This is a genomic window from Shewanella chilikensis (genome assembly GCF_002836945.1).
Taxonomy (GTDB): domain Bacteria; phylum Pseudomonadota; class Gammaproteobacteria; order Enterobacterales; family Shewanellaceae; genus Shewanella; species Shewanella chilikensis.
Window position 1 is genome coordinate 1 of the sequence record NZ_NIJM01000012.1, and the last position, 56296, is coordinate 56296.

At 52.8% G+C, this 56296-nt stretch carries 58 protein-coding genes (1 of these 58 cut by a window edge); 37 read left to right on the top strand and 21 right to left on the bottom strand.

Annotation, left to right across the window (positions count from 1 at the left end; genetic code table 11):
- Positions 1 to 1070: 1070 nt before the first annotated feature.
- The 3 genes from CX651_RS06230 to putP all read right to left on the bottom strand — a co-directional run bounded on the left by CX651_RS06230 (position 1071) and on the right by putP (position 5109).
- Positions 1071 to 2318: a glutamate-5-semialdehyde dehydrogenase gene (locus CX651_RS06230; protein WP_101054782.1), complete on the bottom strand. Its 1248-nt coding sequence runs from the start codon at positions 2316 to 2318 to the stop codon at positions 1071 to 1073.
- Positions 2319 to 2364: 46 nt separating this feature from the next.
- Positions 2365 to 3507 carry a glutamate 5-kinase gene (gene proB, locus CX651_RS06235; RefSeq protein ID WP_101054784.1) on the bottom strand — a complete coding sequence of 381 codons (1143 nt, stop codon included), beginning with the start codon at positions 3505 to 3507 and terminating at the stop codon, positions 2365 to 2367.
- Positions 3508 to 3612: 105 nt separating this feature from the next.
- Positions 3613 to 5109 carry a sodium/proline symporter PutP gene (putP, locus tag CX651_RS06240; RefSeq protein ID WP_101054787.1) on the bottom strand — a complete coding sequence of 499 codons (1497 nt, stop codon included), beginning with the start codon at positions 5107 to 5109 and terminating at the stop codon, positions 3613 to 3615.
- A 779-nt stretch (positions 5110 to 5888) separates the two neighbouring features.
- Here putP and CX651_RS06250 point away from each other — a divergent pair.
- The 6 genes from CX651_RS06250 (at position 5889) to CX651_RS06275 (ending at position 11763) form a co-directional block, all read left to right on the top strand.
- The gene (locus CX651_RS06250) at positions 5889 to 6224 is read left to right on the top strand and encodes an ArsR/SmtB family transcription factor (RefSeq protein WP_028779633.1); all 336 of its coding nucleotides are present in this window, start codon (positions 5889 to 5891) and stop codon (positions 6222 to 6224) included.
- A 65-nt stretch (positions 6225 to 6289) separates the two neighbouring features.
- Entirely contained in the window at positions 6290 to 7324 is a 1035-nt protein-coding gene (gene arsB, locus CX651_RS06255; protein WP_101054790.1) for an ACR3 family arsenite efflux transporter, read from the top strand.
- Position 7325: 1 nt separating this feature from the next.
- Positions 7326 to 8339 carry an ArsJ-associated glyceraldehyde-3-phosphate dehydrogenase gene (locus CX651_RS06260; RefSeq protein WP_025886849.1) on the top strand — a complete coding sequence of 338 codons (1014 nt, stop codon included), beginning with the start codon at positions 7326 to 7328 and terminating at the stop codon, positions 8337 to 8339.
- A gap of 11 nt (positions 8340 to 8350) precedes the next feature.
- Entirely contained in the window at positions 8351 to 9589 is a 1239-nt protein-coding gene (gene arsJ / locus CX651_RS06265; RefSeq protein WP_101054793.1) for an organoarsenical effux MFS transporter ArsJ, read from the top strand.
- A gap of 120 nt (positions 9590 to 9709) precedes the next feature.
- A complete protein-coding gene (locus CX651_RS06270) occupies positions 9710 to 11164 on the top strand; it encodes an MBL fold metallo-hydrolase RNA specificity domain-containing protein (RefSeq protein WP_045283178.1) in 1455 nt (484 codons plus the stop codon).
- Positions 11165 to 11277: 113 nt separating this feature from the next.
- Positions 11278 to 11763 (top strand): N-carbamoyl-L-amino acid amidohydrolase, encoded by a 486-nt coding sequence (locus CX651_RS06275; protein ID WP_101054796.1) that lies wholly within the window; start codon positions 11278 to 11280, stop codon positions 11761 to 11763.
- A 78-nt stretch (positions 11764 to 11841) separates the two neighbouring features.
- Here CX651_RS06275 and CX651_RS06280 read toward each other — a convergent pair whose 3' ends face one another.
- Positions 11842 to 12081 (bottom strand): galactosyldiacylglycerol synthase, encoded by a 240-nt coding sequence (locus CX651_RS06280; RefSeq protein ID WP_101054799.1) that lies wholly within the window; start codon positions 12079 to 12081, stop codon positions 11842 to 11844.
- A 62-nt stretch (positions 12082 to 12143) separates the two neighbouring features.
- Positions 12144 to 12545, bottom strand: coding sequence for a hypothetical protein (locus CX651_RS06285; RefSeq protein ID WP_101054803.1), 402 nt, complete (start codon positions 12543 to 12545; stop codon positions 12144 to 12146).
- A 239-nt stretch (positions 12546 to 12784) separates the two neighbouring features.
- Between CX651_RS06285 and CX651_RS06290 the strand changes: the two genes are divergently transcribed.
- Positions 12785 to 13357, top strand: a complete 573-nt coding sequence (locus CX651_RS06290; RefSeq protein ID WP_101054806.1) for an SRPBCC family protein — start codon at positions 12785 to 12787, stop codon at positions 13355 to 13357.
- Here CX651_RS06290 and CX651_RS06295 read toward each other — a convergent pair.
- The gene (locus tag CX651_RS06295; protein WP_101054809.1) at positions 13345 to 14286 is read right to left on the bottom strand and encodes a sodium-dependent bicarbonate transport family permease; all 942 of its coding nucleotides are present in this window, start codon (positions 14284 to 14286) and stop codon (positions 13345 to 13347) included. The genes CX651_RS06290 and CX651_RS06295 overlap by 13 nt on opposite strands.
- 92 nt (positions 14287 to 14378) lie before the next feature.
- Here CX651_RS06295 and CX651_RS06300 point away from each other — a divergent pair, with 92 nt between their 5' ends.
- Together CX651_RS06300 and CX651_RS06305 are read left to right on the top strand one after the other, a co-directional pair.
- A complete protein-coding gene (locus tag CX651_RS06300; RefSeq protein WP_101054811.1) occupies positions 14379 to 15341 on the top strand; it encodes a LysR family transcriptional regulator in 963 nt (320 codons plus the stop codon).
- A gap of 114 nt (positions 15342 to 15455) precedes the next feature.
- Positions 15456 to 16823 carry an alanine/glycine:cation symporter family protein gene (locus CX651_RS06305; RefSeq protein ID WP_101054814.1) on the top strand — a complete coding sequence of 456 codons (1368 nt, stop codon included), beginning with the start codon at positions 15456 to 15458 and terminating at the stop codon, positions 16821 to 16823.
- 56 nt (positions 16824 to 16879) lie between these two features.
- Here the strand turns inward: CX651_RS06305 and CX651_RS06310 are convergent, their stop codons facing one another.
- Positions 16880 to 18232, bottom strand: coding sequence for a flavohemoglobin expression-modulating QEGLA motif protein (locus tag CX651_RS06310; RefSeq protein ID WP_101054817.1), 1353 nt, complete (start codon positions 18230 to 18232; stop codon positions 16880 to 16882).
- A gap of 222 nt (positions 18233 to 18454) precedes the next feature.
- Between CX651_RS06310 and CX651_RS06315 the strand changes: the two genes are divergently transcribed.
- Positions 18455 to 19420: a PDC sensor domain-containing protein gene (locus tag CX651_RS06315; RefSeq protein WP_101054820.1), complete on the top strand. Its 966-nt coding sequence runs from the start codon at positions 18455 to 18457 to the stop codon at positions 19418 to 19420.
- 37 nt (positions 19421 to 19457) lie between these two features.
- Here the strand turns inward: CX651_RS06315 and CX651_RS06320 are convergent, their stop codons facing one another.
- Positions 19458 to 19640: a PA3496 family putative envelope integrity protein gene (locus CX651_RS06320; RefSeq protein ID WP_025886854.1), complete on the bottom strand. Its 183-nt coding sequence runs from the start codon at positions 19638 to 19640 to the stop codon at positions 19458 to 19460.
- Positions 19641 to 19943: 303 nt separating this feature from the next.
- Here CX651_RS06320 and CX651_RS06325 point away from each other — a divergent pair, with 303 nt between their 5' ends.
- From CX651_RS06325 to rimK, 4 genes are all read left to right on the top strand, one after another.
- On the top strand, positions 19944 to 22076 hold the full coding sequence (locus tag CX651_RS06325; protein WP_373296808.1) for a CHASE domain-containing sensor histidine kinase: 2133 nt from the start codon (positions 19944 to 19946) through the stop codon (positions 22074 to 22076).
- On the top strand, positions 22073 to 22504 hold the full coding sequence (locus CX651_RS06330; protein ID WP_101054827.1) for a response regulator: 432 nt from the start codon (positions 22073 to 22075) through the stop codon (positions 22502 to 22504). The genes CX651_RS06325 and CX651_RS06330 overlap by 4 nt, the downstream gene beginning before the upstream one ends.
- Positions 22505 to 22516: 12 nt before the next feature.
- The gene (locus CX651_RS06335) at positions 22517 to 24244 is read left to right on the top strand and encodes a putative bifunctional diguanylate cyclase/phosphodiesterase (protein WP_101054963.1); all 1728 of its coding nucleotides are present in this window, start codon (positions 22517 to 22519) and stop codon (positions 24242 to 24244) included.
- Between the two features lie 85 nt (positions 24245 to 24329).
- A complete protein-coding gene (gene rimK / locus CX651_RS06340) occupies positions 24330 to 25235 on the top strand; it encodes a 30S ribosomal protein S6--L-glutamate ligase (protein ID WP_101054830.1) in 906 nt (301 codons plus the stop codon).
- A 23-nt stretch (positions 25236 to 25258) separates the two neighbouring features.
- On the opposite strand, the gene CX651_RS06345 is transcribed toward rimK, so the two are convergent.
- From CX651_RS06345 to CX651_RS06355, 3 genes are all read right to left on the bottom strand, one after another.
- Positions 25259 to 25951, bottom strand: coding sequence for a TorF family putative porin (locus CX651_RS06345; protein WP_101054833.1), 693 nt, complete (start codon positions 25949 to 25951; stop codon positions 25259 to 25261).
- A gap of 265 nt (positions 25952 to 26216) precedes the next feature.
- Positions 26217 to 26489 (bottom strand): HU family DNA-binding protein, encoded by a 273-nt coding sequence (locus tag CX651_RS06350; RefSeq protein WP_039034447.1) that lies wholly within the window; start codon positions 26487 to 26489, stop codon positions 26217 to 26219.
- A 173-nt stretch (positions 26490 to 26662) separates the two neighbouring features.
- Positions 26663 to 27058, bottom strand: coding sequence for a hypothetical protein (locus CX651_RS06355; protein WP_101054836.1), 396 nt, complete (start codon positions 27056 to 27058; stop codon positions 26663 to 26665).
- A gap of 119 nt (positions 27059 to 27177) precedes the next feature.
- Here CX651_RS06355 and CX651_RS06360 point away from each other — a divergent pair, with 119 nt between their 5' ends.
- On the top strand, positions 27178 to 27687 hold the full coding sequence (locus tag CX651_RS06360; protein WP_101054839.1) for a DUF4240 domain-containing protein: 510 nt from the start codon (positions 27178 to 27180) through the stop codon (positions 27685 to 27687).
- A 6-nt stretch (positions 27688 to 27693) separates the two neighbouring features.
- Here CX651_RS06360 and CX651_RS06365 read toward each other — a convergent pair whose 3' ends face one another.
- Positions 27694 to 27999 carry a hypothetical protein gene (locus CX651_RS06365; protein WP_101054842.1) on the bottom strand — a complete coding sequence of 102 codons (306 nt, stop codon included), beginning with the start codon at positions 27997 to 27999 and terminating at the stop codon, positions 27694 to 27696.
- 277 nt (positions 28000 to 28276) lie between these two features.
- Between CX651_RS06365 and CX651_RS06370 the strand changes: the two genes are divergently transcribed.
- Positions 28277 to 28801: a DUF3016 domain-containing protein gene (locus CX651_RS06370; RefSeq protein ID WP_101054845.1), complete on the top strand. Its 525-nt coding sequence runs from the start codon at positions 28277 to 28279 to the stop codon at positions 28799 to 28801.
- On the opposite strand, the gene CX651_RS06375 is transcribed toward CX651_RS06370, so the two are convergent.
- Positions 28798 to 30531, bottom strand: a complete 1734-nt coding sequence (locus tag CX651_RS06375; protein WP_373296804.1) for a GGDEF domain-containing protein — start codon at positions 30529 to 30531, stop codon at positions 28798 to 28800. The genes CX651_RS06370 and CX651_RS06375 overlap by 4 nt on opposite strands.
- A gap of 145 nt (positions 30532 to 30676) precedes the next feature.
- Positions 30677 to 30988 carry a prephenate dehydrogenase gene (locus tag CX651_RS06380; protein ID WP_101054850.1) on the bottom strand — a complete coding sequence of 104 codons (312 nt, stop codon included), beginning with the start codon at positions 30986 to 30988 and terminating at the stop codon, positions 30677 to 30679.
- A 47-nt stretch (positions 30989 to 31035) separates the two neighbouring features.
- Here CX651_RS06380 and CX651_RS06385 point away from each other — a divergent pair, with 47 nt between their 5' ends.
- Positions 31036 to 31923, top strand: coding sequence for a TraB/GumN family protein (locus CX651_RS06385; protein WP_101054853.1), 888 nt, complete (start codon positions 31036 to 31038; stop codon positions 31921 to 31923).
- Positions 31924 to 31968: 45 nt separating this feature from the next.
- Positions 31969 to 32604: a chemotaxis protein CheD gene (locus tag CX651_RS06390; RefSeq protein ID WP_101054856.1), complete on the top strand. Its 636-nt coding sequence runs from the start codon at positions 31969 to 31971 to the stop codon at positions 32602 to 32604.
- Here the strand turns inward: CX651_RS06390 and CX651_RS06395 are convergent.
- Positions 32565 to 33359, bottom strand: a complete 795-nt coding sequence (locus CX651_RS06395) for a methyltransferase domain-containing protein (protein WP_101054965.1) — start codon at positions 33357 to 33359, stop codon at positions 32565 to 32567. The two genes, CX651_RS06390 and CX651_RS06395, sit on opposite strands and share 40 nt — an antisense overlap.
- Positions 33360 to 33557: 198 nt before the next feature.
- On the opposite strand from CX651_RS06395, the gene CX651_RS06400 reads away from it, so the two are divergent.
- Entirely contained in the window at positions 33558 to 34391 is an 834-nt protein-coding gene (locus tag CX651_RS06400) for a MaoC/PaaZ C-terminal domain-containing protein (RefSeq protein ID WP_101054967.1), read from the top strand.
- A gap of 233 nt (positions 34392 to 34624) precedes the next feature.
- Positions 34625 to 36331, top strand: coding sequence for a formate--tetrahydrofolate ligase (locus CX651_RS06405; RefSeq protein WP_101054859.1), 1707 nt, complete (start codon positions 34625 to 34627; stop codon positions 36329 to 36331).
- A 60-nt stretch (positions 36332 to 36391) separates the two neighbouring features.
- Here CX651_RS06405 and CX651_RS06410 read toward each other — a convergent pair whose 3' ends face one another.
- A complete protein-coding gene (locus CX651_RS06410) occupies positions 36392 to 38011 on the bottom strand; it encodes a mechanosensitive ion channel family protein (protein WP_101054861.1) in 1620 nt (539 codons plus the stop codon).
- Between the two features lie 180 nt (positions 38012 to 38191).
- On the opposite strand from CX651_RS06410, the gene CX651_RS06415 reads away from it, so the two are divergent.
- Positions 38192 to 38527 (top strand): hypothetical protein, encoded by a 336-nt coding sequence (locus CX651_RS06415; protein WP_101054864.1) that lies wholly within the window; start codon positions 38192 to 38194, stop codon positions 38525 to 38527.
- Positions 38528 to 38531: 4 nt separating this feature from the next.
- Here CX651_RS06415 and CX651_RS20250 read toward each other — a convergent pair whose 3' ends face one another.
- Positions 38532 to 38657: a hypothetical protein gene (locus tag CX651_RS20250; RefSeq protein ID WP_037436329.1), complete on the bottom strand. Its 126-nt coding sequence runs from the start codon at positions 38655 to 38657 to the stop codon at positions 38532 to 38534.
- 235 nt (positions 38658 to 38892) lie between these two features.
- On the opposite strand from CX651_RS20250, the gene CX651_RS06420 reads away from it, so the two are divergent.
- From CX651_RS06420 to rraB, 6 genes are all read left to right on the top strand, one after another.
- The gene (locus CX651_RS06420; RefSeq protein ID WP_101054866.1) at positions 38893 to 39192 is read left to right on the top strand and encodes a DUF2946 domain-containing protein; all 300 of its coding nucleotides are present in this window, start codon (positions 38893 to 38895) and stop codon (positions 39190 to 39192) included.
- Between the two features lie 83 nt (positions 39193 to 39275).
- Positions 39276 to 40475, top strand: a complete 1200-nt coding sequence (locus CX651_RS06425; protein WP_101054869.1) for a hypothetical protein — start codon at positions 39276 to 39278, stop codon at positions 40473 to 40475.
- Positions 40459 to 41367, top strand: coding sequence for a metal ABC transporter solute-binding protein, Zn/Mn family (locus CX651_RS06430; RefSeq protein WP_101054872.1), 909 nt, complete (start codon positions 40459 to 40461; stop codon positions 41365 to 41367). The genes CX651_RS06425 and CX651_RS06430 overlap by 17 nt, the downstream gene beginning before the upstream one ends.
- A 2-nt stretch (positions 41368 to 41369) precedes the next feature.
- The gene (locus CX651_RS06435) at positions 41370 to 42131 is read left to right on the top strand and encodes a metal ABC transporter permease (protein WP_101054876.1); all 762 of its coding nucleotides are present in this window, start codon (positions 41370 to 41372) and stop codon (positions 42129 to 42131) included.
- 149 nt (positions 42132 to 42280) lie between these two features.
- Positions 42281 to 43024 (top strand): 1-acylglycerol-3-phosphate O-acyltransferase, encoded by a 744-nt coding sequence (locus CX651_RS06440; RefSeq protein WP_039034463.1) that lies wholly within the window; start codon positions 42281 to 42283, stop codon positions 43022 to 43024.
- A gap of 31 nt (positions 43025 to 43055) precedes the next feature.
- On the top strand, positions 43056 to 43439 hold the full coding sequence (rraB, locus tag CX651_RS06445; protein ID WP_101054880.1) for a ribonuclease E inhibitor RraB: 384 nt from the start codon (positions 43056 to 43058) through the stop codon (positions 43437 to 43439).
- A 76-nt stretch (positions 43440 to 43515) separates the two neighbouring features.
- On the opposite strand, the gene degS is transcribed toward rraB, so the two are convergent.
- From degS to CX651_RS06460, 3 genes are all read right to left on the bottom strand, one after another.
- The gene (degS, locus tag CX651_RS06450) at positions 43516 to 44598 is read right to left on the bottom strand and encodes an outer membrane-stress sensor serine endopeptidase DegS (protein WP_101054883.1); all 1083 of its coding nucleotides are present in this window, start codon (positions 44596 to 44598) and stop codon (positions 43516 to 43518) included.
- 149 nt (positions 44599 to 44747) lie between these two features.
- On the bottom strand, positions 44748 to 46103 hold the full coding sequence (gene degQ, locus CX651_RS06455) for a Do family serine endopeptidase DegQ (RefSeq protein ID WP_101054885.1): 1356 nt from the start codon (positions 46101 to 46103) through the stop codon (positions 44748 to 44750).
- A 142-nt stretch (positions 46104 to 46245) separates the two neighbouring features.
- Positions 46246 to 46599, bottom strand: coding sequence for a ZapG family protein (locus CX651_RS06460; protein ID WP_101054888.1), 354 nt, complete (start codon positions 46597 to 46599; stop codon positions 46246 to 46248).
- Positions 46600 to 46814: 215 nt separating this feature from the next.
- Here CX651_RS06460 and zapE point away from each other — a divergent pair, with 215 nt between their 5' ends.
- The 9 genes from zapE to CX651_RS06505 all read left to right on the top strand — a co-directional run bounded on the left by zapE (position 46815) and on the right by CX651_RS06505 (position 55213).
- Positions 46815 to 47909 carry a cell division protein ZapE gene (zapE, locus tag CX651_RS06465; RefSeq protein ID WP_101054891.1) on the top strand — a complete coding sequence of 365 codons (1095 nt, stop codon included), beginning with the start codon at positions 46815 to 46817 and terminating at the stop codon, positions 47907 to 47909.
- A gap of 298 nt (positions 47910 to 48207) precedes the next feature.
- Positions 48208 to 48636 (top strand): 50S ribosomal protein L13, encoded by a 429-nt coding sequence (rplM, locus tag CX651_RS06470; RefSeq protein ID WP_025009334.1) that lies wholly within the window; start codon positions 48208 to 48210, stop codon positions 48634 to 48636.
- 14 nt (positions 48637 to 48650) lie between these two features.
- Positions 48651 to 49043: a 30S ribosomal protein S9 gene (gene rpsI / locus CX651_RS06475; RefSeq protein ID WP_025009335.1), complete on the top strand. Its 393-nt coding sequence runs from the start codon at positions 48651 to 48653 to the stop codon at positions 49041 to 49043.
- 112 nt (positions 49044 to 49155) lie between these two features.
- Positions 49156 to 49344, top strand: coding sequence for a DUF2065 domain-containing protein (locus tag CX651_RS06480; RefSeq protein WP_101054894.1), 189 nt, complete (start codon positions 49156 to 49158; stop codon positions 49342 to 49344).
- A gap of 65 nt (positions 49345 to 49409) precedes the next feature.
- Positions 49410 to 50705 (top strand): adenylosuccinate synthase, encoded by a 1296-nt coding sequence (locus tag CX651_RS06485; protein ID WP_100143079.1) that lies wholly within the window; start codon positions 49410 to 49412, stop codon positions 50703 to 50705.
- 113 nt (positions 50706 to 50818) lie between these two features.
- Positions 50819 to 51439, top strand: a complete 621-nt coding sequence (locus CX651_RS06490) for a tetratricopeptide repeat protein (RefSeq protein ID WP_101054897.1) — start codon at positions 50819 to 50821, stop codon at positions 51437 to 51439.
- A 45-nt stretch (positions 51440 to 51484) separates the two neighbouring features.
- Complete coding sequence (gene rnr, locus CX651_RS06495; protein WP_101054899.1) at positions 51485 to 53899, top strand: ribonuclease R; 2415 nt, start codon at positions 51485 to 51487, stop codon at positions 53897 to 53899.
- Positions 53900 to 54637, top strand: coding sequence for a 23S rRNA (guanosine(2251)-2'-O)-methyltransferase RlmB (gene rlmB / locus CX651_RS06500; protein ID WP_025886866.1), 738 nt, complete (start codon positions 53900 to 53902; stop codon positions 54635 to 54637). It abuts the gene before it with no gap.
- Between the two features lie 69 nt (positions 54638 to 54706).
- Positions 54707 to 55213: a hypothetical protein gene (locus CX651_RS06505; RefSeq protein ID WP_157822675.1), complete on the top strand. Its 507-nt coding sequence runs from the start codon at positions 54707 to 54709 to the stop codon at positions 55211 to 55213.
- 26 nt (positions 55214 to 55239) lie between these two features.
- Here the strand turns inward: CX651_RS06505 and CX651_RS06510 are convergent, their stop codons facing one another.
- Positions 55240 to 55983 (bottom strand): DUF481 domain-containing protein, encoded by a 744-nt coding sequence (locus CX651_RS06510; protein WP_100143083.1) that lies wholly within the window; start codon positions 55981 to 55983, stop codon positions 55240 to 55242.
- 205 nt (positions 55984 to 56188) lie between these two features.
- On the opposite strand from CX651_RS06510, the gene rpsF reads away from it, so the two are divergent.
- Positions 56189 to 56296 carry the 5' portion of a 30S ribosomal protein S6 gene (rpsF, locus tag CX651_RS06515; protein ID WP_025009342.1) on the top strand. It continues 294 nt past the right edge of the window, so the window shows 108 of its 402 coding nt (coding positions 1-108); its start codon is at positions 56189 to 56191; the stop codon falls past the right edge of the window.

The window sequence follows — 56296 nt, forward strand, 5'->3', positions numbered from 1 at the left end:
ATCCCTGTCTCGGCTACGCCAATTTGCAACAACGCCAGCGGCGGCTCCGAAGGGGAGCTGGTGCAATTCTGTTAGCGCTGAGTAGCTGGAAACATTTGAGAGTTCTGCAGACATACACCTCATTTCCAGGCACAGGCGGAACTGTGACCTTCCGAGCCAGGGATGGCGAGGCAGAGCTTACAAGGACGTACTTGCAGCGAGTCACAGGATCGCCTGTGCGAGAGCGCACCGCAGGTGATTGACTACACCGTGGCCGGAAGCTCGGCCAATACTAACTTAGGAACTTTTAGCTGGAAGCTATATTAGCCGCTGTGCCAGCGGCCTAAAGTCGTGGAGCTTCGCCCCACACTCGAGGAAAGGGGGCTGTATCGACTCGCCCCCTTTCCAAACCCCCAGCGACCCGCGACGCAGCGGAAAACCCCTTGTGCTTATGATGCCAATTCGCTATCGCGCCAGACGCTCATCCCTGATTCGACTGGCGCTGCTTCGGCATCCATGCCTCGCTACGCGATTGTCATCAACGCCCTGCGGCCGCTTCGAGCGGGAGTTGCTGCAATTCTGTGAGAATGGAGTAGCTTGAAATATCTGAAGAGTTTGCAGACATACGCCTATTTTCCAGGCACAGGCGGAACTGTGACCTTCCGATCCCGGGATGGCGAGGCAGAGCTTATAGGGATGGACTTGTAGCGAGTCACAGGATCGCCTGTGCATAAGCCTGCGGCAGGCAATGAGAAACATCCGTCGCCGGAGGCCCTGCCAATACTAATTAGTAACTTTTAGCTGGAAGCCATGTTAGCCGCTGTGCCAGCGGCCTAAAGTTGTGGTTCAAATGCCTCAATGCATAACAGCCAAGTTGCCATCTCTTGATCTCGCTCGTAAGCACGTTGCTGCGCAACTCTCGCCATGTCACAGGGGAGCCTGTGCGAAATGCGCACCGCAGGTGATGGGCTGCATTGAGGCCTGAAGCTATATTAGCCTCACTGCCAGGGCTCGCTATGTAGCAGATAATCTCTTGTGTTTATAAGGCAATAGCGGTTTGGAAATAAGCCCCGCTATTGCCAAACCCTTCCTCAATCGCGTGTCTGACCTGTGCCATTGACCAGGAATTTCTCCGTGGTCAATGACTCCAGTCCCATGGGGCCGTAGGCATGCAGCTTAGTGGTGGCGATACCGATTTCGGCACCGAGCCCAAGCTCGCTGCCGTCGCTGAAGCGCGATGAGGCGTTGACCATCACCACAGAGGCATCGACCCCTTGCTGAAACTGTTGCGCCGCTTGCTGGCTTTCGGTGCAGATCACCTCGGTATGGTGGCTGCCGAAGCGGGCGATATGCTCCATGGCATCCGCCAGCGAGTCGACCTGGCGTACGGCTATTTCCAGGTTCAGGTATTCCTGGCCGAACTCATCTTCCGTCAGCACAGTGGCCTGGTCGAAGAAGGGGGCCGCCTTCTCATCGGCATTGATCTTCACCCCCTTGTCGGCCAAGGCCTGAGCGGCGATAGGCAGCCAGACTTTGGCGATATCCTTGTGTACCAACAGGCCTTCCAGGGCATTACAGACACCGGTGCGCTGGGTCTTGCCGTTGAGCAGCAGGTTGAGCGCCTTTTCCACATCGGCATCTCTGTCGACATAGAGGTGACAAACGCCTTTAAAGTGCTGGATAACCGGGATTTTAGAGTTGTCGCTGACAAAGTTGATCAGGCCTTCGCCGCCTCTTGGGATCACCAGGTCGATATAGTCGCGCTGTTGCAACAGTTCCAGCATCAGAGCGCGGTCGGGATCCGGCACCACGGATACCAGCGCGGTCGGCAGTTTGAACTCCTGCAGCACTTTGTGCAGCACTTTGGCTATCGCCAGGCTGGAGTTGAGCGCCTCTTTACCGCCGCGCAGTATTACCGCGTTGCCCGATTTGAAACACAGCGCTGCGGCATCAGCGGTCACATTGGGGCGCGCCTCATAGATCATACAGACTACCCCGAGCGGCACTCTGAGCTTGCTTATCTGAATACCGTTGGGGCGGCGGCCCAGCTCGCGGCGCTGACCCACGGGGTCATCCAGCTCGACTATGGTGTCAATGCCACTGGCCATGGCGGCGATCCGCTCTGGCGTCAGGGTCAGACGGTCGAGCATGGCTTCGCTGAGACCTGCGTTGCGGGCCGCAAGGAGATCTTCCTCGTTGGCCTTGAGAATATTGTCATTTTCAGCGAGAAGCGCCCGGGCCATCGCTTTCAGCACCTGATTTTTGGTTTGGGTATCTATGAGTGCCAGCTCCCTGGCCGCCTTGGCCGCTGAGCTTGCCAGTGTGGTTATCAGACTCATTAGGGTCCTCCTTTGTTCGTTGCGCTACTCTGGTGGCGGGCCGCTGCTATTTCTCCAGTTGCGGCGTTTTACTGAGTAGGGCGATATCTTTTTCCGAGACTATGCCGCCCAGGCTGTCGGTGAAGCTGTCGGCCAGTTCAGGGTCTTCCTGCTCGGCGATAAAACTCAGCAGGCTGCTGCTGTAGTTGCTGCGGGCCTTGGCCAGACAGGTGCCGTCGTCGCTGCGCAGCAGTATGGTATCGCCGGCGGCAAAGTTACCTTTGACCTCAAGTACTTCATTGCTGGAAAGCTCGGCGCAATTCTTGGCGCTGTCCATCTCCTCATCGGCGGCGACTATCACTTCCCCTTGAGCCCTGACAGTGTGGGTCAGCCAATGCATCCGCTCCTGCAACGGAGTTTCGGATGCCCGGAACAGGGTGCCGGGATTGCGGCCCGACAACAGGGCATTAAAGCTCTCCTCTTTGAAGCCGTTGACTATATAGGTATCAATGCCATGGGAGCTGGCCTTTTCCGCCGCTTCTATCTTGGTGCGCATGCCGCCGGTGCCGACATCGCTGTGACTGCCGCCGGCCATGGCATAGATGGCGGCATCGATTTTATTGACCTCGGGCCGCAGCTCGGCATCGCTGTGCAGATGCGGGTTTTTGTTGTAGAGGCCATCAATATCCGAGCAGATCACTAAGGTATCAGCGTCGGCCGCGGCTGCCACCATGGCTGACAGGTTATCGTTGTCACCCACCTTGAGTGCATCTGTGGTGACGGTATCGTTTTCGTTGAGGATCGGCAGTATGTCGTGATCCAGCAGGGTAAACACGGTTTCCCTAATCGACAGGTAACGCTCTCTGTCGCGTAGATCGCCATGGGTCAGCAGAATTTGCGCCGTGGGAAAGTCGAAAAACTTATCCCAGGTCGCCATCATCTCAGTCTGCCCGGCGGCGGCCATGGCTTTTTTCAGTACTACCTGGGCCTCAGGGCTATTGGCTTCACTGCCCGGTTTGAGCGGAAATCTGTGGGCTCCGGCGGCAATTGAGCCGGAAGAAACCAGTATGGTCTGAATGCCTTTAGCGCGGCAGCGCACAATGAATTGGGCTATGGCCAGCAGATAGCGCGAGCTACATCCCTGTCTGTCAGGGGCAATCAGGGCGCTGCCGACTTTTAAAACAATTCGTTGCCTTGGTTGCTTATTCATAACTTCCTTAACCTGTTTGAGGTGTTACTTCGAAGCGGATTGGGGATTGAAGCTAGACCCGGCGTCTGCCACCGGGTCTATAACGGGATTTGTACTATCCAGCTATCAGCCGACCTGCTGCAGCTTTTCCCGGGTAGCGTGGAAGGTCTCCTGCACTGAGTGTGAGGGATCCTGACCAAAGTGACTGACCAGCACTATCGCCGCAGAGCTTATGATAAAGCCGGGAACTATCTCGTAGATCACACTGGAGAGTGTCTTGCCATCGGGCAATACCGGCAGCAGGATCCACAGCAGCACTGTGATGGCGCCGGTGAGAATACCAGCGACGGCGCCCGAGTGGGTCATCTTCGACCAGAACAGACTGAACAGCACCAGTGGCCCGAAGGCGGCACCGAAACCGGCCCAGGCGTTACTCACCAGTGACAGTATGCTGCTGTTGCTATCCAGGGCCAGCAAGGTGGCCACGGCAGCAACGGCAAATACCCCGAAACGGCCTATATTCACCAGCTTCTTCTCGTCTATGTCCTTGTGGAACACGGCGCGGTAGACATCCTCTGTCAGCGAGCTGGATGACACCAGCAGCTGTGAGGAGATGGTGCTCATGATGGCTGCCAGAATCGCTGCCAACAGGAAGCCACTCACCAAGGGGTGGAACAGAATTTCCGAGAACAGAATAAAGATGGTTTCCGGGTCCTGCAGCCCTGGGTGGAACTTGTTGACATAGGCGACACCGATAAGGCCTGTGGCCAGGGCGCCGAGTATGGTCACCAACATCCAGCTCATGCCTATGTTGCGGGCCGTCTTGATATCTTTAACCGAACGAATTGCCATAAAGCGCACTATGATGTGGGGTTGCCCGAAATAGCCCAGTCCCCAGGCCATGCTGGAAACAATCGCCAGCAGGCTCATTTTCTCCACAGATTCAGACAGAGGCACTATGGTGTGATTGGCCTGCGCCATCATCTCTGTGCCATTGTTGAACTCCTGAAAAGCCACTATAGGCACCATCACCAGGGCGACAAACATAATACAGCCCTGCACAAAGTCGGTCATACTGACGGCCAGAAAGCCCCCCAATAGGGTGTAGGCCACCACCACTGAGACAGTGATCACCAGGCCAAGCTGGTAACTCAGGCCGAAGGCGGATTCAAACAGTTTGCCCCCGGCGACCAGGCCGGCAGAGGTGTAGAGAGTAAAGAAGAGTATGATCACCGCTGCAGAAATCATCCGCACCGAGCCGTTTTTCTTCTCGAAGCGCTTGCTGAAAAAGTCCGGCAGAGTCAGGGCGTCATCTGCTTCCTGGGTATAAACCCTGAGCCTGGGCGCCACCAGCAGATAGTTGAACCAAGCGCCGATAAGCAGGCCAAGCGCAATCCAGATGGTGTCGAAGCCGATAACAAACATGGCACCCGGTAGACCCATCAGCATCCAACCGCTCATATCGGAAGCGCCGGCCGACAGCGCCGTGACCTGAGGGCTGACCTGACGGCCGCCGAGAATGTAGCCCGAAATATCATCGGTAGAATTGCGATAGGCAAACAGGCCTATCGCCAACATGACCACAAAGTAGATGGCCAAAGAGATATAACTCGAATAATCCATAGATTAGTGCCCGTTATTGCCACTGAAGGCTTGATTGAGTTTTTGTTTGCAGAATGGGTACAGGTAGGTTGAGAGTACGAGCCAGAAACACCCTAATTGGATCAGGTACTTGGCTTTATCTCTGAGGCTGATTTGGTAGCGTGAAAGATGACTGTCAGACTCCTGTGAGCTGTTGGCATTCATCGTGATTCTCCTTCCTTAAGTTTCAGCTAAAGTGGGACTAGCGAAAAACCACTTGAAGGCTAACCAATTAATTGATTAGTGTTCAAATGGTTTTGGTTCGAACGATATTATTCATGTTTATCAGAAAATGATCAAGTTTCTATCTGAGTGATTCACTGGGTTATGACTTGATGTTTTGTATATTTTTCATTAAAAATCATTCTCTTATTTTTGATAAAACTTAATCTTTTCAATTTTTAATATATTGCATGCAATTATAAGACAAGCGATAAGATCTCGATTTGAGCTATAACTGTTTTGCAATCAAGCTCTGAAATAAGCCGGAAATAATTAGAGTTTAAAATTAATTTACGACAGTACCTGACTCTGCTAAATGAACAGTTGCAACCCTGCGCAATCGCTGGGCCAGATCTCCAATTCCAATCCGATAGACTCCTCAAAATAGCGCTTGAACTATAGGTGTTTTTATATATGATTTAGCACATATCTGTTTATCCATATATTCTCCAGGTTACTGAAGATGCTCATTTGAATGGCCAACTGAAACGGCAGATGTATGGCAGGCCGACTAATGGCCTTAAGGAGTGGTGCTTATCATGGAACTAACCATTTTTTTCAAAGCCTTGGCCGATGAAACCCGGCTGCGCAGTCTGCTGTTGATCCTGCAGCAGGGAGAGCTTTGTGTCTGCGAGTTGACTGAGGCCCTGGCCTTGAGTCAACCGAAGATCTCCCGTCATTTGGCGCAGCTGCGAACTCAGGGGCTGCTGCAGGACAGACGCCGGGGCCAATGGGTGTTTTATCGTCTCAGCCCCGAACTGGCACCCTGGTGCGAGCAGTTGCTGCGGGACACACTGACGGCCAACCCTGGCTTTATTGCTGATGAGCTGACTCGGCTGGAGGCTATGGCCTCGAGGCCGCAAGCTTGCTGTTGAAACAGGCCGAAATCTATCACTGGAGCGCCGGAAGTTAACCGCCGGGGGATCGGAGAGGGGGATGTATGGGAATTTTTGAACGTTGGCTCAGCCTGTGGGTAGGGCTGTGCATTTTAGCTGGGATAGCACTGGGTTATTTGGCGCCGGGTGTATTTACCGCGGTGGCGGCGCTGGAATACGCCCATGTCAATTTGGTGATCGCCGTGCTTATCTGGGTGATGATCTATCCCATGATGGTGCAAATTGACTTTTCCGCTATCAAGGATGTTGGCCGAAATCCCAAGGGATTGCTGCTGACGCTGGTGATCAACTGGTTGGTGAAGCCTTTTACCATGGCGCTGCTTGGCTGGCTCTTCTTTCGTTTTCTGTTTGCCCCCTGGGTCGAACCGCAAACGGCGCAGGAGTATATCGCCGGGATGATCCTTCTCGGAGTCGCTCCTTGTACCGCCATGGTGTTTGTCTGGAGTCAACTGACCCGGGGCGATGCCAACTACACTCTGGTGCAGGTATCGGTCAATGATGTGATCATGATTTTTGCCTTCGCACCACTGTCGGCGCTGCTGCTGGGGGTGAGTGATATTCAGGTGCCATGGGAAACCTTGATCCTATCTGTGGCGCTGTATGTGTTGCTGCCCTTGTTAGCCGGGGTATTGACCCGCAAACACCTCAATAGCCGACCAGAGGCGATCACGGCCTTGCTGTCCAGGCTCAAACCCTGGTCGATATTGGGGCTGCTGCTGACGGTAGTGCTGCTGTTTGCACTGCAGGCCGAAACCATAGTGGCCCAGCCGCAAAATATTGTGCTGATCGCCATTCCACTGTTACTGCAGACTTACGGTATTTTCCTGCTGGCCTGGTGGCTGGCGAAGCGTTTGCGCCTGCCCCACAGCATAGCCGCTCCGGCTTGCATGATAGGCACTTCCAACTTTTTCGAACTGGCGGTTGCCGTGGCTATCTCCCTCTTTGGTCTGCACTCGGGAGCTGCGCTGGCCACAGTCGTTGGGGTACTGGTGGAAGTGCCTGTGATGCTGTCCCTGGTGGCATTTGCCAACCGTAGCCGCAGTAACTGGGCAGCGGCCAAAAAATTAACGGAGAATTGAGATGACAATAAAGGTGGGAATTAACGGCTTTGGCCGTATGGGACGGCTGGCCTTGAGGGCTGCCTGGGATTGGCCGGAACTCGAATTTGTGCAGATCAACGACCCTGCAGGTGATGCCGCCACCCTGGCGCATCTGTTGGAGTTTGACTCGGTTCATGGCCGTTGGTCGCACCCAGTCGAGCATGAGGGCAGTGCCATAGTCATAGCCGGTCGGCGGATAGCGACCAGTCGCAATCAGGCCATTGCAGACAGCGATTGGTCTCAATGCGATCTGGTGATCGAAGCCTCGGGCAAGATGAAAACCAAGGCGCTGCTGCAAGCCTATCTTGATCAAGGGGTGAAACGTGTGGTGGTTACAGCGCCGGTGAAAGAGGACGGTGTCGCTAACCTGGTGATGGGGGTGAATCATCAGAGTTACGACCCGGCCAGGCATCCGATAGTAACAGCCGCATCCTGTACTACCAATTGTCTGGCGCCTGTGGTCAAGGTTATCCATGAGAACTTCGGCATTCGCCATGGCTCCATGACCACTATCCACGACATCACCAACACCCAGACCATATTGGATGCGCCCCATAAGGATCTGCGCCGAGCCCGCGCCTGTGGCCAGAGCCTGATCCCGACCACCACAGGCAGTGCCACCGCCATTACCCATATTTTCCCTGAGCTGAAAGGCCGCCTCAACGGCCATGCGGTCAGGGTGCCGCTGGCCAACGCCTCACTGACCGACTGTGTGTTTGAACTGGAGCAAACAGTGACAGAGCAACAGGTCAACGACTTGTTGCAACAGGCGGCCGAGACTGAACTCAAGGGCATTCTCGGCTTCGAGTCGCGGCCGCTGGTGTCGGTGGACTACAAGACAGATCCCCGCTCCTGCATAGTGGATGGGCTGTCCACCATGGTGATCAACGGCACTCAGCTCAAGCTCTACTGTTGGTATGACAACGAATGGGGCTATGCCAACCGCACCGCCGAGTTGGCGCTGATGGTAGGCCGTTTGGACCGGGATGCCTGAAGGACAACATCATGGCTGAAATGAGTCCGGCGCTGCGCCAATATCTGCTGATCACCGGCAACTACTGGGCCTTTACCCTGACAGATGGTGCGCTACGCATGTTGGTGGTGCTCTATTTCTATCAGTTGGGTTACGGTGCGCTGGCCATTGCCATGCTGTTTCTCTTCTATGAGTTTTTCGGTGTGGTCACCAATCTGTTGGGCGGCTGGCTCGGCGCCCGTTTGGGGCTCAACCGCACCATGAATATCGGCCTTGGGCTGCAGATAGTGGCGCTGGCCATGCTGTTGGTGCCTCAGGCCTGGCTGACCATTCCCTGGGTAATGGCGGCCCAGGCACTGTCGGGGATTGCCAAAGATCTCAACAAGATGAGTGCCAAGAGTGCCATTAAGACTCTGGTACCCAAGGATGCGGCCCAGGCGGGACAGACCCTGTATCGCTATGTGGCGTTGCTGACCGGCTCCAAGAACGCCCTCAAAGGAATAGGTTTCTTCCTCGGCGGCGCCCTGCTTAGCCTGTTGGGATTTGCCGGTGCCATTGCCGCCATGGCCGCTGTTTTGACCTTGGTGTGGCTGAGCTCGCTGCTGTTTCTCAAGGCGGAACTGGGCCAGGCCAAGAATAAGCCCAAGTTCAGTGAGCTGTTTTCCAAGAGCCGGGCAGTGAACATTCTCTCTGCGGCCAGGCTGTTTCTGTTTGCCGCCAGGGATGTCTGGTTTGTGGTGGCCTTGCCTGTGTATCTGGCCAGCCAATTTGGCTGGGATCACTGGCAGGTGGGGGGCTTTCTGGCCGGCTGGATTATCGCCTATGGCTTGGTGCAAGCCCTGGCGCCCAGGCTGACCGCCAGGACCGACGGCAAGACAGGCAAGCATAAAGGTTCGGCCTTGCCGGGACGGGCGGCGGCGCTCTTCTGGTGCGGCCTGCTCGCTCTGGTGCCCGCACTTATCGCCCTTGGGCTTGGCAGCCAATACTCCCATGTTTGGTTGATCGGTGGCCTGTTGCTGTTCGGCGCCTTGTTTGCGGTGAACTCTTCGCTGCACAGTTTTCTGATTGTCAGTTATGCCCGCGAGGATGGGGTATCCCTGGATGTGGGGTTCTACTATATGGCCAATGCCGCCGGGCGCTTGCTGGGCACAGTGCTTTCCGGTGCGCTGTTTCAGTGGTGGGGGCTGGAGGCTTGTCTCTGGGTTTCCAGCGCCATGTTACTGCTGACTCTGATTATCTCCCGTGGTCTGCCCCAAGAGCATGAGGCGTAATGATCCATTGCAAAATTAGACTATAAGGGAGTGTCACTTTTTCCCATAAGGGCATAGGCTTAGAGGTGCGGTAAAGTTATTTCCGCAGCTGTATTGAATTGTTTCAAAGAGGGAAGTGTTATGTCCATGAGCTTGCAGTTTTGGGGTGCTACCCAGGAAGTCACAGGTTCCTGCCATCTGTTGCGGGTCAACGATGCAAGTTTGTTGTTGGATTGTGGTCTTATTCAGGGAGGGCGGCAGGATGAATTGCGTAACCATGAAGCCTTTCCCTTTGCTCCTGAATCCCTGACTGCCGTGGTGTTGAGTCACGCTCATATCGATCATTCTGGGCGCTTGCCCCTGCTGGTGAAGCAGGGTTTTAGCGGCCCAATCTACACCCATAAGGCCACCATGGATCTGTGCGCCATCATGCTCAAGGATGCCGCCATGTTGCAGCAGCGTGATGCCGAACGGCAGAACCGCAAACGTGCCAAGCAAGATCTAGAGCCGATAGAGCCGCTGTTCACCGAAGAAGATGTCGAACTGGCACTGACCCGCTTTATTCCACTGGACTATGGCACCAAGCTGGATCCCATTCCCGGTGTGACCCTGTGTTTGAGTGATGCCGGCCATATTCTGGGGTCGGCGCTACTGGAGCTGTGGATCAATGATGGCAACACCCAGAAAAAACTGGTGTTCAGTGGCGATCTTGGCCGCGCCGGTATGCCGATCCTCAAAGATCCTACGCTGATCCAACAGGCCGATCTGGTGCTGATGGAAAGCACTTATGGCGACAGGTTGCACCGGAGTTGGGAGGCGACTCTGGAAGAACTCAAGGGGATCTTCGCGACAGCCATCAGTGAGAGCCGCGGCAATATCCTGATCCCTGCCTTCTCGGTTGGCCGGGCGCAGGAGCTTTTGTATCTGTTTCACCTTTATGCCGGGGAGTGGGATCTGTCACGTTGGAAAATCTGCCTCGACAGCCCCATGGCCATAGAGGCCACCAAGGTGTATATCAATAACTATCCCTTGATGGACGAGGACTTCAAGCGTTTCGTGCATCAACACCCCGGGCAGCACCCGCTGCTGTCTGGGATAGAGTTTATCCAAAGTACCGAAGAGTCGATGGAACTCAACGACGTACACCAGGGGCTTATCATTATTGCCGGCAGCGGCATGTGTAACGGCGGTCGTATCCGCTGTCATCTGGAACACAACCTGTGGCGGCCCGAGTGCGACATTATCATCTGTGGTTTTCAGGCACTGGGAACCCCGGGGCGGCTGCTGGTCGATGGCGCCAGTGAGCTTACCATCAACGGTAATTCGGTGAATGTCGCCGCCAGAATTCACACAGTCGGTGGGTTGTCGGCCCATGCGGATCAGGCCGAACTGCTGCGCTGGTATCGTGAGTTTGAGGGCGCGCCGCCACTTATTCTGGTTCACGGTGAGCCGGATGCCCAGCGGCAACTCCTGAGTGTGCTGGAACATGCCGACGGCGTGCAGCCCAAGCCCAGACCTCAGGCCTCGGCTATAGCGACCGAAGGCGACAAGCTGGATCTCAGCCGTTTACCCGAACTGAGCTGGGTTGTGGGTTAAGTTTTAGTGGGAAGTCATAAACTTAACTTTACGGTTCATTCCCTATAGTAGGCCGAGCGCTATGACGTTGAATCAAAAGAGAGTTAACCTTAAGTGGGACAAAGTAAAGCAATATGAGTAATACCCCGTACATTGATAATAAAAATCGTCTAGCTGATGTGATAGCCGCAATACAGGTTATGGGAACATATAAGTTTTACAAGTTGGAGTTTTCGGATTGGGCTGATCGTATATCTGGCGATGAAAGTCAGGGAGAATATTGGAAAAGGATATTTGAACAACATCCTGAGTTTTTTCGTTTGGATCAAACTAGAACTAAGGCATCTCTTGTTTGGCGCAGGAATTATCAAAAATTATATGATATTGATAAAGAAGAAAAAATATCAAGAGAAGAGTTTAGGGGGCTATGTTCTGAAAAGAAAGCGCGCATTTCAAGGAACCCTTTGAGTAACTCTGATATATCAACATTGGTAACCACTGCCATTAACCTTCACTCAAGCGAAATTGCCCATAAAAAGGAAACTCGTTGGTGGATAGCCGGAACTATGAGTCTACTAGGAGTTATTTTAGGAGTGCTCTTGAAGGCTATTATCGGTTAACTATTTTTATCTTTGCCATTAACAAATAAAAACGCCCCTTAATAAAGGAGCGTTTTTATTGTTGGTGCAAACCTGGCTTTAGCCTTGGCGCTGCCAGAGGATCTCCAGTTCATCGGCTTCGCCCATGGCGGCTTCCAACAGGTTGATGAGCTCGGCATCGGCCTCTATGGCCTTAAAGGTTTCCAATTGAGTGCGGTTCAGCCAGTAGTCCTGGTCGGCATCATGCTCTTCTACCAGGTTGTCGATCAGGAACTGCAGCTGTTGTTCGGAGATATGGCCGATAACGGCGCCGGTTTCTTTATTGCTGAGTTGGATCATTCTCTCTCCTTGGATTGGTGTGGCCTCAGTGGCCGAAAATCATAGCTTGCACTATATCCTCTTCAGTGAGTGCGTTGAATCCCATGTTTTGTCATAAAACTCTCTTCATAAACGACCCCGGTCAGGGTGGCGATAGCTAGGCCAAGCACCAGTGCCAACAGTAGAGGCTTGCAAACCCCCATGGGCACCAGCCAGATCAGTAACAGTGCCAATACGCAAATGCCACCACTGATGGGGTTGAATAAGAGTTCCAGACTGATCTCGAAAACACTTAAGGTTTCTGCGTCCTGATAGCGCCGGAAATGGAGCAGGAAATAGAGAGCTCCGCAGAGCAAACTGACACTGGAAAATGCCAATAGGCCGCTGAAGCTGAAAGTTTCTTTGAAGTACAAAGTGGCTTGGTAACCCGCCACAGTCAATATTGCCAGCCAGATAACAAGTAGTGGCGCCAGGATCAGTCCCATTATACTTCCTAGGTTAGACGTCCATGTTTACAGGTGACTGTAACCTAAAAGCATATGCACAACAAACCACCAGTGGATGATTTGTGGCCCGGCTCGCTTCTCCACCAAGATTTGTTAGTGCTAACAGAGGTAAAACCACTATTTTCAACATTTAACAATCTGGTTACTTTTTGGGCTGTTTGCAGGATATACTCAGACAAGTAATTGTTGTCGGAAGAAAACTTGTTTGGAGAGTCCTTATGCGTTTTATCAAGACATTGTTTATCCTGTTGGCACTGATAGTGGCTGTGCCGCTGATTGCCGCTCTGTTTGTCAAAAGCGACTACCAGGTGACCACCAATGTGGTGATAAATCGCCCGGTGGCCGAGGTGTATGACTATGTAAAGTATCTTAAGAATCAAGATAATTTCAGCGTCTGGGCCAAGATGGATCCGGCGATTAAGCGCAGTTATCGCGGCGTTGACGGCACTGTTGGCTTTGTCTCGGCTTGGGAGAGTGACAACCCGCAGGTGGGCCAAGGCGAGCAGGAGATAGTCGCCATGGAAACCAACAAGCGCATCGATTATCAGCTCAGATTCCTGACTCCCTTCGAGGGTACTGAACCTGCCTACATGCTGTTTGAGCCCTATGAAGGCAATAGGACCAACCTTAGTTGGAGCTTTAAGGGGCATCTGGACTATCCGATGAATCTGATGTTTCTGTTTGTCGACTTTGAAACCATGATCGCCACGGATCTATTGCGTGGGCTCAGTAATCTCAAGCTGTTACTCGAGTCAGAACCCGCGCCGCAGGAACAAGTTCAGAGCCCGTAAATCCAGGCCACCCATTGACGGTAAAGATTAAGCCCTATCAGCAGGTTAATCGGGAAGGTGACCCCCAGCGAGGCCAGCATGGCCACGCCGATATTGGCCGATGGAATGGCCGCACGGATCGCCGCCGGTGCCGCAATATAAGAGGCGCTGGCGCAGAGACCGGCCAGTACCAATGTCGAACCGGCGGGCAGCCCCAGGGCGTGACCTGTAATGATACCCACCCAGGCGAGCACAAAAGGGGTGATGGCGGCAAATACCAATAGGCGCCAGTGACTCAAGGGCAGTGGAGCACAAACCCTGGCGGTACACAAGCCCATTTCCAGCAGGAATAGCGCCAGCAAGGTCTTGAATCCCTGCATCAGCACAGGGCTTAACGAGGCCAAGCCCTCAGCGCCGTAGCCCCAACCGATAAGCACGCCGCCCCCCAGCAGTATCACCCCACGACTTGTGAGTGCTTCCAGCAGAATATTGCCACTGCCTCCCGTTTTATCCCGGTTAAGGCGTCGATAGAGCCACAGCATGACTATGATGGATGGCAGCTCCAGCAGTACCAGATAGAGAGTGGTTTCGGGCTTGAGTGGCCAGCCCAGCTGTTCTGTCATGGCGTAGACAACGGCAAAAGTCCCGGCACTGACCGAGCCGTAGTGGGCGGCAATACTGATGGCATCGCTCTGGGATAGGCGAACCACTTTTTTCAGTATGGGATACAGCGCCAGCGGGATTGCCAGTCCCAAACCTATTACTAGTCCCAGCTCGGCAAAGGACAGCTGATCTGTGTGGCCGTGTAGCGCCATGCCGCCCTTGAGGCCCAGGGTCAGCATTAACAGTATGGAAAGGGTTTCGTAGGTGGATTCGGGGACTCTGAGATCCGATTTGAGCAGACCGGCCAACAGGCCTAGGCCGAAAAAGGCAATAACAACATCAGGCATGGGATTCTCCTTGTTAGACGGCTGGAGATTGTGCTCGCCCGGCGCTATATTGGAAAATAAATTATTCACTGCATATATATAGATAATTATCTATGGATCTTCGCCATCTCAGCCTGCGCTTGTTGCAGGTGTATATCGAAGTGGTTCGGCGGCAGAATATTTCAGCCGCCGCCAGACACCTGTATCTGACTCAGCCGACCGTGTCGCTGCAATTGAAAAAACTGGCCGAGCTGGTGGGTGAGCCTTTGCTGGAAACCGGCCCGGGAGGGCTGCGGCCGACTCAGGTGGGGCAGGAGTTGTACCGGGCGGCGGTCGATGTGATGACTCGTTTGGAAGACTTCAACGGCATGCTGGCCAAGGTGCGGGAAGGGCAGAGCGGCCACATCAATATCGGCCTGGTGACCACGGCCAAGTACGTGGTGCCGCGGATCCTAGGCGCTTTCTATCGTCGTTTCCCCGGTGTCCGAGTCACACTGAACATAGGCAACCGTGCCCATGTGCTGAATCGTTTTGAGCATCTGGAAGACGATCTCTACCTCTTCAGCCATCCTCCCAGGGGCGAAACTGTGCAATCGGCACGGATCATCCGTAACCCACTGCAGTTGATTGCCCCCAGAGATCATTGGGCCGCCGGGCAGAGTGAACTCAAGTTTGAGCAGCTCAGTCGCGAGCGGTTTCTCATCCGTGAGCCGGGTTCGGCTACCCGTTTGATGTTTGAGTCTTGGCTCAGCGGTCAGGGGGTGGAACTGGGCGACTGTATGCAGATAGAGAGCAATGAGGCCATTCGTCTGGGGGTCGCCTCGGGGTTGGGGTTATCAGTTATCTCGGCCCATACCCTGGAGGAAGGGCGCGAGCGCCCGGCTATTCTGGATGTGAAGGGCTTCCCGTTGGAAAGCAACTGGTATCTGGTGAGCCGTAAAGACAGGCGTATGCCCTATGCGGCGCGGCAATTGGTGCACTTTATGGCTGAGCATCTGCAGCAGTGCATAGAGGCTGAATGGGTGGCTGGTGATATCGCCCAGCTACCAACCAACCTGGGGTTGAGCGCCGACTGAGTTTGACCTCGGGTTTCCAATTGTTAATGTTTCGTTGTAATCTGGGTGTTCCTTATGCAGTTTTGCCATAACAGGTGGAAACTGCAACGATAACAATAACTACACGAGGTTGGAATGGAAACAATAATGGAATGGGTTAGCCAGCTCAACAGCCTGGTTTGGGGTGTGCCCATGCTGGTGATGATCCTGGGGGTAGGACTGTTTCTGTCCATAGGTTTGCGCTTTATGCAGCTTCTCAAGCTGGGGCGGGGGTTCCGCTTACTCTGGTCCGGGCGGATCCCGGATAAAGACACCAATATGAAAGGGGAGATCAGCCCCTTCAATGCGCTGATGACGTCACTGTCGGCCACCATAGGGACAGGGAATATCGCCGGGGTGGCGACGGCAATATTTCTTGGCGGCCCGGGGGCGTTGTTCTGGATGTGGTGCACCGCGCTGGTGGGGATGGCCACCAAGTTCTCCGAAGCTGTGTTGGCGGTCAAGTATCGCGAGGTCGATGACAGCGGCAACCACATAGGCGGCCCTATGTACTACATCAAGAACGGCCTCGGCCAGAAATGGGCCTGGCTGGGAACTTTATTCGCCTTATTTGGTGGTTTTGCCGGTTTTGGTATAGGCAACACAGTGCAGGCCAATTCGGTGGCCGATGCCTTGGATAGTAACTTTGGCGTTCCAGCCTGGGCAACCGGCCTGGTAATGATGATTTTGGTGGGTGCTGTTTTAATGGGCGGCATCAAGCGGATTGCTGATGTGGCCGGTAAGTTAGTGCCCTTGATGACAGTGTTTTATATCACCGCAGGCTTGGCTGTGATTGTGGTCTATTTCGATCAGATCCCGGCGGCGTTGGAGTTGGTATTTGTGAGCGCCTTCAGCCCAGTGGCGGCCCAGGGTGGTTTCGCCGGGGCGGCAGTTTGGGCTGCCATACGTTTCGGGGTCGCCCGCGGAGTGTTTTCCAATGAGGCAGGTCTTGGCAGCGCACCGATTGCCCATGCGGCTGCGCAGACCAATAACCCAGTGGCTCAGGGCCTGGTAGCCATGCTGGGTACCTTTATCGATACCATAGTGGTCTGCTCCATCACAGGTTTGGCGATTATCGTTTCCGGTGCCTGGACCTCGGGGGAAACCGGCGCGGCCTTGACCTCCTATGCTTTCAGCCATGCCTTGCCTATAGGGCATTACATAGTGGCGGTGGCTTTGGCTATTTTCGCCTTTACCACTATTCTCGGCTGGAGCTTTTACAGTGAAAAGTGCGTGCAATATCTGTTTGGTATTCGCGCTATAGTGCCGTTTCGCTTGGTCTGGACTCTGATGGTGCCAGTAGGGGCCGTTGCGTCTCTGGACTTTATCTGGCTGGTGGCCGACACCCTCAATGCCATGATGGCGATTCCCAATCTGATAGCCCTGGCGCTGCTCAGCCCTGTGGTTTTCGCGCTGACTCGTGAATATTTTATCAAGCAGCGCCAGGCCGAGTTGCAAAAATAGTGGGTCAATCAAGCGATCGCCATAAAAATGGGCAACTTATAGTTGGCCATTTTTTATCAGTCGGCGTTACTGTCAAACTCAGTGTCTTCCAGTAACTCGAACATGGGCTCGGCATTGGGTAACTGTTTGAATAGGTGACTGAAGTGTCGCTGCACGCCTTTGAGATCTATCCCAGCCATGCCTGAGGCGAAACCAAACCAGGCATAGAGGCCACTGAAGTTATCGAACATAGGCGGCAGATACTTGGGGGCGGCAATAAGCCCCTCCCTGTGGGCCTGATAAAGCACCGGGATATCCTCAATGGCCAGCTTGCCGACAAACAACATGGGGATGATCTCCGGGATCCCGGCTGTGATGGCAGAGCGGATAAAGTTAATGTTTTCCACATAGCCGCGCACATAGGAGATATCCTTGGTGAAGTAGCTGCCGCCTTGCACCATACCACCGCGAAATACTCGCTGAGTCACCCGGTAGCTGTCTCGTTTGCTGAGGTTCTGGCCGCAGAAATAGTTGAATACTTCTATGAAGTCGGCGCCTTGCTCGGCCATATCGACCGCAGTGATCCTGTCGCTGATGCGTCTGGCCCGCCCAGGGTTGGAGCTCAGGGTGATGGTTTCCATCAATACGGCTAGCCCTTCTTGGGCTGCGGCTACCCTGGGAGAACCAACACTGAGCCAGGTGGCCCAGGGTTGAGCCCGGCCATTGAGGGTGGTGCCCACATGTACCCAGCCCTCATGTACCTCATAAACATCGAGGTCCGATTGACTGAACAACGCCTTGCTGTTGAGTTTGACCGTATCGCCGCCCACTGCGGCATCCGAGACTATGCCGTCACTGAGGCGCACCCGAATATCGTCGCTGTGGAAATAATCTTTCAGGCGGCGGCTGAGAATATCCACCGCCTCCGGCGCGGCGATTTCTTTGGGGTGATGACGATTGCTGCGCAGCGCTGCCGGTAGCGAGAAGATGTAACTCAAACGATCGCCGAGCTGCCTGAGATTATGTCTGTCGCCGTGGAGCTTATGGTTGGCACTGCCGTAGAGGCGACGGCTGAATTCACCGAAATCGGCCTTGCCTCTATGTTGCAGCATGTCGATAACCTGAAGATATTGCTCGATATTGGCCACCAATATCTTGCCCAGCTTGTCGTATCTTCCCAGGTGCTTGCGGGTCTGCAAACGCAATTCGGTTAACTCTTGGCGGGTTTTATCCGGGTCAAAAGGCAGTGGCAGGCGCTGGTAAAACTCGGCGTCTATGGCGGGTAACTGCTTGCCGTTGTTTTCGAGAAATCGGGCTTCCACCTCCCTCGGCCACTTGATGGTATCGAGGATTTTTATCGGTTTTTGCAGCCGGATCAGCTCGTCCGAGAGGCGCCGTAGATCCTCTTTATAGGTACTTGTGTCTGGCATCAATGGTCTCCTCGGAAGACACAGGTTATTGGCGGCTATCATCTTGGATAACGCGCTGTCTGGCAACAGAATTTATCCTTGCCAGATCTTGGTGCAGTTGCTTGGTTATTGAGCATAGTCGCCGCGTATGATTTAAGCTAATTAATTGATATTCATCATGTTGCAATATTGGCACTCAAGCTGCTTATCTGAGGTTGTATAGGCGAACTTTCAGGAGCCGTTATGGCAAACATGAGTTACTTGAGTGTGATTGAACGTTTTCATGAGTATCAGCCGCTAATCGATGAACTATTGCAGTCGATTTTGACCGGAATGGCCGACTCTCAGCTCTTTGATGACACAGGGCGGGCCATCAGGGTGTTTTCTGAAGTGGCAGCCTGTTATCCCTTTGTGGAATTGATGTATTTGCTGGATGAAAATGGTCACCAAGTGAGCCCGAATCTGGCGCTTATCCAGCAAAAGATCAAACTGCTAGCTGTGGGTGAGCATCCGGATCGCAGCCAGAGGCCCTATTTTCTCAATGCCGGCGACAAGAGCGGGGTACAGATAACTTCACCTTATCTTTCCAATGCTTCCGGGCAACTCTGTTTGTCGGCATCCATGGGCGTGAGTCGTTTGGATGCCAGTCGCGGCTTTGTGGTGGTGGATATCAACCTGACCCGGCTGATTGAGTTTATGATGGGCGACAGTCACAGGCGCAAGGTGACGCCGCTGTTCAAGGCAGTTTATCTCACTCTGGTGACAGGGCTATTCATCATAGTCGGGGTACTGGTGTTGATCTCGGCCAGGGATATTTGGCATTTATTGGCGCAGGGGCCGCAACTGGCTCATGATTCGCTCAAGCCGTTTGGGATCATCATCTATATCACCCTGGCGTTGGCGATATTCGATCTCGGCAAGACCATACTGGAAGAAGAAGTGTTGATGCATAAAGACATCTTCCGCCACAGTTCCACCCGGCGCACCATTACCCGCTTTGTTTCCACCATATTGATCGCCATCTCTATCGAGGCCTTGCTGACCATGTTCAAGGCATCACTCGGACAGGTGGAGTACATTCAGGGAGCGATTTTGATGATGTTGGCGGTGGTTGGCTTGTTGGTGGCCTTGGGACTATACGTCTGGTTGGGGGCAAAGGCCGAGGCCTTGCTTACCCAAACCCAGTCTTTGAGAGGACGGCAAGGGTAAGGAGGGTGTTGCTGGCACCCTCCCATATTAAGGAAGGCTAAAACATATCGTCATCATCGAGCCCCATGGCTCGTCTGAGTTCCAAGCGCTCCAAGTAATCTTCCAAACGGCGTTTTACCTGGCGTTTGTGTTGCAGCGCCTTTTCGGCCTGACGGTTTTTTGGGGTGGTCATTGCTTCAATTTCAGCATCGTTGGGCACGAGTTCAACAATATGGGCCATCACGAATTCCTCACGGTTTATCCAAGGATTTTCTAGCCAAAAAAGCATTGGCTGAAAAGCAAAAATTTTTGTCTAACAAAGCAAATGATTCTGTCCGTCCCTCTACTCAATATTAGCTTTGGTTAAACTGAAATCTAGCACTGAGTTGCAATAGGAAGTGAGATCGAGACAACATTTTGACGATCTTTTCCAAGAACCTAAATTTGAGGGGGTTTTGCTGTTTTTAACTTGTTTTTTTCATGAACCCGACCAGAATTAACCCCATGGCATTTGCTTAATTGGCTAAGGACTCGGCTGTTTATGATCCCGGACGATCGTCTCACCGCATCATCCACCTCTGTAAAACGCTTCGGCTTTTCCACTCCGGCCTCGGTTTGGGTGATTATCCTGGTTGCACTCCTTTTTACTTGCCTGGGTTGGTATCTGTTTAATCAATATGCGGAGCAGCGCGGACGTGAGCGCTTTGAGTATCAGGCCATGTTGGTCAAAGATGCCATAAGAGATCGTCTGTTGACCTATGAGCAGGTACTGCGGGGGGGCGTGGGCCTGTTTATGGCATCCGATGGCGTGACCCGTGAGGAGTGGCACGAATATGTGACCAACGCCAAGATGGAGAGTTTTTATCCCGGGATCCAGGGAATAGGCTACAGCGTTATTGTGTCACCGGAGCAGTTGACTGCCCATGAGGCAGCTATCCGCGCTGAAGGTTTTGAAGAATATCGGGTGTACCCAGTTGGTAAGCGTGATACCTACCAGGCCATTATCTATTTGGAACCCTTTGATTGGCGTAACCGGCGGGCATTTGGTTATGACATGTATTCCGAACCGACTCGCCGAGAAGCAATAGATAGAGCCATCAACACAGGGGAGGCGGCGATCTCCGGCAAAATTACCTTGGTACAGGAAACCCAGCAGGATATTCAGGCCGGCTTCTTGATGTATTTGGCGCTTTATGATGAAACTTCTGCCGGCCCCAAGGCTGCTACAGGTGTGGTCTATGCCGCCTTTCGAATGAATAACCTTATGCAAGGCATTTTGGCCGATAAGTTTCCCAGCCTGAATCTAGAGATCTTTGATGGCGACACCCCCTCAGACACTTCGTTGCTGTACAGCACTGAGGAGCTGGGGCCGATTGCCAAAACCTACAATCATGTGTTGCCGCTCAAGGTCGGTGGTCATCAATGGTTGCTGCAAATCGGCGCTGACAAGAGTTTTGTCACTGAAACCGAGAAACTGCAAAGCAAATTGATGCTGGGCATAGGCCTGCTGTTTATCTTGGTGCTGCTCTATTTTCTGCTCAGTAATGCCAGAGCCAGATATCAGGAAGGCTTGCTGGCCAACGAGATACTGGCCAATGAAAAACGCTTCCGCTTGGTTATAGAGGCCTCGCCGTCGGCGCTGATCATGGTTGACGGCCATGGGCTCATCACTCTGGTCAATGCGCATACTGAGCAACTGTTCGGTTATGCCCGGGACGAACTACTGGGCCGCAGCGTGAACATACTGCTGCCGGAGAGCCTGCATAAGTCACACAATCAACACATGGGCGGTTATCTGCAGCAGCCTATTGCCAAGAATATGTCCCAGCGTGATGACCTGTTCGGCCGAGCCAAAGACGGTTCTCTGGTGGCGGTCGAAGTGGGGCTAACCCCAATCCATTTCACCAATGGCCAGTCGATTTTGGCCACTATCAATGATGTGTCGGATCGCAAAAGGATTGAAGCCGAGAAAGCTCGTCACACAGAGGAGTTGGAAAAAATAAACCGTGAGCTGGACAGTTTTGCCTATATAGCCTCTCACGATCTTAAGTCGCCGCTGCGGGGCATAGAGCAGTTATCCGAGTGGCTGGCAGAAGATCTCAGCGACAACAGTAGCGAACAGGTGCAGAAGTATCTGCACCTGATCAAGAGTCGGGTCCAGCGTATGGTCCTGCTGCTGGATGGCTTGCTGACCTTCTCGCGTATAGGCAGGGTAGATACCGAGTTGACCGAAGTGGACAGCAAGCAGTTGCTGCAGGACACCTTCAGCCTGGTGGCTCCGCCAACTGGGTTCAAGCTGGTTATCTTGTCTGAAATGCCTGTTCTGACCACGGCCAGGGTGCCGCTGGAGTTGGTATTTAGAAACCTGTTCAGCAATGCCATCAAACACCACGACAAGGGGGAGGGTGTACTCAGCGTCAGCAGCGAGCGCCAGGGCGACTATTATTGTTTCTGTGTTACCGATGACGGCCCTGGGATAGCGGCCAAGTTTCATCATAAAATTTTCGCGATATTCCAAACGCTTAAGCCTAGAGATGAGGTAGAGGGCAGTGGCCTGGGGCTCTCTTTGGTGAAAAAGTCGGTGGAAAATATGGGCGGCAAGATCTGGGTGAAATCGGAAGGGCGTGGTTGCAGCTTTTACTTTACCTGGCCGGTGCACTTCAAGGAGGAGTCATGAGCCAAACTGCCGGATATAAGGAAGTCACTATTCTGTTGGTCGATGACGATGATGTCGATTACATGGCGGTACAACGGGCAATGCGGCAGCTTAGACTACTGAACCCCTTGGTCAGAGCCAAAGATGGTTTGGAGGCCTTGGAGATGCTGAATGATGGTCGGGTACATCATCCTTATCTAATCTTACTGGATCTCAATATGCCGCGGATGAATGGCTTGGAGTTTCTTGGTCATATCCGCAATGACCCTGCATTGTCTCTCTCAGTAGTCTTTGTGCTGACCACCTCAAGCGCCGATGAAGACAAGGTAGAGGCTTATAAGCATCATGTGGCCGGCTATATGGTCAAACATGAAATAAGCGATGGTTTTTATAATATTTTCAATATGTTGGAAAGCTATTGGCGTATTGTTGAACTGCCGGAAGCCTGAGGGATGGAAAGCATGAATTTGCTGTTGATCGATGATGATGAGATAGACAGAGCCGCTATCATTCGTGCCCTGGATCAATCGTCACTGGCGTTCAAGGTGCTGGAGGCCAACTGTGCCCAGAGTGGCTTGGAGTTCGCCTGCCAGCAGCACTTCGATGGCATACTGCTCGACTATATGTTGCCCGATGCCAATGGTCTGGAAGTATTGAGCCGCCTTAATGAATCGGCCGGAGAGCAAACCGCAGTAGTGATGATCTCCCGTTATGAAGACGACAAGCTGGCGCAGCGCTGCATCGAGTTGGGGGCACAGGATTTTCTGCTCAAAGATGAAGTGAATACCAGCCGCTTGACCCGTGCTATCCGCAATGCCAAGCAAAGGGCTTCCATGGCTTTGGCATTGCGCCAAAGCCACGAGAAGCTCAAAGAACTGGCTGAACATGATTCCCTGACCAAACTGGTCAATCGCTACGGTTTTGAACTCTGCCTGAATCGCACCTTGAGTCAGGTCAAGCGCCATCAGGACATGCTGGCGGTGATCCTCTTGGATCTGGATGATTTCAAGGGTATCAACGACACCTTAGGGCACCAGGTGGGGGATATCCTATTGGTGGAAGTGGCCAACCGTCTAAACGCGGCGCTCAGGGAAGGGGATCTCATTGCCCGTCTCGGTGGCGACGAGTTTGTGGTGTTGGTGACAGAGTCCGAGAATCGTTACTTCCCTATGGCGGTGGCCAATAGGCTGCAGCAGGCCTTCGAAGAGCCTTTCCCGCTGGGGGAACATGATGTGCTTATCGGCGCCAGCATTGGCATTGCTGTATACAGCGATTCTGTCTGCGACAGCTCAGAGCTGCTCAAGTGTGCCGATATTGCCATGTATCGCGCCAAAAAAATTGGCCGTAATCAGATCCAGTTTTATTCCGAAGAGTTGGCCAGGGAGGTCAGGTTTCGTAACCGTATCGAGATGGGACTGAGAACTGCGCTGGAGCGGGATGAATTCAGGGTCTTTTATCAGGGCAAATTTGATGCAATTTCCGGCGAGCTTTTGGGAATGGAAGCCTTACTGCGCTGGCAACATCCGGAAGATGGCCTGCTGGCGCCCGACAGTTTTCTACCGATAGCCGAAGAGATAGGCTTGATTGATGAGATAGGTGAGTGGGTGTTGGCACAGGCCTGCGCGCAAACCGTCGAGTGGCTGACGATGCTGGCTCCGGTAGGAAAGCAGTTATCTGTGGCGGTTAACCTGTCACCGTCGCAGATCATTCGCGAAACCTTGTATCAGACCATAGTCAGAGTATTGCAGCAAACCGGGCTGCCGGCATCGCAGCTGGAGCTGGAACTCACCGAAAATGCCCTGATTGAAGAACCGCTGGAGCTGGCCAAGGTGTTGGAGCGGATTGCTGCCTTGGGGGTAGTGTTGTCTTTGGATGACTTTGGCACCGGCTTTTCGTCCCTTGAGCACATCAAATATTTTCCTATCAATGTACTGAAAATCGACAAGAGTTTTGTGGCTTCGGTCGAACAGGATGAACGTGGCAAGCGTTTGTTGTCTGCCTTGATTAATTTTGCCAACGGTTTTAACGTGGTGTCTGTGGCTGAAGGTATAGAGACTGAGGCGCAGGCGCAGTTTTGTCGTGAGCGGGGCTGCAATCTGTTGCAGGGATATCTTTATTGTCGGCCGATTCGGCCCGTGGATTTTGAAGTGCAGCATATTTTACCTTTGCTGGCTGAGGGGAATGTTTGATTTTGCTTGCCTATTGGCAAAGTATGGTCAAAGATGCCCCCTCTTTTTTGCTGGGCCATAACTCTCTTTACCGGGTCTTCCAAACATGAAAATCGGTATCCTTTCTCAATTTCCCGAGCTCTATTCTACCCGCAGGCTGGTGGAAGCCTGTGAGGGGCGTGGTCATCAGGCCTTGGTGATCAATCCACTCAACTGTTATATGAACATCAACTCGGTGCAACCCAGTATTCATCTTGAAGGTGAAGAGCTTGCCGGTTTTGATGCCATTATCCCGAGGATCCATGCCAGTGTGACTTTTTATGGCTGCGCCCTGGTTCGCCAGTTTGAGATGATGGGGGTGTACGCCGCCAATGATTCCATCTCCATTGCCCGCTCAAGGGATAAGCTGCGGGCACTGCAGTTGCTGTCCCGCAAAGGGGTGGGCATGCCGGTCACAGGCTTTGCCAGCAAGCCGGATGATATTCCGGATCTTATCGCTATGGTGGGTGGGGCGCCGCTGGTGATAAAGCTTTTGGAAGGTACCCAGGGAATAGGTGTGGTGCTGGCAGAAACCAAAAAGGCCGCCGAGAGTGTGATAGAAGCCTTTTTGGGGCTTAAGGCCAACATTCTGGTGCAGGAATATATCAAAGAAGCCAACGGCAGTGATATCCGCTGCTTTGTGGTGGGTGATAAGGTGGTTGCGGCCATGAAACGCCAGGGGCCGGAGGGCGATTTTCGCTCCAATCTGCATTTAGGCGGCAGCGCCGAGAAGATTAAGATTACCCCTCAGGAGCGCAAGACAGCCATTGATGCGGTTAAGGCGATGGGGCTGGCTGTGGCCGGGGTGGATATTCTTCGCTCCGAGCGTGGCGCCTTGGTGCTTGAAGTCAATTCAGCTCCGGGTATTGAAGGTATAGAGTTGACCACAGGTATCAAGGTGGCCGAGCCGATAGTGGAACATATCGAAAAAATGGTTGCCGCCCGTAAACGCAATCGACCTGTCATCGCCTGATTGCGCCTCGGGCTTTCCCATCCTTAGAATTCGAACTCATAGACATAGCTGAGCACTATCTTGGCATCGTCGTTCGGCCGATCCGTATCGGCCACCATAAAGGAGACAGAGCCTATTCCTGTCTCCTTGCTGATGGCCAGATGGTAGTCGGCGTAGTCGGAAACTCCAAACCAGCTCTGCACCACATCACCGTCTGAATAACCATAGTGTGCCGTCAGCGTCACGGTTTCCGTGAGGGGATAACTGAAACCTGCGTGGATATAGCTTAAATCCTTATTATCCAGCGGCGCTTTGGCTACATCATCACCAGCGTTAACCACTTTGGCATAACCCAGCTCAAACCACTTCCAGCTGAGAGTCAGCGCCAGCTCACCAAAGTCGATATCGCCTTCGGCATCCGGGTAGCCATAGTAAAGATAGCCGATGTCATAGCCAAAGTCTTCGCCTATGCTGCCGGAGTAACCGCCGTAAAAATCGAGCTCGTAACTGGTGTCATCACCAAAGTCGACATTGGAGGCCCAGGTGCCCAGGTAAAAGCCTGTATCGTGGCTATAGTCTATACCACCTTGAACGGCGACAGAGTCATCCGTCTGGGTAACCCCACGCCACAGATAGTTGGAGGTGGCTCCTATATTCCCTGATACAGTCGCCTGGGCTTCGCCGGCCAGCAACAACAGACCTGCGATAACTGACATTGAAAACTTGGTGTGTTTCATTCTCATCCCCTCAATGGTTTGGATTCCGAAACCGGTAATAGCGACCGGCGCAGACACTCGTTATTGTCTGTGCGGAATGAGCGAATCTTGTGCCAAGTTTAAATAGGCATTAAATACATGTGGTTAGCTTTTGAATATAAAGGAGGTTAATGAAATGTTGCGTTTAAATGGGGCGTTTTGCCCTTTTTTTGTGCAGTTGAGTGTTGGGCACGACAGGCAATAAAAAACGCCTCATTATGAGGCGCTTTCATCCGTGAAAAGCGGCTTAGTTGACGCTGTCACGCAGTGCCTTACCGGCCTTGAACTTGGGAATCGTAGCGGCAGGGATCTGGATCTCTTTACCGGTTTGCGGATTACGGCCAGTGCGGGCCGCGCGGGTTGAGGTTTCGAAAGAACCAAAGCCTACGATGGAGATTTTAGATCCTTCTTTCATGGCATCAGTCACTGCTACTTCGAACGACTTGAGGGCGCGGGCAGCTTCTGCTTTGGACAGGTTTGCATGTTCTGCCATTTTTGCGATCAGTTCAGTTTTGTTCATCTGGAGCGTCTCTTCTTTCCGTCGATTGAATTATTATTGCCCATCTAACATGCCATAAGGTTTTTGGCTTGAAAAGGCCTTTCAGCGGGCTTCTTGAGCTTTATTTGTTATTTTTTAACCAAAATTATACAAATTTGTGAGCTGGGCGCCGATTTCCTTAAATTCAGTGCGATCTAGTCAGATTTTTCCTGTTGCAAAAAGCATTTTGTGTTGGCGGAAAAAGCCACCCAATACTGGAATAACAGTAAGGCCAACAACACAGCCGCCAGCGGCAGCAAGGGGATATTGCGCCCAGCCAGCTCAAGTTTGACATCTTCAGGTGTTATCTGCAGTGCCATCAGTGCAGTAGCGGCCAATGCCAGCAGCCCCAGAGTCTGGATAAAGAGATAGATACGCAGTGCCCACAGCGACCAACTTGTACGTAACACTATGCCCACCAATACTGGGATGACTCCCAAGGTAAATAGATCTATTGCCCCCGTACTGATGGTGCGCCACAGTGCTACCCCGGCCAGTACCAGATAGAGGATGCAAAGTAGTACCAAGGGTATTGGTCTTGAAATGGACATAAATGACTCCTGTGAGAAATTGGCCTAAGTCTATGGAAAGCCCTGGAGTGAGTCCAGCCGGATTTTAATCGCTTTTTCCGGTAAAATGAGCGCTGACATTTTTGGCAGGATAACACTCAATGACAGAAGAGCAGTTCTGGGAGCTGGTCAGCCGCGACTATCCCGATCAGGACCAACAGCAACTCCAGGCGCGTTTGACCGAAAAACTGCAAAGCTTGAGCGATGATGAACTGGCAGAGTTTGATAAACACTTTGCCCGGCAGCTCCGGCTGAGCTACAGCTGGGATCTTTGGGGCGCTGCTTACATCATCGCCGGAATCGATTCAGATTATGGCTTTGCCGAGTTTCGCAATTTCCTGGTGACTCTGGGAAAGGAGCGTTATCAGGCGGCCTGCAATGCAGCGGATTCGTTAGGGGAGCTGGAAGTTTGGCCACAATTGAATGGTTATGCCTATCCTTTTGTTGAGGAAATAGATCTGTTGGCCGGCCAGTTATACGAGACTCGTACCGGGAAAGAGTTACCGTTTGTGCCTTCGGGGCTGAGTCAGCCCAAGGGTAAGCGTTTCAACGATCAGCCCAAGGCTCTGCGTAAACTGTACCCCAAGCTCTGTGCCCGTTTTCCTTTCTAAGCAGGCTTAGTCGTTGCGCATCTGTTCACACTGAAAGCCCTGACGGCGGGAGTCGAAGCGGCAATAGCTGCCACACTCCCAAGGTGCCCCCTCTGCGGCCTGGGACTTCTCGGTAGCAAACGCCTTACAGCTGGCATAATCACCAAAATCGTCCTCTTTGATATAACGCCCCGAATCAAAGCCATGGGTATAAATGAAGGCACTCCAGGTTTCCGGCCCCTTGGGTTTGGCATCCTGATTGATGGCGATAAGAACAATTCCCAGAGCGGTAAATAGTCCCAAGGTAATCAGCAAAGGCGGTGAGAGTTTCACTGGTGCTCCTGTTATGGCTCGGTTTTTGGTTTATTAGATTACTTCCTCGGGCCTGACTCAAGCCGCATTGTTTGAAAGTTTGTTGTTGCTGCTACAAATTGATACTCAGGTTAATCTTTTTGGATGGTGTATTGCGAAAAATACTACATTAAAATAGCTACTTATAACACAATGCTATTCTCATATTAGTTTTGCGTTAAGCCCGGATTCAGGTTAAATTTTATACTCTGAGTTCGAAGCAAAAGCATACTGACAATCGCTCCCAAAGGAGGCTGATATGAAAATCAGACATCTGTTACTTGTAAGTGCCCTGGCCTCTGGCTCGGTGCTGGCGGCCGATAAGGCCGATGAAAACCCGGTTACTGAATCGGGTAAGGTGAAAATAGAGTGGCAGTCACCCAAGGATTTTCGGGATATCAAGTCTGCCGGTGAGCTGCAATCCCGGTATGAAAAACGTCTGTTTGATACTTTGACCAAAGCCTTGGATAAAGATGTTTCCTCATCTCTAAAAGATAACCAAAAGCTGGAACTGACAGTCACAGATGTGGATTTGGCCGGTGATGTGCGGCCTACCTTTGGCGCTACCGCCAACGATATACGCGTAGTCAAGAACGTCTATCCGCCTAAGATCAGCTTCAGTTATCGCTTGATGGAAGGCGATCAGCTAGTCATTGCCGGCGATGAAAAGCTGACCGATATGCAGTTTCTCGACCATGTAGACAGAATCAACAGTGACAGCTTCCGCTATGAAGAAAGAATGCTGAAAGACTGGTTCCAGAAAACACTCAAGCCCAAACTCTAAGCCGTTTTCGGCATCTCCAGCAAGCACAGCCCTTGAGGGTTGTGCTTGGCCTGCTTTTTCGCCAGCGCACACAGGCGGGACAATTCATGCTCGTTGGCGTCCAGGCTTAATGGCGGTGGCAGTATTCCGACGCTGAGGCGCAATAGCGGTTGAAAGCATTCCTGCTCTTGTCTGTCCTGGGCAAACAAGTGCTGCCTTTGCCAATGTTCATCACTGAAAAATTGCCTCTTGCCCCGTTCAAACTCTGTCAATATCTGCTGACAAACCCTGAGCAGTTTTGGCTCTGTGCCTATCATCACAAAATCATCGCCACCCACGTGGCCGATAAACTGTGCCTTGCCATATTGTCTGAGCAGGCCGGCGACGGCCCTTATCACCTCATCACCACGACCGAAGCCATAGATGTCGTTATAAGGCTTGAAATGGCATAGATCAAAATAGGCCAGATAAAAATGCTGTCGCAGTTTACGTAGCCGTTGCAGCTCTTCCTGAATGGGCACATTTCCGGGCAATTCCGTTAATGGGTTTGCGTGGCGTGCCATCTGTATTCTGTGTTCAGTGATGCGTTGCAGCAGCTCGCGGGTGTGACCAAGACCGATAAATTCCCCTTGACGCAGAATAATGAATTCCTGCGCTATTTCGGAGCCAGGCTTAGCGGTAAGTTTTTGGCTCACCAATGACAGAGGTGTAGCCGCATCGACCATAAGCACATCTCTGTCCATGAGTTCTGTGACCGCCTGGTGCTCATGAAGGGCGCGGCCATAGGGGCGGGAAAATAGCTCCATCAGCCGATGGCGATAGATCAGTCCCAAGGGACGCTTTTGCTCCAACACCACTATGCACTGAAGCTCCGGCTGGGCGAGAAAGCGTTCACTCAACTGCTTGAGCTCAGTCTCGGAGGGGCAGGTTTGTGCCTGATGGCACAGGCTCTCTGCCGCCTCGTTGTATCTCGGTTGTTCCTGCTGACGAATGGCAAGATAGCGGGTTTGCAGTTGTCTATCTGGCTGCGCCTCGGGTCTGCCGAGCAAAAAGCCCTGGCAATAAGTGAAGCCGAGCTGGCGCAATATGGTCAGCTCGGCTTCAGTCTCTATACCCTCGGCGATGACTTTACAGGTCAGGCTTTGGCAAAGCTCTATGATGGAGCGGACAAACTCCTGTTTTACCGGAAACTTGTCTATCTGATGAATAAAATGGCGATCAATTTTGACATAGTCGGGGGAGAGTTCTGACCAGAGACGCAGGCCAGAATAACCGGCACCCAAGTCGTCGAGAGCGGTTAAAAAACCTTGGTTACGATAGTGATTAAGGCAGGCTTTGAGCTGATCTATGTCATCGGCCGGGTATTGTTCCGACAGCTCTATGACCACATTGGATGGCGCTATGCCGAACTGTTGCAAGAGCTTGAGGGTTTGCCCCTTAGGATGGGTTGGATCCAGCAGTGCCTTGGGGGAAATATTGATAAACAGCTTGCCAGGCAATTGTTTTTGCTGAAATTGGGCTATGGATACCCGGCGACACAAGGTCTCCAGCTCGGAGAGACGTCCTTGGCGTTCGGCAGCGCTGAACAGATGAAATGGAGAGTGAACACTGCTGCCTATGGGGCCGCGGCTAAGAGCTTCGAAGCCGTGGATACTATTACTGTCTATATTGATAATAGGCTGAAACAGTGCGGTGACATCCTCGTTATCCAACACACTTCCAAGTTCAGCTATCCTGTCTATGGCCATCAAACTGCAATACCTCTCCAGGCCCAAATCGGATAGAGTTTAGTCTTGCTAGATGACATTTAGATGACAAAGCCGGGGTTGGCCCGGCTCATATTATTGATTCAGCTGTTTGAACTCTCGCTGCTTACTCTTATGTAAACTTCTCTAGCTACTTACTCTGCTGTTTAAATTTTTGCAGTGTTTGCAGCAAGACCGCCAGTTTCGGTAGCAGCGCCTCCAACTGTTCCGGTGTAGGTGCCGTTTCGGCTTCAAGATCCGCTACCGCCTGTGCCAACTCCTGTACATAAGGGAGGAAGCGATTACTTCGGGTGGTAAAGCCTTGTTCTTGGGTGAATACGGCAGAAAACTTTCCATGACCGGCCTGTTGCAGCTGATCCAGACGATTATCGGCATCGACAGCCTGGCGGTAAGCGGTCTGCAGATTGGCTTTCAGTTGCTCAATGACCTTAGTGTATGGCATAACAGCCTCTAACTGGTGAACTTTGGCTGAAATTATAAGGAACAGGGATGCGCGCAACAAGTCGACTGCTGTGGTTCTTCTTAGGATGTGGCTTACTTTTAAGTGGCGTGGCTCAAGCAAAAGATGGTGATACACCACCCTTCTACCAATTGGAGTTTGCCGGCAAGACGGCTTTTCTCATGGGCTCAGTGCATGTCGGCAAGGCTGATTTCTACCCACTGTCAAACCAGATAGAGCAGGCCTATCGCCACGCCGGCGCTCTGGTACTGGAAGCCGATGTCCGTGATCCTGCGGCGCAGCAATTATTGCAGAAGTATGGCTTAAAGGCCGCAATACCGGATGAGGAAACCCAGACGCTGCTGCAGGAATATTGTGGCGGCAAACCTTTATGCCGGCAATTGGCTATGATGTCCCCCTGGTTGCAGTCGGTACAGATCAGTATGCAGCGCTTCGTTGAACTGGGTTATCAACCCAGCCTGGGTGTGGAACAGTATCTGTTGGATGGAGTCGGTGATAAACCTGTGTTGGAGCTGGAAAGTACAGAAATGCAGTTGGCACTGCTGGACTCGCTGGCGCTGGAGTACCAGTGGAGTATGGTTAGGGAGAGCATTCGCGGCGAAGATCGGGAGATCCAGGCACTGATCACCGCCTGGCGCAGCGGTAATGAAAAAGCTCTGGCTGAGTTGATGCTGCATCAGCTGTCCACCGAAGGTGAAGATGTATTGTTGGAAAAACTGCTGTGGCAGCGTAACCAAGGCATGGCCGAGCGCCTGTTGAGTCTAATGGGCTCCAATCAGGCACCACTATTTGTGGCCGTCGGTGCCGGGCATCTGGCAGGCAAAAGGAGCCTACTCGAGTATCTGCATAAAGCCGGTGTCAGCAGCCGTAACTGCTGGCGGCAAAGCTGTGATATACCGCCCGGCGAGGCAAACTGAGGCGCTGAGGTCTATACTTGCTGTGCTTGGACACAGGGAGTTGAGATGCAAGGCATTAGCGATGCGTACAAGGGGTTTGAAGGAACAGTTCGTCAGTGGGATCAACGTTTTGGCAAGGTGGTTGCCAGGGTCGATCCCGGCGATTTTTATATTACAGGTGCCGATGAGTACATTTTTACCCGCTTGGGGTCTTGTGTGGCGGCTTGTATCTGGGATCCCGTACTCGGCATAGGTGGTCTGAATCACTTTCTGTTACCCGAGCGCAAACTTCACGAAGATTGGCACCAACTGACCAGCTACAGCTGCCGCTACGGCAACTGGGCCATGGAGCAGTTGATCAATGCCATACTCTGTGTCGGTGGTCAGCGACACAGATTACAGGCCAAAGTATTCGGCGGCGCCAGACTGGGCCAAAGCAGTGTGCTGAATGTCGGCCAGTCCAACATAGATTTTGTACTAGGTTATCTCGAAATCGAGCAGATCCCTGTGCAGGCGGAGGATTTGGGCGGCCCTTGGCCGCGTAAGGTGATGTTTCACCCCAACAGTGGCAAGGTCTTGCTCAAGCACATGGATCCCGAACGTCTGGCGCAGCTGGTGCCGGAAGAGAACCGTTATCTGGATCAGATAGTGGATGGCAAAGATCAACCCTCGATCGAGTTGTTCGGCCCGGATGCCTTGTGAGCAATGAAATGCACGTAGCGCCCCAGAGACAGATAGGGTTGCTGGCGTGAGTATTTCAGCTCCATCTCCAGCAGTTGCTGGAAGTCGAAATTATCCGGCAAGCTCTTTTTAAGATAATCATGGATGACCCGTACCCCGGATTCACACCTCAATCTCAGTTGCCACTCGTTAAACCAAGCTTGTACATCGGCTATTTGCAGCGGATGTTTCGGGCTGAGGCGGACTTTTTTGCGGGTTTGCAGATCGGCAGCCACATAGTCGAGATTGCCTGACACCAGGGCGTGAAAGCGCATCGCTTCCTTATTGAAAAACATCAGTGAAAACAGGCCGTCATCTTTCAAGAGTGACAGCAAGCCCGCCAGCGTACCCTTGGCATCATGCAACCATTCGGCAACTGCATGACAGAGAATGAGGTCGAACTGGCCCAGTTCCGTTACGTTCAGCTCCTGAATGGCGCAGTGCAGCAGTTGAATATCCAAGGGCTCGGCCGAGGCGGCAATCTGCTCTTTGGCTTGTTCCAGCATGGCCGAGGAGATGTCGCAAAGAACGACTTCATGCCCCATGGCCGCCAGTTTCTGACTGAAAAAACCGAAACCGCCACCGGCATCCAGTACTCTGAGTTTACGGCCGGCAAAATAGGGTAACTGTTCCTGCAGATCGCGCCAGAGTACGGCGGCTCTGATCTGCCCTTTAGGGGTTCCATAAATATTGTTGGCGAACTTTTGCGCCAGCTTGTCAAAGTTCTGATCTTGCACTTTGGAGGGTTCTGAATGACTTGAAGGCATATAGTGTCTCACAAGCCGCAGCCCTTGGCATCAGAGCCAAGCGCTTATGGCGGACAGATCGCAAAATCATAGATAGCTCCGAAAACGGCAGGGATGAGGTATAATGCTCGGCTTGGAATACTCAAGGTGGGCTTTTTGGTTATGGAATTCAGTGTCGAACTGCGAACAATGCCTTCGTTGTTTTCGCTGTATCGCAAGATTTTTTTCGGGCGAAAGCCTGGCTGGGACAACCAGCCTTTACCTCGTATCAGCGTTAATACTCCCGGCGTGGCTTTGGAGCCCGGCAAGGTGGCCGACTACGCTCAGGTGTGTGGCTTCGAGTTTGATGGCAAAACTCTGCCGCCTACCTATCTGTATGTGATGGCCTTCAGGTTGCATGCGGTGATCTTTACCCATGACGCCATCACTTTTCCTCTGCTGGGTATGATCCACTTGCGTAACCGTATCAGTCAGTTTCGCAGTGTTACTGTGGATGAGCGTTTCGATATCGACTGTCGCCTCACTGACAGCCGAGAGACAGATTCCGGGCTGGAGTTTGACCTTATTTCCAGGGTGACTGTGGCCGGAGAGCTGGTGTGGGAATCCTTGTCTACTTATCTGTATCGCATAGATAAGCCGGGGCGCAGGGCAAGACCCCCCAAGGCCGGGGATATTCAGTGGGAAAACCCCAGTGTCTGGGAGTTGGGTGACGACTTGGGGCGGCGTTATGCCAGGGCCTCGGGTGACTATAACCTGATCCATCTGCATCCCTTGCTTTCCAAGCGTTTTGGTTTCGACCGGGTGCTGGCCCATGGCATGTGGTCCAAGGCCCGCTGCGTGGCTCAGTTGATGCCTGAGCTGGGCAATAGGCCCTGTGTCATTGACGTGGCGTTCAAGTTGCCGCTGTTTATGCCGGCCAGTGTTTGCTTCTGCGCCGAGGCCATGGAGCAGGGCTATAAGTTTGAACTCAGAGATCAGAAAGGGCGCAGGCCGCATCTTTGTGGTGAGATCTCCCTGCTCTAAGCTGTCGGGGCCTAGGTTTTCCGCCTTGGCCCCTGTTTGGCGCCATTATTCCTGCGTTCGCTATTTTCCCTCCGTTCGGAAACTGTTTTTCGGCCAATTCAGGCCAGAGATTTCTTGACCCAGATTAAGGTATTGCTGAATAAAGAGGGCTCCGACTTTAGCTTGAAGCCGGAATGGCCTAGTATGCGGGTCCTTTGATCTATTTGCTTTGGCCCTTGTGGGAGTTTTACTGAATGTTGAAGGACATAGAGATCTCTAGAATGACGCCGAGGCGTCCCATTGAGCATATTGCTACTGAGCTGGGGTTGCGTCCCGGTGAGTTCAGCTGTTACGGCGACCACAAGGCAAAAATCCCGCTGTCCTTGCTCGAACGGGTCTATGACTATCTGCCCGGTAAGCTGATTCTGGTGACTGCGATAACCCCTACGTCACACGGTGAAGGCAAGACGGTGACCAGCATAGGTTTGACCCAGGCCCTGCATGCGCTCGAACACAAGGTCTGCGCCTGTTTGCGCCAGCCCAGTATGGGGCCGGTCTTTGGCGTCAAAGGGGGAGCTGCCGGCGGTGGTTATGCCCAGATAGTGCCGATGGAAGAACTGAATCTGCATCTTACCGGGGACATTCACGCCATTACCAGCGCCCACAATCTGGCCGCCGCCGCGCTGGATGCCAGGCTGCATCACGAGCAACGCCTCGGGGCGGCAGAGTTCAGCCGTCGCAGTGGCTTGGATGCGCTCAATATCGATCCGGAAAAGCTCTTTTGGCACAGGGTGATGGATCATAATGATCGCAGTCTGCGGCAGATTCAGGTTGGGCTGGGAAATAACAATGGCCCCGAGCATGAGTCTGGCTTTGATATCACCGCCGCCTCTGAGCTGATGGCCATTTTGGCCCTGAGTCGCGATCTTGCCGATATGCGCCGCCGTATCGGCCAGGTGTTGCTGGCACTCGATACCTCCGGACAGGCCGTCACAGCCGAGCGGCTCGGGGTTGCCGGTGCCATGTGTGCCATTTTGCGTCAGGCGCTGGAGCCGACACTGATGCAGACCCTCAACGGCGCCCCTTGTCTTATCCACACTGGGCCTTTTGCCAATATCGCCCATGGCAATTCCTCTATCATTGCCGACGAAATGGCGCTGAAACTCAGCGACTATGTGGTCACAGAGGGTGGCTTTGGCTCTGATATGGGCTTTGAGAAGTTCTGCAATATCAAGGCGCCGATTTCCGGACGTCAGCCGGATTGCACCGTCTTGGTGGCGACCTTGAGAGCGCTTAAGAGTAACGCCGGGCTCAAGGGAGAGGCTGTAAGTCGGCCTAACCAACAGGCACTGGAGCAGGGCTTTGCCAACCTGGCCTGGCACCTGGCCAATGTGCGCCGCTACGGCACATCTGTGGTAGTGGCCATCAACCGTTTTCCCGAAGATACCGAGCAGGAGCTTGAGTGGCTGAGACAGGCCTGTCTGACTGAGGGCGCCGATGCTTGTGAACTCAGTGAGGCCTTTGCACTAGGTGCCGATGGCGCCAAGGCTCTGGCCGAGTCGGTATTGGCGGCCATTGGCAAGGGGGATGGCTTCAAGCCTCTTTATGACCCTTCGCTTGGACTCGAGGCCAGCTTGGCAACCTTGGCCGAGCTTGGTTATGGCGCTGCCGGGGTAGAGTTGTCGGCCAAGGCCCGTGAGCAACTGGCCGAGATCCGGCGCCTTGGCGCAGACAAGCTGCCTGTGTGTATGGCCAAGACGCCAATGTCTATCAGTCACGATCCCAAACTCAAGGGCACGCCAAGCGGTTTTACCCTGCCAATCACTGAGCTTAGGCTCAATGCCGGAGCCGGTTTTGTCACCGCCTTGGTGGGCAAGGTGATGACAATGCCTGGGCTGGGTTTGAACCCAGGCTACCTGCATATCGATATCGATGAACAGGGTGAAGTGATAGGGCTTTAACTCGGCAATGACAAAGGGCGCATCTGCGCCCTTTGTGGTGTTGGATACTGCCGCACCGGTTTAACCGCGGTAGAAGTGTACATCCCGCTGCGGGAATGGAATGCTGATCCCTTCCTCGTCGAAGCGCATCTTCACCGCCCGGGTGATGTCCCAGTAAACTTCCCAGTAATCTTCCGGCCTGACCCAGGGGCGCACCACAAAGTCCACCGAGGATTCACCCAAGAGGTGCAGTTTAACCGTGGGCTCAGGGTGTTTAAGTACTTTGGGATGCTCTTGCACCAGTTGCTCCAGCACGGCTTCGGCCTGTTCGATATTGTCGCTGTAGCTGATGCCGAAGGTCATATCTACCCGCCTGTGATGCTCGGCGGTGATATTGTTGATGGTATCGCCCCAAATTTTGTTGTTGGGAACAATCAGTCGTTGGTTGTCCAGGGTCTTGATGGTGGTAGATACCAAGCTCATATGGCTGACTCTGCCTGTGACTCCGGCGGCATGGATCAGATCTCCGACATCAAAGGGACGGTAGATAAGGATCATCATCCCAGAGGCGAAGTTGGACAGGGTATCCTGCAGCGCAAAACCGATAATCACCCCGGCAATACCGAAACCAGCCAGCAGTGGGCCAAGTTCGAATCCAAGCTGTGACAAGGCTATCAGCAGCCCCAGGGTGAAAATAATCTTGCCGGAAAGCGAGGTGAAGAAGTCTTGCAGCAGCTTGCTGAACTTGAGTTTGGAGTTACTGACCGCCTTGGCGACGATTCGCTTGGTCAGTTTGGCCAGCAAGACGGTGATTAGCAAGATAAACAAGAAGATAAATATCTTGAACAGTATATCCGGCCCACCTTCAATCAACTGCGCCTTGGCGATATCGAACCATTGTCCGGCCAGACTGGAGACGATATCGATATTGAGGACGTCCTGGGTGATATCCCCGGAGATGGCAAACAAGGTCTTTTTCAGATCGCTGGTATCTACATCCAGTTTATCCAGCATGCTTATCACTGCACTCAGGCTGCTGCTGTTGTTTTCCAACCGTTCTTTTAGCAGGGTCAAGGTCTTGCTCTGCTCGCTGCTGACATCTTTGCCCGCCAGCGCATTTTCGGCTATTTGTACCCCCAATTGTTGCTGGTTATAGCTCACCAGACTCTCGAGCAACTCGGCTCTGACGATAAGACGTTGCTTGAGTGATTCTTTCGCCTGGCTGACATCCTGTCCCAGTTGTTCTGACCAATTGAGCAGTTCCAGCAAGCCTTTTTGAATTTCATCCTTTTCCAGACTACGGCGGGATATCTCAAGCATCAGCTGTTGATCTTCCCCTTTGCCGAGCTTGCCCTGCAGCGACACTATCTCCTTGTCGAGATATTGCACCATTTGCTGCAGGAGTTGTCGCTGCGCCTCCAGGTGCGGCAGAACGCTCATCAGGACCTGAGGGGCTGCATTCTTGTCGCCAATGGCATCTATGCTCTCTTTGAGTTTATTTCGCTGCGCCAGAGTCAGCGCCTTGATCCTAAACTCAGTCACTGCCTTGAGTTCGCCTTTGGCAGTGCGAAGCTGTTGGATATTTTGTCTTATAGTTTGCTGCATCAAAGTGAGCTGCTCGGTGGCGAGCGGTTCAGGTTCAGATGCAAAGGATTGCCAGGAAAGAGTTAAACACAACACGAGCAAGAGAGATCTAACCATGTTTTTGTCCGATTTTTATCTGTTTTTCTGAAGTGTTTGAGTCAATAAATATGACACGAAAATTTCCATGGTGCCTAAAAAGCGCGTGGATTTGTGGTTTTTAACACATAGGAGATATAAGGCGGACGCCAGCTTTGCTAGAATAGCGCCCCTTTGTCGAACTCGCCGGAGAACGCCCGAGTGTTATGCTCCAATTGCAATAAAACCTTTAATGTTTCTCAGATAGCCCAACAGCGGGGCAGCGGCTTTTCTGCGCAGATCCAGTGCCCTCATTGCGAGGCCTGGCTTGGAAAGACGCCTTGGTTATTGAAATTGAAACTGGTGGGTTTTTACCTGGGACTGGTGGCGGCGATCTGCTCCTGGTTGATACCAGAGACCAGGCACTTCGGGATACCTGTTGCAATCCTTGGGCTGATAGTCTTGCTGATCAGCCACCTGATGGATCATCTGCACACGGTTGAGGCACCGGTTAAAGTTGAAGAGGATGATTCGGCGCAGCGGCAGAAGTATCGCTGAGGGCTCAGTCTACCACCTGTACCTGATTGGCCAGGGAGGTTTCTACGTAATAGATACCGCCCAAAATGGCGCCGCAAAACAGAATGGCAAATAGGATAATCCCCAGGTTATTTTTGAGAAATGCCAGCATAGCTTTTCCTTTGGTTAGGCTGCTCCCATGGGCGAGCCCGCGCGAGCACAAGAGTATAGGGTAAACCTTAACCGCCAGAGCTTAAGCAGAACTTAATCTCAGCCCGGCCGGTGGTTTGCGCCGAAACCTCTGCGCCGTTACATATCTTGTAACTTTTAGTTTCAGCTTCGCCTTGTTAACCTTGTTGCAACCTCGGGGCAGGCTGGCTTACACTAGCGCCGGATCTATCTGGGGGATGTTAGGTTTGGATATCGCTGTTCGTACAAGAAGCACTATTGCCATATGGCTTGCCGCCATATTGGTGCTCTTGTCTGTGGCTGCATCGGCCCACAGCATTTCCCATCTCCAAGAGGGTCACAAGACCCACTGTACTCTCTGTTTTCATCAGCATCAGCTGAATAAGGTTATGCCCGGCACCGGGCTGCACCTGGATACTGTCAAACAATCCTATATCAGAGTCAGTTTTACGGCTCCTTCCTGGCAGGCGCCCCACGTTCGTCTGTTCAACAGTCGTGCTCCTCCTGTAACAGCCTGAATTTAAAGAAACCTCTATTTAAATTTTTTGCTATCGACCGCATGGGATTGCGGTGCGATGACTGCTGTATTTCAGGAGCTAAAATGACTGTTTTTTCAACTCGTATTTCGCCTCTGGTCTTGGCCTGTGGCTTGGTTTCCACCTGTGCCATGGCCCAGGACCCTTCGCTGACCAATCCGGCGATCAGTGCGGTTTTGGATGGCTATTATCAAACGGCGGACCGTCCCTTGGCCGAGCGCCAGGAAGGTTTTGGTCTGGGGGAAACCGAACTGGCGCTCAGCGCCAATATTGATGATATGTTCTATGGCAAAGTCACCACCATCATAGAAAACCATGATGGTGATACCGAAGTGGAGCTGGAAGAGGCTTTTATTCAAACTTTGGCCATGCCCGCCGGGTTTGCGGTGCGCGCTGGTCGTTTCCTGTCTGACGTGGGCTATCTCAATAATCAACATCCCCATACAGACGCCTTTACCGACCGACCAGCGGCTTACCGTGCATTCTTGGGCAATCACTACTTCGATGATGGTATCCGCTTGAACTATGTGGCACCGACTGATCTTTACTGGGTCATGGGACTGGAGGCCTTCAAAGGCGACAAGATGCGTGCCGAAGATGAACACGGAGAGCGCGAATTCAAGGATGTGGGTGTCTATAGTGCTTACACCAAGATAGGTGGTGATATAGGCGCAGACAGCTCCTGGCAGCTGGGGTTGTCATATCTGCGCAACGAAAATGGCCGCCTGACCCCCTTTGAAGAACATGCGGGTGAGGAAGAGGAGCATGATCACGACCACGAAGGTCACAGCCATGGTGCCGCCTATACGGGTGAAAACACCTATATCGCCGACTTTGTTTACAAGTGGGCGCCTAACGGCAACTACAAGTATCAGCATCTGACTGTGAGTGGTGAATATTTCCGGGTGGCGGATTTCGTTGCCGAGGCCGAGCATGAGCATCACGAGGATGAACACGCTCATGCAGAGCCGAAAGATTACCATCAGGGCTGGTATCTGAGCGGTGTCTACCAATGGAGTCCCAGCTGGTCTACCGGGATCCGTTACGGTGAGCTGGATACCCAGCAGGCCCATGATGATCATTTCCACGGTCAGAAGCTGAAAGAAACTGAGGTCAGCCTGGCCTGGCATCATAGCCATTTCTCTACCGTAAGACTGCAGTACACCAATCAGCGTGGCACTAATTTCAATGGTATCGAAGACGACAATGTTATCACTCTGCAATACGTTATGACTCTGGGGGCCCACGGTGCGCATCAATTCTAAATTTGTCGGCCTGGCCACGGCCGCTTTGACTCTGGTGGCCAGTTGGCAGGCTCAGGCCAGCCTGAATATTTTTGCTTGTGAACCTGAATATGCCGCATTGGCCAAGAGCTTGGCGCCTGATGCGGACATCTATTCGGCCACAACGGCCTTGCAGGATCCTCACCAGGTGCAGGCTCGGCCCAGTTTAATCGCCAAGATGCGCCAGGCTGATCTGGCGGTCTGCGCCGGTGCGGATCTGGAAATCGGTTGGTTGCCTATGCTGCAGATGAAGTCATCCAACGCCAAGGTACGCTCTACGGATCAGGGGCTGTTTTTTGCCGCCGATCAGGTTGAGACTCTGGATAAGCTGGATTCGGTCGACCGCAGCATGGGGGATGTGCATGCCAAGGGGAATCCGCATCTGCACTTTGACCCTTATCGGATGCTGGATATCGCCAAGGCGCTGAGCGCCAAGCTGGTGGCTCTGGATCCTCAAGGAAAAGCCGACTATGAGGCTGCGCTCAAGGCATTCAGCGAGCGTTGGCAGCAGGCGATTCCCAAATGGGAAGCCGAAGCGGCATCACTCAAGGGCCAGAAGGTTATCGCCTATCACACCAGTTTCCGCTATCTGTTCAACTGGTTGGGAGTTTCTCAGGTCGCAGATCTCGAGCCCAAGCCCGGGTTGCCCCCCAGCAGTTCGCACTTGGCCTCACTGCTTGAGCGGGCAGGGCAAGGGGATATCAGTGCCGTGGTGGTGGCTTCTTATCAGGATGAGCGCGGCGCCAATTGGCTGGGTGAAAGAGCCAAGCTGCCGGTGTTGGTGTTGCCCATGTCGGTCGGTGGAAACGCCCAGAGTCAGGATCTTTTCAGCTTGTATGATAGCGCCATCTCGCTGCTCAAGAGCGTGAAGTGATTATGGACAGCGGACTGTTCAGCATACTCCTGCCGGCCTTTGCGGCCGGCCTCTTGGTGCTCTCAACCCATGTGGTATTGGGGCGCCAAGTGTTGAAGCGCGGGATTATCTTTATCGATCTGGCGATTGCCCAAGTGGCGGCACTGGGGGCGATAGTGGCGCATCTTAACCATGATCTGGAGGATATTCCTTATTCTCATGTATGGATGCCTGCATTGTTTGCCCTGGCCGGGGCCGGAATCATAGCCTGGTTGTCACGTAAAATGGCCTCTGAACTGGAGGCCATGATCGGCTGCTTCTACGTGTTGGCTGCAGTGGCTGCCATGTTGTTGCTCTCCAACGACCCTCATGGCGCCGAGTTGCTCAAACAGCTGATGTCGGGGCAGATCCTTTGGGTCAACTGGCCACAACTGATCTTGCCGGCTCTGGTTTATGCTCTGGTGTTGGGGCTATTGCTGTGGCGCCCGTCTTTGCTCAATGGCGCCGTCTTCTATCCCCTGTTTGCCCTGGTGATAACCCTGTCGGTGGAGTTGGTGGGGGTTTATCTGGTGTTCAGCACCTTGATCCTGCCTGCACTGGCGCTGAATAAATACAACGGCCGTTTCGCACTTGGCTGGGCCTATCTGGTCGGGGTATTGGGTTATGTCGCTGGCCTGTGGGCCTCGGCGAGTTATGACCTGCCTAGTGGCGCCGCCATAGTGGCAACTCTGGCACTGAGCGCTCTGCTGTTTCGTATACTGTTAAGTTTCAGCGACCCTCGCTGAGTCAAGGAAGTTGAGAACAAGCCCCCAAATGCGGCCCGGTGGCCGCATTTTTTCTGCTGTTAAAAATCAGCGCACAGATGTAAACAAAAGATTGAGCCGCAGCAGGCCTGTAGCTATACTGTCCGCCGTTGCATAAGCGGAGTAAATTTATGCTGTTGATAGTCCGTTCTCTGCTGCTGGCAGTGCTCTTGTTGCTGGCCTTTGTTTTTGGTGGCATTTTTTGCATTTTACGCCCGAGACACAGAGATAATGTACACCTGTTTGCCCGACTTTTTTCGGCGGTAGCGCCTATATTGGGTGTTAAAGTCATAGTGCGAGCAGGCAAAACCAAACCGGGTGAGCCCTGTATCTTCCTGGCGAATCACCAAAATAATTTCGATATGTTTACCCATACTGCCGCGGTTCCCAAGGGCACTGTCAGCCTGGGAAAGAAGAGCCTGTTGTGGATGCCGCTATTTGGTCAGCTTTATTGGCTTTCGGGTAATATTCTCATCGATCGCAAGAACCGTGCCCGCGCCTTTGAAACCATGGCCGAAACGGCGCGCAAGATCAAAGAGAAATGCCTCTCTGTGTGGATCTTTCCTGAGGGTACCCGTAGTCGCGGTCGCGGCTTGTTGCCCTTTAAGGCAGGGGCATTTCATACCGCCATAGCCGCCGGAGTGCCTATGGTGCCGGTACTGGCTTCCAATCAGTGCCATATCAAGCTTAACCGTTGGAACAATGGTGTGGTGATTATTGAGATGATGGAGCCGGTGGCAACCCAAGGCTTGAGCAAGGCTAATGTCAAAGAGTTGTCCGATAAGATCCATGCCACCATGGCCAGTAAGCTCAAACAACTCAATGCCGAGGCGGCAGCACTTATGGGTAAAACTGTGCCCGCGGATATCGTATAATACCCTCTGACCTATTTTTTCGGAGACAAGCATGTCCATTGAACGTCTGTTGCAGGCACAGAAGCAGGAAAACCGTGACATTATTCAGTCCTTGCTGGATGACGGTTCTGAGGCCGATGCTGAATACACCATAGAGCACCATTTTTCGTCCACTAACTTTGACCGTCTGGAAAAAGCCGCAGTCGATGCCTTTAAATTGGGCTTTGAGGTTAACGATGCTGAAGAGGTGGAACTGGATGACGGTAGTCTGATTTTCTGCTTTGACGCTATAGCTTATCATCAACTGGAAGCCGAGCTTCTGGATAAGGCCTGTGAGCAGTTGCTGCAGCTTGCGGTCAAGCACAAGGTCGACTATGACGGCTGGGGCACTTATTACATAGGTGACGAGCTGGAAGATGAAGACGACGAAGAGTGAGTCCTGCTACCAATAAAAACACCGGGTTATTGACCCGGTGTTTTTATTTCTGCCATCTTAACCGGCAGATTTATTTTCAGTTGTAGTCGACCGGCTTTTCGCCAATGACTACTGGAAGTTCTATCTGTTTACCGGCGCGGATCACCTGCAGGGTGACCTTGGTACCGGGGGTGGTCTCGGCAATCCTATCCATCAGCATATAAATGCGGGTAACGTCTTCACCCTGATACTGAGTGATTACATCTCTGGGTCTCAGGCCAGCCAGTGCTGCCGGGCCGTTGGGTTCTATGCCGGTCACTACTACGCCGCGAAGATCCGGCAAGTTGAGTATTTGCGCCACAACCGGGCTAACGTCTTCACCCGAGATCCCCAAGGCACCGCGAATAACTCGGCCATCCTTGATCAGTTTGCCCATGACGGCGTATGCCAGCTTGATGGGAATGGCGAAGTTGATGCCATGGCCGCCCCCTTCACCACCTATCTGGAAGGCGGCGGTGTTAATGCCTATGAGTCCCCCATGGGTGTCAATCAAGGCGCCGCCCGAGTTACCAGCGTTGATGGCGGCGTCGGTTTGCAGAAAGTCCAGGTATCCTGTACTCAGGCCATTACGGCCGGTGGCACTGATGATCCCCTGAGTGATGGTTTGTCCCAGGTTATAGGGGTTACCTATGGCCAGCACCACATCGCCCACCTGAGGAGGGCTGTTGAGGTTAAGCGGCACCACGGGTAGATTTTCGCCCTGGATCTCCAGTACGGCCAGGTCGGTTTCCGGATCCTGACCGACCACTTCGGCCCCGAATTTTCGACCATCCTGTAACGCTACCACAATCTCATCGGCCTTCTTGACCACATGATAGTTGGTGAGAATGTAGCCTTCTTTGCGCATGATGACGCCTGAGCCCAGGCCCTGCAGCGAACCGCCGTTAAGGGGGCGGCTTTGGTTGATGCTCAGGCTGTAGATATTCACCACCGCAGGCGCGGCGCGGCGTACCGCTTTGGCAAAGGACAGCTCTGCACCACTGTTTCCCCTGAACTGCAACAGGTTACCACCAAGATTGCCTTCGCCCATAAAACGGCTGACCAGCAGAAAGACTGCTGCCATTACCAGGCCAAAGACCACTGCTTTGCAGATATAGATCAGGGTTTCTTTCATTGTGATGATATTGCTGAATATTAAAAAAGGCTCGTTAGATTAGCATGTTTCTTGCTATTACGAACAATAGTCAAGGCCCGGGAAGTTAATTTTGCCCTGAATTGGGCGCCGGAAATAAAAAAAGCGGGGAGAACCCCGCTTTTTCAGGATGGCTGTCAACCTCTGAGGATCAGATACAGGCTGCTATTGCCCCTGACTATCTTCAGTGCCACCGCGCCTTGTTGCTCTTTGAGCTCTTCTTTCAGCGCTTTTAGGGTGGTGGTCTTGGTGCGGTTGACCCCAACAATCAGGTCACCTTTTTGTAAGCCGCTCATGGCCGCAGGAGAGTTCTGGGCGATATCGGTGATTTCGATACCTTTCTTGCTGTTCTCCAGTGTGGCACCGGCCAACATTGGATGAACAGCGCCGGCCGCAGTTTCTTTCACCTGGCTGGCTTCACCCAGGGTGACTTTGACTGTCTTGTCATCACCATCACGTATCAGGCCAAGCTCTATTTTACTACCGGCACCCATGGTGCCAATCTTGGCCCGCAGTTCTTGGAAGCTCTTGATCTTGCGCCCATTGATGCTGACGATAATATCACCGGCCTTGATGCCTGCCTTGTCGGCGGCACTGCCTTCCATCACTTCACTGACAAAGCCACCGTGCTGGGTCTCGAGACCGAAGCCTTGAGCCAGTTCATTATCCAGATCTCGGCCCATGACCCCCAACACACCGCGGCGAACCTCGCCGTGTTCGATAATCTGATCTACCAGGCTGTGAACCATGTTGGCCGGTATTGCGAAGCCGATACCAACGTTACCACCGCCGGGAGCCACAATAGCGGTATTGATACCGATAAGCTCGCCGCGCAGGTTAACCAAGGCGCCGCCTGAGTTACCGCTGTTGATGGCGGCATCGGTTTGAATAAAGTTTTCCAGCATCTCTATGCCAAGACCGGTGCGCCCCAGAGCACTGACTATACCTGAGGTGACGGTTTGCCCAAGACCGAAGGGGTTACCTATGGCTACGGCAAAGTCACCGACTCTCAAGTCATCCGAGTCGGCGGACTTGATTGCCGTGAGGTTGTCGGCTTCAATCTGCAGCAGAGCGATATCGGCGTCTTTATCTTTACCTATCAACTTGGCCTTTATTTCACGGCCGTCGTGTAGACCTATTTGAATATCATCGGCGCCATCAATCACATGGTTGTTGGTGACTATGTAGCCCTTATCGGCATCTATGATGACACCGGAGCCCAGGCCGCGGAAGGGGCGCTCCTGTACTTGCTCCTGAGGGGCATTGGGGCCAAAGAAGTAGCGGAAGATATCCGGTACCCGTTGGCGGGAAACCTGAGTGCCGGAAACGGCGACAGAGACAACTGCCGGAGTAGTTTGCTCCAACATGGGGGCCAGGCTCGGCATGGTTTGGCCGGCAACAGCTTGAGGTAGAGCGGCCTGGGAAACCACAGGAGCCAGTGTCAGCGTGGCTCCAAGCAGGGCGGCGGAAACAAGAGATAACTTGGTCTTCATCTATGCATTGCTCCTAATACGGGATCAAATAACCATGTACTGTTTGCCACCAAGGTGGCTGAATCGTAAGGGCTCTTACGAGCGTTCGGTAATTAATCCGACTTTAATCTTGTTTAAAAAGTTCATCCTTCATTAATAAAGATTAATTTTTAATGCTTTCCGGCGAAAGTACGGCGTCACTCTTGTCATCAAGGTCACTGATACTGGATTGCATAAATGGCAAAGGGGCCAATTGCTCCTCTTTGGCCAATCTTTGGCTGCCCTGATTCCAATGTTGATTGAGGCGATTGATTTGCTCTGTCAGTTGTCCCAGCAGTGCTCTCTGTTCGGCCAGATGGTCACTGACCTCTTGTTTGTGTTGGCTCAACTCCATCTTGCTGCGTTCAATTGCCACACTTTTACTACTCTTGCCGAGTCCGCGGCTGACCAAGGTCTTACCGATATAACCCAGTATTAACCCCAGAATAAAAGCCGCAAACACCAGTGGCCATTCCATATCGACTCCTTAAGTTTGTCTTTGTGTCTTATGCTCTTGCCCGATCCCATTGGGATATTAGGCAAAATATACCCCGAGCGTGGGTCTCATGATACCATTTGCCGCCCTAACTCTGTTGCGTGAGTTGGCTTAAGGAAAGTGGGAACAAGTCCTCGTGGGACTTGTTCCCACTTTCCTAGGTACCCATCAAATAAGGTTAAAAGAGAAGAATTCAAGTGTCGCAGTTAACCCCCTGGCAGCATTACCAACAAGATCTCACCCGTGAGGATTTCAGCCATGACCCGGCGCAGGAGCAAGCGGTAAAGGCATTGCAGCGTGTTTATGATGAGCTGCAAAGGCCGCAAAAGTCCGGATGGCGCAATTGGTTTAGCCGGGAAAAAAACGCCAAGGTTCAAGGACTTTATCTCTGGGGCGGTGTTGGGCGCGGCAAGACCTATCTTATGGATACCTTTTTCGATGCCCTGCCGGGTGAGCAGAAACTGAGGGCGCATTTTCATCGCTTTATGCACAGAATTCATCGGGAGCTGGACGAACTCAAGGGAACCCGGGACCCGCTGTTGGTGATAGCCAAACAGATGGCAGCGCAATATCGGGTGATCTGTTTTGATGAGTTCTTTGTTTCGGACATCACGGATGCCATGTTATTGGGCACTCTGTTCGAGGCCCTATTTAAGGAAGGGGTAGTCTTGGTAGCTACTTCCAACATAGTACCGGATGACCTTTACAAGAACGGTTTGCAGCGAGCCAGATTTTTACCGGCTATCGCCGAAATCAAGGCCAACTGCCAGGTGCTGAATGTCGATTCAGGAATTGACTACAGACTGCGAACTCTGGAGCAGGCTGAGATCTACCATCATCCACTCGATGAAACCGCCGAATCCAATCTGCAACGTTATTTCACCCAACTGGCGCCCGAGTCAGAAGTCTCGGAAACGCCGCTGGAAATCGATGGACGCAGCATAGTTATCCGCAAACAAGCCCAAGGTGTTTTGCTGGCCGACTTCCGCGCCCTGTGCGATGGGCCGCGCAGTCAGCGGGACTATATGGAACTGGCGCAACTGTTTCATACCGTGCTGCTCAGTGGCCTGGAACAAATGGGCGCCCAGCAGACAGGGGATGATATCGCCCGTCGTTTCCTGGCGTTGGTGGATGAGTTCTATGAGCGGCATGTGAAACTGATCATTTCGGCCGAGGTGCCGCTCGAGCAGATTTACACTGATGGGCAATTGAGTTTCGAGTTCCACCGTTGTCGCTCCCGTTTGATTGAGATGCAGTCCCGGGATTACCTGGCGCTGGAACATCTGCCATAGCTAAAAGGGAGATCCGCTTAGGTGTGGAAAATTCAATCAAATAGCCATACTCAATAAGCCTTGGATGGCGGCAAAGTGCTAACAGCTTGAAAAAGATCGTCTTTTAAGGCGAGATATTAAAAAGCAGGTGATTTTTAGTTCAGCTTTGACTATAATCCGCCACCTGCCCACGTTACTCCGCCGATTGGGCGGATTTAAAAGCCAGTTTCTTTGCTCGAAGGGGCAGAGGAAGGCATTTTTGTGTTATCTGCATCCGCAGGTAGCATGTGACAGAATTTAACTTTGGGTTTTTGTAATAATGAAGACTTTTACTGCTAAGCCAGAAACTGTAGCTCGTGACTGGTACGTTGTTGATGCCGAAGGTAAGACCCTGGGTCGTATCGCCACTGAAATCGCTCTGCGTCTGCGTGGCAAGCACAAGGCTGAGTACACTCCTCACGTAGATACCGGTGATTACATCATCGTGATCAACGCCGAGAAAGTAACTGTGACCGGTAACAAGGCTGCAGGCAAGACGTACTACTCGCACTCAGGCTTCCCAGGTGGCATCAAGCAAATCAGCTTCGAGAAGCTGCAAGCTCACAAGCCAGAAATGATCATCGAGAAAGCAGTCAAGGGTATGTTGCCAAAAGGCCCCCTGGGTCGTGCCATGTTCCGTAAGCTGAAAGTTTACGCTGGCGCAGAGCACAACCACGCTGCACAACAACCTCAAGTTCTTGATATCTAAACGGGATTAAGCAAATGGCTGCAACTCAGTACTACGGCACTGGCCGTCGCAAAACTTCAACTGCTCGCGTATTCGCTAAAGCAGGTAGTGGCAACATCGTTGTTAACCAACGTCCTCTGGATGTTTACTTTGGTCGTGAAACCGCTCGTATGGTTGTTCGTCAACCGCTTGAGCTGGTTGAAATGACTGAAAAACTGGACATCTATGTAACTGTTAAGGGCGGTGGTATCACTGGCCAAGCTGGCGCTATCCGTCACGGTATCACCCGTGCTCTGATGGAGCTGGACGAAGCTCTGCGTCCTACTTTACGTTCTGCTGGTTATGTAACCCGCGATGCTCGTAAGGTTGAACGTAAGAAAGTGGGTCTGCGTAAAGCACGTCGTAAGCCACAGTTCTCCAAGCGTTAATATCGCTTTCGAGATACCAAAAACCCAGCGTATGCTGGGTTTTTTTATGGTTGAGATTTATCTCTGACAGCCCTGTATACTTTGGGCACTCGTGGCATAAAGGGAGAAAATCATGAGTTGGCAATTGTTGTTGATAGCCTTGGGTTTGGTATTGATACTTGAAGGCGTTGGGCCCTTGTTGTTCCCCAACCGCTGGCGTCGTTATCTGCTGGAGGTAGCTTCCCAACCGACCGCCATCATGCAACGCCTGGGCGGCGTCCTGGTTGTTGCAGGAATCGTCATATTGATTATTTTTTCATAAATACTTGCCCTTTCCATGCCAATATCTGTTAGAATCCTGCTTTAACCGCAACCTTGCAGCAAACAATGGGCAAAAATGTAGTTGTTCTCGGCACTCAATGGGGTGACGAGGGAAAAGGTAAGATTGTCGACCTTCTGACCGAACAGGCAAAATTCGTAGTCCGTTACCAAGGTGGCCACAACGCTGGTCATACTCTGGTTATCGATGGTGAAAAAACCGTTCTTCATCTGATCCCCTCAGGCATTCTGCGCGATAACGTCAAGTGCATTATCGGCAACGGCGTAGTTTTGGCGCCCGATGCTCTGATGAAAGAGATCGGCATGCTGAAAGAGAAAGGTATTCCGGTAGAGGAACGCCTACTGATCTCTGAAGCTTGTCCTCTGATCCTTCCTTTCCACTGTGCGCTGGATATCGCTCGCGAAAAAGCGCGTGGCAATAAGGCTATCGGTACTACAGGACGCGGCATAGGCCCGGCTTATGAAGATAAAATTTCCCGTCGCGGTCTGCGCGTAGGGGATCTCTTCAATCCGCAGCTATTTGCCGAGAAGCTGAAAGAAGTGATGGCCTATCACAACTTTATGCTGACAGAGTACTATAAGTGCGAAGCCGTTGATTACCAGAAGACTCTGGATGAAGCGCTGGCACTGGCAGACTACCTGAAAGGTCTGTGTGTGGATGTCACCGAATTGCTGGATCAAGCCCGCAAGAATGGCGACAACATACTGTTCGAAGGCGCTCAGGGCACATTGCTGGATATCGACCACGGTACTTATCCATTTGTAACCTCTTCCAACACTACAGCGGGTGGTGTGGCAACTGGTTCAGGATTCGGCCCTCGTCATCTGGACTATGTCTGCGGCATCATCAAGGCTTATACCACCCGTGTGGGTGCCGGTCCATTCCCGACTGAACTGGAATGTGAAATCGGCGATCACCTGGGAACCAAGGGCCAGGAATTTGGTGCGACAACCGGTCGTAAGCGTCGTCCGGGTTGGTTGGACATAGTGGCTATGCGCCGCGCGGTTCAGATCAACAGTATCAGTGGTTTCTGCCTGACCAAGCTCGACGTTTTGGACGGCTTGAAAGAAGTGAAGCTCTGCGTAGGCTATCAGCATCCAGACGGTACTGTGTCCAATGTGACTCCGCTGGCAGCAGAAGGCTACGAGCATGTCACTCCTGTGTATGAAACCATGCCAGGCTGGAGTGAAAACACCTTTGGTGCCACTTCTCTGGAGCAACTGCCACAGGCAGCAATCAATTATATCAAGCGGATTGAAGAACTGCTGGAAACACCTGTCGATATCATCTCAACCGGGCCAGACCGGAATGAGACCATGATTCTGGTGAATCCATTCAGTTAAGTAAAAAGGCCGCCTAAGCGGCCTTTTTCGTTTATGGGGCTTACACTGTTTGCCCTTAAGAATTGGGTTATACTGCCGATGAAAAGACAGTCTATTTGTCATCAGGACAGCTTATGTTGCGTATAGCCCTATTACTCTTGTTGGTAACCAGTGCCAATGTGTTGGCCGAAGAAACCAAGGCCGTGGATATCTACAGCCAGGAACAACTGCTGGAGCTGATTCGCAGCAAGCAATACCTGACCCGGGTCAAAGCCGATGACTGTCAGTTGGTACAGGATATTGAGGCGCGCGCCGAAGTGCTCAAGCAGCCGTTGTACCAGTACCTCTGGGGTGAGATGCTTAATTTCGGCATCTGCGTCAAGGCCAATCCACCCAGAGGAATATCGCTGCTCAGGGATGCCGCCGAGCAGGGCAGTGCCGAAGCCATGGTGCGCATTGCCGAGTATTATAAAGATGGCAAGTTTGTACTGCAGGACAAAGAACGTTCGGTGCAGTACCTGTTACCCGCTGCCGCCAACGGTGACCTGCCGGCCAGAATGATGCTGGTCGAGCTGTTTGCCAAGGGTTATGGCAGCCCAAGGGATTATGTCTTGGGGTATCACTGGCTCTACAACCAGGTGTTCAGCGATGAACAGACCCAGCAAGACGCCAAAAGATTATTGCAGCTGTTAGCGGCTAAAATGCCCGCCAGTCAGGTGGAGAAGGCCAAAAAGGAACATCTGCAAAGCCGTTAATTAGCTTGTCGCACTGGATGCGACAACGAAAAAATTGGAAATTGAATGATAAAAGATCCTCATTTTGAGCGAGAACAAGATAAGTACGACAACCCCATCCCCAGCCGGGAATTTATATTGGAATATCTGCGCTCGCAGACCTCTCCCCTGAATCGTGAGCGGATCGCCACGGCCCTCAACATCTCCGACGAAGAACAACTCGAGGCGCTGCGGCGTCGGCTGCGTGCCATGGAACGCGATGGTCAGCTGGTATTTACCCGTGGCCAGTGTTATGGCCTGCCGGAGCGGATGGACTTGATCCAGGGCACTGTGCTGGGCCACAGAGATGGCTATGGCTTCTTCCGTCCAGATGAAGGCGGCGATGACCTGTTTATCAACCATGGTGACATGCTCAGATACTTCCATGGCGACAAGGTGTTGGCGCAGAAGGCTGGAGTCGATCGCAAGGGGCGCCGCGAAGCTCGCATAGTGCGCTTGGTCGCCGAGCGAACCGCCGCTCTGGTGGGGCGTTTCCATGTCGATTGCGGCATGGCCTTTGTTATCGCCGATGATAAGCGTATTACCCAGGAAATATTGATAGACAACGCCGATCGCAACGGCGCCCGTCAGGGCGATGTCGTGGTGGTAGAACTCACCCGCAGGCCGGGGCGCTATGTCAAAGCCGCCGGTAAGGTGGTCGAGGTGCTGGGTAAAGAGATGGCACCGGGAATGGAAATAGAGATTGCCCTGCGCAACTATGATCTGCCCCATACCTGGTCTGCCGCCATCGAAAAGAAACTGCGCAAAATATCCGATGAAGTGCAGGAACAAGACAAGGTAGGGCGGGTCGACCTGCGACAACTGCCCTTGGTCACCATAGACGGTGAAGATGCCCGCGACTTTGACGATGCCGTCTATGCCGAGCGCAAGCGCAGTGGCGGTTGGCGCCTGTGGGTGGCCATTGCCGATGTCAGCTATTATGTGCGTACTCAATCGGCACTGGATCAAGAAGCCCGTGCCCGAGGCAACTCTGTGTACTTCCCGTCACAGGTGATCCCCATGTTGCCGGAAAAGCTCTCCAACGGCCTGTGTTCCCTGAACCCGGGAGTTGACCGTCTCTGTATGGTGGCCGAGATGACAGTGTCGGCGGCGGGTAAGTTGTCCGGCTACAAGTTCTATCCGGCGGTGATGCATTCCCACGCCCGCTTCACCTATACCCAGGTGGCGGCCATGCTGGAAGGCGAAGAAGGCCTGGAAGAGCATAAGCCTTTACTGCCGCACCTCAAGGTGTTGCAGGAGCTGTATCTGGCGCTCGATAGCCAGCGGGCCAACCGTGGCGCCATCGCCTTTGAGACGCTGGAAACCCAGTTCATCTTCAATGAGCAGCGCAAGATAGACAAGATAGTGCCCAGAGCCCGTAACCAGGCGCACAAGATCATCGAAGAGTGTATGATCCTCGCTAACGTGGCGGCGGCTAAGTTTGTCAAAAAGCACAAGGGTGAAGTCCTCTATCGGGTGCATGAAGCGCCATCCGAGCAGAAGCTGACTCAGTTCAAGGAGTTTCTGGCTGAGCGAGGGCTCTCCATGGGCGGCGGTCTCGAACCCGAACCCAGTGACTACCAGGCTCTGATGGAAAAAGTACAGGGTCGCGCCGATGCCGAACTCATTCAGGTGATGTTGCTGCGATCCATGCGCCAGGCGACTTACACACCGGACAATGAAGGCCACTTTGGTCTGGCGCTGGAGGAGTATGCTCACTTTACTTCACCCATTCGTCGTTATCCTGACTTAGTGTTGCACAGGGTGATCCGTTACCTGCTCGCCAAAGAGCGTGGCGAAGCGAGCGATAAGTGGACCCCGGACGGCGGCTATCACTATCAGCTCGATGAGCTGGATCAGCTTGGCGAAGAGTGTTCCAACACTGAGCGCCGCGCCGATGAAGCCACCCGTGACGTCTCCGACTGGCTCAAGTGTGAGTTTATGCAGGACCATGTGGGTGACACCTTCGATGCGGTGGTGGCTTCCGTCACCAGCTTCGGGCTGTTTGTGCGCCTCAATGATTTGTTTATCGACGGCTTGGTGCATATCTCTACCCTGGGCAGCGACTACTTCCAGTATGATCCCATGCGCCAGCGCCTGATAGGTGAGCACTCAGGGCAGATCTACCAGATTGGTGATGCTGTGACGGTCAAAGTCGCCTCGGTCAATCTGGACGACAGACAGATAGACTTGCTGATGGTGGACGAAGAGGGCCGCAGCCAGCGCCGTAAAGGCCGCAGCAAGAGTAAGCCGCTGACCGCACGGGAAAGGGTCAATATTGAAGGAGCCCGCCGCTCGGCCAAGGCACAGAAGCCGGCAGGTAAAGGGAGCGCAAAGTCTAAGTCCACAGGCGCATCCGCCAAGAGCAAATCAACCAAGGCTGCCGGCAACGCCGGGGCGAAAAAGCCCAAGGCAGCCAAACGAGTCAAGAGAAAGAAGTAAATGAAAAAACAGGAACTGGTGTTTGGCATTCACGCGGTCGAGTCTTTGCTGAAACACGCTCCGGAGCGGGTGCTGGAAATGTGGCTGCTCAGTGGTCGTCAGGATGACAGGGTCAAGCCCTTGTTGGAGATGGCGGCTCAGTGGGGCATTCGCGCCCAGCAGGCGTCCCGCAAGACACTGGATGACAAGGCTGAAAGTACTCAGCATCAGGGGATCATCATCCGGGTGCGTCCGGCCAAGGTCTTGACCGAAAACGATCTGGAAGCCTTGCTGGACAAGACGGACTCGCCATTTTTGTTGATCCTGGATGGTGTCACAGATCCCCACAATCTGGGGGCCTGTCTGCGAAATGCCGATGCGGCCGGGGTTCACGGCGTCATAGTGCCCAAAGACAACTCAGTGGGGCTGACGCCGACCGTCAGCAAGGTGGCTTGCGGCGCGGCCGAGACAGTGCCGCTGTTTCAGGTGACCAACCTGGCGCGTACCATGAAGCGTTTGCAGGAAAGGGGGGTGTGGATTGCCGGCACCGCAGGCGAGGCCGACAGCACCCTGTATCAGGCCGACCTCAAGGGGGCTCTGGCCATTGCCATGGGCGCCGAAGGCAAGGGGCTGAGACGCCTGAGCCGCGAAAGTTGCGACACCCTGATCTCTATTCCTATGGCGGGCAGTGTCTCCAGTCTGAACGTGTCGGTGGCGACCGGTATCTGTCTGTTTGAAGCCGTGCGTCAGCGCCTCTAACTGCCGAATATGGCAGCCTCTCTTGAGAATACGGGCCATGAATTGTATAGCAGTGCCGGCCCGTATCTCATGCAACTGCAACAAGGCTATCTGGGTGAAATCTATGGCATGGCGTTCTTCGAGCGCCTCGGTCGGGATTATCATTTTCAGGTAACCGAGAGCCAGTTAACAGAAATCCACTTAACTGAAAGCCACTTAATAGAAAGCCAAGCCGTGTTTTCTCTACTGTTCAAGGTGGAGCAATATACTGCCAAGGCTTTGCTGAAACTGCTGCCTGAGCTGGCGAGTCTGAATGAGGCGTTGTTGGAGCAAGTGCGCATGCAGGCGCAGAAAGAGGTGGACAGTTGGCTTAAGCTTCCCTGGCATGAACTGCTTGCGGCGTTGTGCCTCTGGGTCGAACCTTACCAGCAAAAATATGCCAAGTGGGCGGATGATGCCGAGAGCAACTCTGAGTACGGCGCAGCCTTTCGTCTGTTGGAGCGGCATGAAACCGCCATCTATCTCTACTTGCAGGCGCTTGAGCGCGGTGAAAAGCGCGCCGCGTTAATCCTGGAGCGTTTTCTTGGAGCTCTTTAGTTGAAAGAGCTCTTCAAGCGCGGGAGTTACTGGAAGGTATAGAGCAGGTTGAAGGTGGTGATGGTATCTGTCTGTTTACTGCCTTCTGGCACCACTTCTGTATATTTGACGTTGAAGCCTATCTTGAAGGCCCAGTCCTGAAACAGGGTGTTTTTATAGCCCATATCCAGTGCCAGAGTATTGTTATTTTCGCCCACCTCGGCGGTCAGGTCGGCAGTGAAACTGGTGTACTCGTGGATCTTCTGTTCAAACTTGGCCGCGGTCCGTAGGATCACATCTTTCTCGGCCACAGGATCCGGCGCCGCGTCAGTTTCTATCGGCATGTTGTATCGGTAACCAGGGCCGACTTCGAGACTCAACTTGGTACGGCGGGTGCTGATGGCATCGAAACCATAACCGCTGGAAACCGTGTAGATCTCTGTGTAGGAACCGAACTTGTCCCAGATGAATTCACCGCGGCCAAAGATATAGCCGCCGTTGAGTTTGTAGTTGGACTGCAGTTGCAGATTGTACTTCTCGGCAGTGGTTTTTTCAGAGTCAGAGGCGAAATAGGCCTTGAGGGTTCCTTCCTGCTTGGCGTTTTCCGTGTCGTAAACCAACTTGGTACGACCGTTGAAACTGCTTGAGTCTGTGTTACCTGTGTTGAGTTGAAAGCCGGCCTCAATCTCAGCGGTGAAGTCGCTTGGAGGCTCGCGATAATCCGGAGGCACCAAGGCCCACGCCGAAGTCGGTAGCGCAAACAATAACGCCAATACAGAGGATCTTGTCATTATTCTTATGTCTTTTGCTGTGACTGCCATAAATTTAGCGTCACATAATACCTGCTCATGGGGCCGAGGCAAAGTTATTGCTTGAGTTTACCGCGGCCTTTATGTACTATTTCGCGCCTAATTCAGTCACATTAATTTTCGTTCCTTGCCTCAATTTGGTCTGACTGAGCCAACAACGAGGCTAGATAACCGTAAGGAGCACTAAATGCGTCATTACGAAATCGTATTTATGGTTCACCCTGATCAGAGTGAACAAGTACCAGGTATGATTGAGCGCTACACAGGTGTTATCACCGAAGCTGGCGGTCAAATC

Coding starts and splice junctions, on each gene's coding strand:
- CX651_RS06230 (WP_101054782.1), bottom strand. CDS start 2,318: ATGAGTCTGATAACCACACTGGCAAGCTCAGCGGCCAAGGCGGCCAGG.
- proB (WP_101054784.1), bottom strand. CDS start 3,507: ATGAATAAGCAACCAAGGCAACGAATTGTTTTAAAAGTCGGCAGCGCC.
- putP (WP_101054787.1), bottom strand. CDS start 5,109: ATGGATTATTCGAGTTATATCTCTTTGGCCATCTACTTTGTGGTCATG.
- CX651_RS06250 (WP_028779633.1), top strand. CDS start 5,889: ATGGAACTAACCATTTTTTTCAAAGCCTTGGCCGATGAAACCCGGCTG.
- arsB (WP_101054790.1), top strand. CDS start 6,290: ATGGGAATTTTTGAACGTTGGCTCAGCCTGTGGGTAGGGCTGTGCATT.
- CX651_RS06260 (WP_025886849.1), top strand. CDS start 7,326: ATGACAATAAAGGTGGGAATTAACGGCTTTGGCCGTATGGGACGGCTG.
- arsJ (WP_101054793.1), top strand. CDS start 8,351: ATGGCTGAAATGAGTCCGGCGCTGCGCCAATATCTGCTGATCACCGGC.
- CX651_RS06270 (WP_045283178.1), top strand. CDS start 9,710: ATGTCCATGAGCTTGCAGTTTTGGGGTGCTACCCAGGAAGTCACAGGT.
- CX651_RS06275 (WP_101054796.1), top strand. CDS start 11,278: ATGAGTAATACCCCGTACATTGATAATAAAAATCGTCTAGCTGATGTG.
- CX651_RS06280 (WP_101054799.1), bottom strand. CDS start 12,081: ATGATCCAACTCAGCAATAAAGAAACCGGCGCCGTTATCGGCCATATC.
- CX651_RS06285 (WP_101054803.1), bottom strand. CDS start 12,545: ATGGGACTGATCCTGGCGCCACTACTTGTTATCTGGCTGGCAATATTG.
- CX651_RS06290 (WP_101054806.1), top strand. CDS start 12,785: ATGCGTTTTATCAAGACATTGTTTATCCTGTTGGCACTGATAGTGGCT.
- CX651_RS06295 (WP_101054809.1), bottom strand. CDS start 14,286: ATGCCTGATGTTGTTATTGCCTTTTTCGGCCTAGGCCTGTTGGCCGGT.
- CX651_RS06300 (WP_101054811.1), top strand. CDS start 14,379: ATGGATCTTCGCCATCTCAGCCTGCGCTTGTTGCAGGTGTATATCGAA.
- CX651_RS06305 (WP_101054814.1), top strand. CDS start 15,456: ATGGAAACAATAATGGAATGGGTTAGCCAGCTCAACAGCCTGGTTTGG.
- CX651_RS06310 (WP_101054817.1), bottom strand. CDS start 18,232: ATGCCAGACACAAGTACCTATAAAGAGGATCTACGGCGCCTCTCGGAC.
- CX651_RS06315 (WP_101054820.1), top strand. CDS start 18,455: ATGGCAAACATGAGTTACTTGAGTGTGATTGAACGTTTTCATGAGTAT.
- CX651_RS06320 (WP_025886854.1), bottom strand. CDS start 19,640: ATGGCCCATATTGTTGAACTCGTGCCCAACGATGCTGAAATTGAAGCA.
- CX651_RS06330 (WP_101054827.1), top strand. CDS start 22,073: ATGAGCCAAACTGCCGGATATAAGGAAGTCACTATTCTGTTGGTCGAT.
- CX651_RS06335 (WP_101054963.1), top strand. CDS start 22,517: ATGAATTTGCTGTTGATCGATGATGATGAGATAGACAGAGCCGCTATC.
- rimK (WP_101054830.1), top strand. CDS start 24,330: ATGAAAATCGGTATCCTTTCTCAATTTCCCGAGCTCTATTCTACCCGC.
- CX651_RS06345 (WP_101054833.1), bottom strand. CDS start 25,951: ATGAAACACACCAAGTTTTCAATGTCAGTTATCGCAGGTCTGTTGTTG.
- CX651_RS06350 (WP_039034447.1), bottom strand. CDS start 26,489: ATGAACAAAACTGAACTGATCGCAAAAATGGCAGAACATGCAAACCTG.
- CX651_RS06355 (WP_101054836.1), bottom strand. CDS start 27,058: ATGTCCATTTCAAGACCAATACCCTTGGTACTACTTTGCATCCTCTAT.
- CX651_RS06360 (WP_101054839.1), top strand. CDS start 27,178: ATGACAGAAGAGCAGTTCTGGGAGCTGGTCAGCCGCGACTATCCCGAT.
- CX651_RS06370 (WP_101054845.1), top strand. CDS start 28,277: ATGAAAATCAGACATCTGTTACTTGTAAGTGCCCTGGCCTCTGGCTCG.
- CX651_RS06380 (WP_101054850.1), bottom strand. CDS start 30,988: ATGCCATACACTAAGGTCATTGAGCAACTGAAAGCCAATCTGCAGACC.
- CX651_RS06385 (WP_101054853.1), top strand. CDS start 31,036: ATGCGCGCAACAAGTCGACTGCTGTGGTTCTTCTTAGGATGTGGCTTA.
- CX651_RS06390 (WP_101054856.1), top strand. CDS start 31,969: ATGCAAGGCATTAGCGATGCGTACAAGGGGTTTGAAGGAACAGTTCGT.
- CX651_RS06400 (WP_101054967.1), top strand. CDS start 33,558: ATGCCTTCGTTGTTTTCGCTGTATCGCAAGATTTTTTTCGGGCGAAAG.
- CX651_RS06405 (WP_101054859.1), top strand. CDS start 34,625: ATGTTGAAGGACATAGAGATCTCTAGAATGACGCCGAGGCGTCCCATT.
- CX651_RS06410 (WP_101054861.1), bottom strand. CDS start 38,011: ATGGTTAGATCTCTCTTGCTCGTGTTGTGTTTAACTCTTTCCTGGCAA.
- CX651_RS20250 (WP_037436329.1), bottom strand. CDS start 38,657: ATGCTGGCATTTCTCAAAAATAACCTGGGGATTATCCTATTTGCCATT.
- CX651_RS06420 (WP_101054866.1), top strand. CDS start 38,893: ATGTTAGGTTTGGATATCGCTGTTCGTACAAGAAGCACTATTGCCATA.
- CX651_RS06425 (WP_101054869.1), top strand. CDS start 39,276: ATGACTGTTTTTTCAACTCGTATTTCGCCTCTGGTCTTGGCCTGTGGC.
- CX651_RS06435 (WP_101054876.1), top strand. CDS start 41,370: ATGGACAGCGGACTGTTCAGCATACTCCTGCCGGCCTTTGCGGCCGGC.
- CX651_RS06440 (WP_039034463.1), top strand. CDS start 42,281: ATGCTGTTGATAGTCCGTTCTCTGCTGCTGGCAGTGCTCTTGTTGCTG.
- rraB (WP_101054880.1), top strand. CDS start 43,056: ATGTCCATTGAACGTCTGTTGCAGGCACAGAAGCAGGAAAACCGTGAC.
- degQ (WP_101054885.1), bottom strand. CDS start 46,103: ATGAAGACCAAGTTATCTCTTGTTTCCGCCGCCCTGCTTGGAGCCACG.
- CX651_RS06460 (WP_101054888.1), bottom strand. CDS start 46,599: ATGGAATGGCCACTGGTGTTTGCGGCTTTTATTCTGGGGTTAATACTG.
- rplM (WP_025009334.1), top strand. CDS start 48,208: ATGAAGACTTTTACTGCTAAGCCAGAAACTGTAGCTCGTGACTGGTAC.
- rpsI (WP_025009335.1), top strand. CDS start 48,651: ATGGCTGCAACTCAGTACTACGGCACTGGCCGTCGCAAAACTTCAACT.
- CX651_RS06480 (WP_101054894.1), top strand. CDS start 49,156: ATGAGTTGGCAATTGTTGTTGATAGCCTTGGGTTTGGTATTGATACTT.
- CX651_RS06485 (WP_100143079.1), top strand. CDS start 49,410: ATGGGCAAAAATGTAGTTGTTCTCGGCACTCAATGGGGTGACGAGGGA.
- CX651_RS06490 (WP_101054897.1), top strand. CDS start 50,819: ATGTTGCGTATAGCCCTATTACTCTTGTTGGTAACCAGTGCCAATGTG.
- rnr (WP_101054899.1), top strand. CDS start 51,485: ATGATAAAAGATCCTCATTTTGAGCGAGAACAAGATAAGTACGACAAC.
- rlmB (WP_025886866.1), top strand. CDS start 53,900: ATGAAAAAACAGGAACTGGTGTTTGGCATTCACGCGGTCGAGTCTTTG.
- CX651_RS06505 (WP_157822675.1), top strand. CDS start 54,707: ATGCAACTGCAACAAGGCTATCTGGGTGAAATCTATGGCATGGCGTTC.
- CX651_RS06510 (WP_100143083.1), bottom strand. CDS start 55,983: ATGACAAGATCCTCTGTATTGGCGTTATTGTTTGCGCTACCGACTTCG.